The sequence below is a fragment of the Shinella sp. G-2 genome (genome assembly GCF_050172695.1).
GTDB lineage: Bacteria > Pseudomonadota > Alphaproteobacteria > Rhizobiales > Rhizobiaceae > Shinella.
Window position 1 is genome coordinate 393,054 of record NZ_JBBEYH010000001.1, and the last position, 54,894, is coordinate 447,947.

General features: G+C 64.4%; 57 protein-coding genes, 1 tRNA gene and 1 pseudogene (2 of these 59 running past the window's edge). 33 read left to right on the forward strand and 26 right to left on the reverse strand.

All coding sequences use genetic code 11. The features are described from left to right. Nucleotides 1–259, forward strand: the 3' portion of a protein-coding gene (gene ilvN, locus V8U06_RS01920) for an acetolactate synthase small subunit (RefSeq protein ID WP_226918597.1). 314 nt of this gene lie to the left of the window's left edge; the window shows 259 of its 573 coding nt (coding positions 315–573); the start codon falls outside the window, past its left edge; the stop codon is at nucleotides 257–259. 101 nt (nucleotides 260–360) lie between these two features. On the opposite strand, the gene V8U06_RS01925 is transcribed toward ilvN, so the two are convergent. Next, the gene (locus V8U06_RS01925) at nucleotides 361–1,206 is read right to left on the reverse strand and encodes an aldo/keto reductase (RefSeq protein WP_427139277.1); all 846 of its coding nucleotides are present in this window, start codon (nucleotides 1,204–1,206) and stop codon (nucleotides 361–363) included. 126 nt (nucleotides 1,207–1,332) lie between these two features. Between V8U06_RS01925 and V8U06_RS01930 the strand changes: the two genes are divergently transcribed. The 4 genes from V8U06_RS01930 to V8U06_RS01945 all read left to right on the forward strand — a co-directional run bounded on the left by V8U06_RS01930 (nucleotide 1,333) and on the right by V8U06_RS01945 (nucleotide 3,602). Beyond that, entirely contained in the window at nucleotides 1,333–1,926 is a 594-nt protein-coding gene (locus V8U06_RS01930) for a LysE family translocator (protein ID WP_226918599.1), read from the forward strand. A 98-nt stretch (nucleotides 1,927–2,024) separates the two neighbouring features. Then, the gene (nthA, locus tag V8U06_RS01935) at nucleotides 2,025–2,600 is read left to right on the forward strand and encodes a nitrile hydratase subunit alpha (RefSeq protein ID WP_427139566.1); all 576 of its coding nucleotides are present in this window, start codon (nucleotides 2,025–2,027) and stop codon (nucleotides 2,598–2,600) included. After that, the gene (nthB, locus tag V8U06_RS01940) at nucleotides 2,597–3,256 is read left to right on the forward strand and encodes a nitrile hydratase subunit beta (protein ID WP_427139278.1); all 660 of its coding nucleotides are present in this window, start codon (nucleotides 2,597–2,599) and stop codon (nucleotides 3,254–3,256) included. The genes nthA and nthB overlap by 4 nt, the downstream gene beginning before the upstream one ends. Beyond that, a complete protein-coding gene (locus V8U06_RS01945) occupies nucleotides 3,243–3,602 on the forward strand; it encodes a nitrile hydratase accessory protein (RefSeq protein ID WP_427139279.1) in 360 nt (119 codons plus the stop codon). The genes nthB and V8U06_RS01945 overlap by 14 nt, the downstream gene beginning before the upstream one ends. Nucleotides 3,603–3,699: 97 nt before the next feature. On the opposite strand, the gene V8U06_RS01950 is transcribed toward V8U06_RS01945, so the two are convergent. Continuing rightward, the gene (locus V8U06_RS01950) at nucleotides 3,700–4,791 is read right to left on the reverse strand and encodes an AbrB family transcriptional regulator (RefSeq protein ID WP_427139280.1); all 1,092 of its coding nucleotides are present in this window, start codon (nucleotides 4,789–4,791) and stop codon (nucleotides 3,700–3,702) included. Between the two features lie 143 nt (nucleotides 4,792–4,934). Here V8U06_RS01950 and V8U06_RS01955 point away from each other — a divergent pair, with 143 nt between their 5' ends. Next, nucleotides 4,935–6,062 (forward strand): ATP-dependent DNA helicase, encoded by a 1,128-nt coding sequence (locus V8U06_RS01955; RefSeq protein ID WP_226918603.1) that lies wholly within the window; start codon nucleotides 4,935–4,937, stop codon nucleotides 6,060–6,062. A 79-nt stretch (nucleotides 6,063–6,141) separates the two neighbouring features. Here V8U06_RS01955 and V8U06_RS01960 read toward each other — a convergent pair whose 3' ends face one another. Next, nucleotides 6,142–6,819, reverse strand: coding sequence for a MerR family transcriptional regulator (locus V8U06_RS01960; RefSeq protein ID WP_427139567.1), 678 nt, complete (start codon nucleotides 6,817–6,819; stop codon nucleotides 6,142–6,144). Nucleotides 6,820–7,150: 331 nt separating this feature from the next. Further along, nucleotides 7,151–8,212 (reverse strand): hypothetical protein, encoded by a 1,062-nt coding sequence (locus V8U06_RS01965; RefSeq protein ID WP_427139281.1) that lies wholly within the window; start codon nucleotides 8,210–8,212, stop codon nucleotides 7,151–7,153. Nucleotides 8,213–8,486: 274 nt separating this feature from the next. Between V8U06_RS01965 and V8U06_RS01970 the strand changes: the two genes are divergently transcribed. Further along, nucleotides 8,487–9,239: a pyridoxine 5'-phosphate synthase gene (locus tag V8U06_RS01970; RefSeq protein ID WP_427139282.1), complete on the forward strand. Its 753-nt coding sequence runs from the start codon at nucleotides 8,487–8,489 to the stop codon at nucleotides 9,237–9,239. Nucleotides 9,240–9,281: 42 nt separating this feature from the next. Here V8U06_RS01970 and V8U06_RS01975 read toward each other — a convergent pair whose 3' ends face one another. Continuing rightward, a complete protein-coding gene (locus V8U06_RS01975) occupies nucleotides 9,282–10,166 on the reverse strand; it encodes an SDR family oxidoreductase (RefSeq protein WP_427139283.1) in 885 nt (294 codons plus the stop codon). Between the two features lie 149 nt (nucleotides 10,167–10,315). On the opposite strand from V8U06_RS01975, the gene V8U06_RS01980 reads away from it, so the two are divergent. Beyond that, a complete protein-coding gene (locus tag V8U06_RS01980) occupies nucleotides 10,316–10,723 on the forward strand; it encodes a winged helix-turn-helix transcriptional regulator (RefSeq protein ID WP_226918608.1) in 408 nt (135 codons plus the stop codon). Between the two features lie 32 nt (nucleotides 10,724–10,755). Continuing rightward, nucleotides 10,756–12,000, forward strand: a complete 1,245-nt coding sequence (locus V8U06_RS01985; RefSeq protein ID WP_427139284.1) for an FAD-dependent oxidoreductase — start codon at nucleotides 10,756–10,758, stop codon at nucleotides 11,998–12,000. Nucleotides 12,001–12,061: 61 nt separating this feature from the next. Here V8U06_RS01985 and V8U06_RS01990 read toward each other — a convergent pair whose 3' ends face one another. From V8U06_RS01990 to V8U06_RS02010, 5 genes are all read right to left on the reverse strand, one after another. Beyond that, a complete protein-coding gene (locus V8U06_RS01990; RefSeq protein WP_226918610.1) occupies nucleotides 12,062–12,271 on the reverse strand; it encodes a cold-shock protein in 210 nt (69 codons plus the stop codon). Nucleotides 12,272–12,463: 192 nt separating this feature from the next. Further along, nucleotides 12,464–12,841: a DUF4087 domain-containing protein gene (locus V8U06_RS01995; protein ID WP_427139285.1), complete on the reverse strand. Its 378-nt coding sequence runs from the start codon at nucleotides 12,839–12,841 to the stop codon at nucleotides 12,464–12,466. A 6-nt stretch (nucleotides 12,842–12,847) separates the two neighbouring features. After that, on the reverse strand, nucleotides 12,848–13,144 hold the full coding sequence (locus tag V8U06_RS02000; protein WP_427139286.1) for a hypothetical protein: 297 nt from the start codon (nucleotides 13,142–13,144) through the stop codon (nucleotides 12,848–12,850). 143 nt (nucleotides 13,145–13,287) lie between these two features. Next, entirely contained in the window at nucleotides 13,288–13,575 is a 288-nt protein-coding gene (locus V8U06_RS02005) for a hypothetical protein (RefSeq protein WP_427139287.1), read from the reverse strand. 162 nt (nucleotides 13,576–13,737) lie between these two features. Further along, nucleotides 13,738–14,118, reverse strand: a complete 381-nt coding sequence (locus V8U06_RS02010) for a hypothetical protein (protein WP_226918614.1) — start codon at nucleotides 14,116–14,118, stop codon at nucleotides 13,738–13,740. Nucleotides 14,119–14,522: 404 nt separating this feature from the next. Between V8U06_RS02010 and V8U06_RS02015 the strand changes: the two genes are divergently transcribed. From V8U06_RS02015 to V8U06_RS02025, 3 genes and pseudogenes are all read left to right on the forward strand, one after another. Further along, nucleotides 14,523–15,170 carry a TetR/AcrR family transcriptional regulator C-terminal domain-containing protein gene (locus V8U06_RS02015; protein ID WP_427139288.1) on the forward strand — a complete coding sequence of 216 codons (648 nt, stop codon included), beginning with the start codon at nucleotides 14,523–14,525 and terminating at the stop codon, nucleotides 15,168–15,170. Between the two features lie 24 nt (nucleotides 15,171–15,194). Continuing rightward, nucleotides 15,195–16,247, forward strand: a pseudogene (gene ilvC, locus V8U06_RS02020) (ketol-acid reductoisomerase); the annotation flags it as partial. Nucleotides 16,248–16,706: 459 nt separating this feature from the next. Beyond that, complete coding sequence (locus V8U06_RS02025) at nucleotides 16,707–17,930, forward strand: PLP-dependent aminotransferase family protein (protein WP_226918616.1); 1,224 nt, start codon at nucleotides 16,707–16,709, stop codon at nucleotides 17,928–17,930. Between the two features lie 85 nt (nucleotides 17,931–18,015). Here the strand turns inward: V8U06_RS02025 and V8U06_RS02030 are convergent, their stop codons facing one another. Further along, complete coding sequence (locus V8U06_RS02030) at nucleotides 18,016–19,644, reverse strand: M20/M25/M40 family metallo-hydrolase (RefSeq protein ID WP_427139289.1); 1,629 nt, start codon at nucleotides 19,642–19,644, stop codon at nucleotides 18,016–18,018. A 133-nt stretch (nucleotides 19,645–19,777) separates the two neighbouring features. Between V8U06_RS02030 and V8U06_RS02035 the strand changes: the two genes are divergently transcribed. Then, nucleotides 19,778–20,194, forward strand: coding sequence for an Lrp/AsnC family transcriptional regulator (locus tag V8U06_RS02035; RefSeq protein ID WP_427139290.1), 417 nt, complete (start codon nucleotides 19,778–19,780; stop codon nucleotides 20,192–20,194). Between the two features lie 57 nt (nucleotides 20,195–20,251). On the opposite strand, the gene V8U06_RS02040 is transcribed toward V8U06_RS02035, so the two are convergent. Beyond that, nucleotides 20,252–21,868 carry a hypothetical protein gene (locus V8U06_RS02040; protein ID WP_427139291.1) on the reverse strand — a complete coding sequence of 539 codons (1,617 nt, stop codon included), beginning with the start codon at nucleotides 21,866–21,868 and terminating at the stop codon, nucleotides 20,252–20,254. A gap of 168 nt (nucleotides 21,869–22,036) precedes the next feature. Between V8U06_RS02040 and V8U06_RS02045 the strand changes: the two genes are divergently transcribed. The 3 genes from V8U06_RS02045 (at nucleotide 22,037) to V8U06_RS02055 (ending at nucleotide 24,326) form a co-directional block, all read left to right on the forward strand. Next, entirely contained in the window at nucleotides 22,037–23,143 is a 1,107-nt protein-coding gene (locus V8U06_RS02045; protein WP_427139292.1) for an endonuclease/exonuclease/phosphatase family protein, read from the forward strand. A gap of 56 nt (nucleotides 23,144–23,199) precedes the next feature. Continuing rightward, nucleotides 23,200–24,132: a PhzF family phenazine biosynthesis protein gene (locus V8U06_RS02050; RefSeq protein WP_427139293.1), complete on the forward strand. Its 933-nt coding sequence runs from the start codon at nucleotides 23,200–23,202 to the stop codon at nucleotides 24,130–24,132. Between the two features lie 118 nt (nucleotides 24,133–24,250). Then, nucleotides 24,251–24,326: transfer RNA gene (locus V8U06_RS02055), tRNA-Lys, on the forward strand. 286 nt (nucleotides 24,327–24,612) lie between these two features. On the opposite strand, the gene V8U06_RS02060 is transcribed toward V8U06_RS02055, so the two are convergent. The 8 genes from V8U06_RS02060 to V8U06_RS02095 all read right to left on the reverse strand — a co-directional run bounded on the left by V8U06_RS02060 (nucleotide 24,613) and on the right by V8U06_RS02095 (nucleotide 33,667). Beyond that, a complete protein-coding gene (locus tag V8U06_RS02060) occupies nucleotides 24,613–25,899 on the reverse strand; it encodes a DUF882 domain-containing protein (protein WP_427139294.1) in 1,287 nt (428 codons plus the stop codon). A gap of 145 nt (nucleotides 25,900–26,044) precedes the next feature. Continuing rightward, the gene (locus tag V8U06_RS02065; protein WP_427139295.1) at nucleotides 26,045–26,860 is read right to left on the reverse strand and encodes a DUF2182 domain-containing protein; all 816 of its coding nucleotides are present in this window, start codon (nucleotides 26,858–26,860) and stop codon (nucleotides 26,045–26,047) included. An 8-nt stretch (nucleotides 26,861–26,868) separates the two neighbouring features. Next, complete coding sequence (locus V8U06_RS02070; protein ID WP_427139568.1) at nucleotides 26,869–27,666, reverse strand: DUF1326 domain-containing protein; 798 nt, start codon at nucleotides 27,664–27,666, stop codon at nucleotides 26,869–26,871. 7 nt (nucleotides 27,667–27,673) lie between these two features. Then, a complete protein-coding gene (gene corA, locus V8U06_RS02075) occupies nucleotides 27,674–28,639 on the reverse strand; it encodes a magnesium/cobalt transporter CorA (protein WP_427139296.1) in 966 nt (321 codons plus the stop codon). A gap of 164 nt (nucleotides 28,640–28,803) precedes the next feature. Beyond that, on the reverse strand, nucleotides 28,804–30,081 hold the full coding sequence (locus tag V8U06_RS02080) for an ArgE/DapE family deacylase (protein WP_427139297.1): 1,278 nt from the start codon (nucleotides 30,079–30,081) through the stop codon (nucleotides 28,804–28,806). 68 nt (nucleotides 30,082–30,149) lie between these two features. Next, nucleotides 30,150–31,523 (reverse strand): aspartate aminotransferase family protein, encoded by a 1,374-nt coding sequence (locus V8U06_RS02085; protein WP_427139298.1) that lies wholly within the window; start codon nucleotides 31,521–31,523, stop codon nucleotides 30,150–30,152. A gap of 35 nt (nucleotides 31,524–31,558) precedes the next feature. Continuing rightward, on the reverse strand, nucleotides 31,559–33,055 hold the full coding sequence (locus V8U06_RS02090) for an NAD-dependent succinate-semialdehyde dehydrogenase (protein ID WP_427139299.1): 1,497 nt from the start codon (nucleotides 33,053–33,055) through the stop codon (nucleotides 31,559–31,561). 129 nt (nucleotides 33,056–33,184) lie between these two features. Then, nucleotides 33,185–33,667 (reverse strand): Lrp/AsnC family transcriptional regulator, encoded by a 483-nt coding sequence (locus V8U06_RS02095; RefSeq protein WP_427139300.1) that lies wholly within the window; start codon nucleotides 33,665–33,667, stop codon nucleotides 33,185–33,187. Between the two features lie 66 nt (nucleotides 33,668–33,733). Here V8U06_RS02095 and V8U06_RS02100 point away from each other — a divergent pair, with 66 nt between their 5' ends. The 11 genes from V8U06_RS02100 (at nucleotide 33,734) to V8U06_RS02150 (ending at nucleotide 44,831) form a co-directional block, all read left to right on the forward strand. Then, complete coding sequence (locus V8U06_RS02100; RefSeq protein ID WP_427139569.1) at nucleotides 33,734–35,155, forward strand: PLP-dependent aminotransferase family protein; 1,422 nt, start codon at nucleotides 33,734–33,736, stop codon at nucleotides 35,153–35,155. A 123-nt stretch (nucleotides 35,156–35,278) separates the two neighbouring features. Next, nucleotides 35,279–36,064, forward strand: coding sequence for an ectoine/hydroxyectoine ABC transporter ATP-binding protein EhuA (ehuA, locus tag V8U06_RS02105; protein WP_427139301.1), 786 nt, complete (start codon nucleotides 35,279–35,281; stop codon nucleotides 36,062–36,064). Nucleotides 36,065–36,145: 81 nt separating this feature from the next. Further along, nucleotides 36,146–36,991: an ectoine/hydroxyectoine ABC transporter substrate-binding protein EhuB gene (ehuB, locus tag V8U06_RS02110; RefSeq protein WP_427139570.1), complete on the forward strand. Its 846-nt coding sequence runs from the start codon at nucleotides 36,146–36,148 to the stop codon at nucleotides 36,989–36,991. 70 nt (nucleotides 36,992–37,061) lie between these two features. Beyond that, the gene (gene ehuC, locus V8U06_RS02115) at nucleotides 37,062–37,721 is read left to right on the forward strand and encodes an ectoine/hydroxyectoine ABC transporter permease subunit EhuC (RefSeq protein WP_226918630.1); all 660 of its coding nucleotides are present in this window, start codon (nucleotides 37,062–37,064) and stop codon (nucleotides 37,719–37,721) included. A gap of 2 nt (nucleotides 37,722–37,723) precedes the next feature. Continuing rightward, a complete protein-coding gene (gene ehuD / locus V8U06_RS02120) occupies nucleotides 37,724–38,386 on the forward strand; it encodes an ectoine/hydroxyectoine ABC transporter permease subunit EhuD (RefSeq protein ID WP_427139302.1) in 663 nt (220 codons plus the stop codon). Further along, entirely contained in the window at nucleotides 38,386–39,162 is a 777-nt protein-coding gene (gene eutA / locus V8U06_RS02125; protein ID WP_427139303.1) for an ectoine utilization protein EutA, read from the forward strand. Before ehuD ends, eutA begins: the two co-directional genes overlap by 1 nt. A gap of 3 nt (nucleotides 39,163–39,165) precedes the next feature. Beyond that, entirely contained in the window at nucleotides 39,166–40,155 is a 990-nt protein-coding gene (gene eutB / locus V8U06_RS02130; RefSeq protein WP_427139304.1) for a hydroxyectoine utilization dehydratase EutB, read from the forward strand. Then, on the forward strand, nucleotides 40,152–41,144 hold the full coding sequence (eutC, locus tag V8U06_RS02135; protein WP_427139305.1) for an ectoine utilization protein EutC: 993 nt from the start codon (nucleotides 40,152–40,154) through the stop codon (nucleotides 41,142–41,144). The genes eutB and eutC overlap by 4 nt, the downstream gene beginning before the upstream one ends. A 34-nt stretch (nucleotides 41,145–41,178) precedes the next feature. Then, a complete protein-coding gene (gene doeA / locus V8U06_RS02140) occupies nucleotides 41,179–42,360 on the forward strand; it encodes an ectoine hydrolase DoeA (RefSeq protein ID WP_226918635.1) in 1,182 nt (393 codons plus the stop codon). A 3-nt stretch (nucleotides 42,361–42,363) separates the two neighbouring features. Continuing rightward, a complete protein-coding gene (gene doeB, locus V8U06_RS02145; protein ID WP_427139306.1) occupies nucleotides 42,364–43,374 on the forward strand; it encodes a N(2)-acetyl-L-2,4-diaminobutanoate deacetylase DoeB in 1,011 nt (336 codons plus the stop codon). Nucleotides 43,375–43,589: 215 nt separating this feature from the next. After that, nucleotides 43,590–44,831: an MFS transporter gene (locus V8U06_RS02150; RefSeq protein WP_427139307.1), complete on the forward strand. Its 1,242-nt coding sequence runs from the start codon at nucleotides 43,590–43,592 to the stop codon at nucleotides 44,829–44,831. 150 nt (nucleotides 44,832–44,981) lie between these two features. Here V8U06_RS02150 and V8U06_RS02155 read toward each other — a convergent pair whose 3' ends face one another. Then, on the reverse strand, nucleotides 44,982–45,842 hold the full coding sequence (locus V8U06_RS02155) for an alpha/beta fold hydrolase (protein ID WP_427139571.1): 861 nt from the start codon (nucleotides 45,840–45,842) through the stop codon (nucleotides 44,982–44,984). Nucleotides 45,843–45,993: 151 nt separating this feature from the next. Here V8U06_RS02155 and V8U06_RS02160 point away from each other — a divergent pair, with 151 nt between their 5' ends. After that, entirely contained in the window at nucleotides 45,994–46,491 is a 498-nt protein-coding gene (locus V8U06_RS02160; protein WP_427139308.1) for a hypothetical protein, read from the forward strand. Between the two features lie 161 nt (nucleotides 46,492–46,652). On the opposite strand, the gene V8U06_RS02165 is transcribed toward V8U06_RS02160, so the two are convergent. Continuing rightward, nucleotides 46,653–47,492, reverse strand: a complete 840-nt coding sequence (locus tag V8U06_RS02165; protein WP_427139309.1) for an alkaline phosphatase family protein — start codon at nucleotides 47,490–47,492, stop codon at nucleotides 46,653–46,655. 63 nt (nucleotides 47,493–47,555) lie between these two features. Then, nucleotides 47,556–49,139 carry an ABC transporter substrate-binding protein gene (locus V8U06_RS02170; RefSeq protein WP_427139310.1) on the reverse strand — a complete coding sequence of 528 codons (1,584 nt, stop codon included), beginning with the start codon at nucleotides 49,137–49,139 and terminating at the stop codon, nucleotides 47,556–47,558. A 136-nt stretch (nucleotides 49,140–49,275) separates the two neighbouring features. Between V8U06_RS02170 and V8U06_RS02175 the strand changes: the two genes are divergently transcribed. The 5 genes from V8U06_RS02175 (at nucleotide 49,276) to V8U06_RS02195 (ending at nucleotide 53,275) form a co-directional block, all read left to right on the forward strand. Beyond that, nucleotides 49,276–50,793, forward strand: coding sequence for a PLP-dependent aminotransferase family protein (locus tag V8U06_RS02175; RefSeq protein ID WP_427139572.1), 1,518 nt, complete (start codon nucleotides 49,276–49,278; stop codon nucleotides 50,791–50,793). A gap of 148 nt (nucleotides 50,794–50,941) precedes the next feature. After that, entirely contained in the window at nucleotides 50,942–51,163 is a 222-nt protein-coding gene (locus V8U06_RS02180) for a hypothetical protein (RefSeq protein WP_427139311.1), read from the forward strand. A 131-nt stretch (nucleotides 51,164–51,294) separates the two neighbouring features. Further along, the gene (locus tag V8U06_RS02185) at nucleotides 51,295–51,834 is read left to right on the forward strand and encodes a sigma-70 family RNA polymerase sigma factor (RefSeq protein ID WP_427139312.1); all 540 of its coding nucleotides are present in this window, start codon (nucleotides 51,295–51,297) and stop codon (nucleotides 51,832–51,834) included. Next, nucleotides 51,831–52,550: an anti-sigma factor gene (locus V8U06_RS02190; protein ID WP_427139313.1), complete on the forward strand. Its 720-nt coding sequence runs from the start codon at nucleotides 51,831–51,833 to the stop codon at nucleotides 52,548–52,550. The genes V8U06_RS02185 and V8U06_RS02190 overlap by 4 nt, the downstream gene beginning before the upstream one ends. Nucleotides 52,551–52,717: 167 nt before the next feature. After that, a complete protein-coding gene (locus tag V8U06_RS02195) occupies nucleotides 52,718–53,275 on the forward strand; it encodes a fasciclin domain-containing protein (RefSeq protein ID WP_427139314.1) in 558 nt (185 codons plus the stop codon). A gap of 107 nt (nucleotides 53,276–53,382) precedes the next feature. On the opposite strand, the gene V8U06_RS02200 is transcribed toward V8U06_RS02195, so the two are convergent. The 3 genes in view from V8U06_RS02200 to V8U06_RS02210 are tightly spaced (at most 35 nt apart) and all read right to left on the reverse strand, a layout consistent with a single transcriptional unit that may run on beyond the window. After that, a complete protein-coding gene (locus V8U06_RS02200; RefSeq protein WP_427139315.1) occupies nucleotides 53,383–54,399 on the reverse strand; it encodes a zinc-dependent alcohol dehydrogenase family protein in 1,017 nt (338 codons plus the stop codon). 35 nt (nucleotides 54,400–54,434) lie between these two features. Then, entirely contained in the window at nucleotides 54,435–54,830 is a 396-nt protein-coding gene (locus V8U06_RS02205) for a (R)-mandelonitrile lyase (protein ID WP_427139316.1), read from the reverse strand. 17 nt (nucleotides 54,831–54,847) lie between these two features. Next, nucleotides 54,848–54,894, reverse strand: partial view of a cyclophilin-like fold protein gene (locus V8U06_RS02210; protein WP_427139317.1) — the 3' end only. The gene runs 418 nt beyond the window's last position; the window shows 47 of its 465 coding nt (coding positions 419–465); its start codon lies beyond the right edge, outside the window — the gene reads right to left on this strand; its stop codon occupies nucleotides 54,848–54,850.

The window sequence follows — 54,894 nt, forward strand, 5'->3', positions numbered from 1 at the left end:
CGGCCAGGAGCGGCCGATCGAGCGCGAAGTGGCGCTGGTGAAGGTCGTCGGTTCTGGTGAGATGCGCCAGGAAACCCTGCGCCTTGCCGATGCCTTCCATGCCAAGGTCGTCGACGCCACGACCGAGCATTTCATCCTCGAGATTACCGGCAAGTCTTCCAAGATCGACCAGTTCGTCGCGATCATGAAGCCGCTCGGCCTCGTGGAAGTCTGCCGCACGGGCATTGCCGCGATGAACCGCGGCCCGCAGGGCATGTAAAACTCTCCGTCGCCATCCCTGACTTGTCCTTGGGGTCGCGACAGGGGGTCAGCTTCCCCGAAAACGAAGGGCTTTCCGTTTTGCGGAAAGCCCTTTCTATTTCAGATCATTTCCAGCGGGCGCTTACGCGTCGGCGGCGGGAAGGCCTCGTCGAGAAGGCGCAGGTCTTCGGACGTCAGGCGGATTTCGGCGGCGCGGAAATTCTCGCGCACGCGCTCGGGCGAGCCGGACTTCGGGATGGCGATGACGCCTGCCCGTGTCAGCAGGAAGGCGAGGGCGACCTGGGCGGAGCTGGCATTGTGGATGCGGCCGACCTCTTCCAGCGCCGGATGGCCGATCAGGCGGCCTTCGTCGAGCGGCGAATAGGCCATGATCGGAACGTTCTGCACCTGGCTCCAGCGCAGGAGATCGAATTCGATGCCGCGCCGGGCGAGATTGTAGAGCACCTGGTTGGCGGCGGGCCGCGCGGGTTCGGCGGCGGCCAGCAATTCCCTCATGTCGGGTTCATCGAAATTGGACACGCCCCAGGCGCCGATCTTGCCTTCTGCCTTCAGGCGTTCGAAAGCCTCGACGGTTTCGGTGAGCGGATAACGGCCGCGCCAATGCAGGAGGTAGAGTTCGATATGGTCGGTGCCGAGCCGCTTCAGGCTCGCCTCGCAGGCGGCGACGGTGCCGGCGCGGCTGGCATTGTAGGGCAGCACCTTGCTGACGAGAAAGACCTCGTCGCGCCGGCCGCGGATCGCTTCGCCCACCACCTCTTCCGCGCCGCCGTCGGCATACATTTCCGCCGTGTCGATGAGCGTCATGCCGAGGTCGAGCCCGGCGCGCAGGCTCGCCGCTTCCTCTTCCGGCGAGGCGTCGCCTTCGCCCATGTGCCACGTGCCGAGCCCGAGGGCCGGCACCTGCCGTCCGCCGGGAAGAGTGACTGCCGGTAGTTCCGCTTTCATGTCGCACTCCATCTGCAAGCGCCATGCATTCCGTTCCGGAATTGTCTGCATGACAAGAATTGGCTGGTCGTCGCCAAGAGATGGACTATCAATCGGAAAAAACAATCCGGATCACAAGTGTCTGCCATGCAGATTGAAATCTTTCTGGCGCTGCTGCTCTTCGCCTTCACCACCTCGATCACGCCCGGCCCGAACAACATGATGCTCTTTGCCTCGGGGGTGAATTTCGGCTTCGTGCGCACGATCCCGCATATGTGCGGCATCGGCGTCGGCTTCCTCGTGCTGCTGCTTGCCGTCGGCTTCGGTCTCGGCGCGCTGCTGGAGGCGGTGCCGCTGGTCTATACGGTGCTGAAATTCGCCGGCGGCGCCTATCTCATCTGGATCGCCTGGAAGATCGGCACCTCGCGCAGCCTCGGCGAGGGCAAGGCCGGCGCCAGGCCGATGAGCTTCCTCGAAGCGGCCGCCTTCCAGTGGGTGAACCCGAAGGCCTGGGTCATGGCCGTTTCCGCCATGGCGACCTATACCAACGCGCAGAACTATACGTCGAGCGTGCTGATCGTCGGCCTCGCCTTCGCCATCGTCAATTTCCCGAGCGTTTCCACCTGGGCCGGCTTCGGCTCGGCGCTGCGCCAGTGGCTGTCCGATCCGGTCCGGCTGAAATGGTTCAACATCACGATGGCGCTGCTGCTGGTCGCAAGCCTCTGGCCGATGCTGCGCTGACGGCTTAAGACTGGGGCGAAGCCGGAGGACCTGCCGTGTCGCACGATCATGATCACGACCACGACGACCATCACCATCACGACAACCATTTCTCGCTCATGGAAGCGCGGGTGCGCGCGCTCGAAACCATCCTGACGGAAAAGGGGCTGATCGATCCGAAGGCCATCGACGCCATCGTCGAGACCTACGAGACGAAGATCGGCCCGCGCAACGGCGCGCGTGTCGTCGCCAAGGCCTGGGCGGAACCCGATTTTGCCGACTGGCTGAAACGGGATGCGACGGCGGCCATCGCCAGTCTCGGCTATACCGGCCGGCAGGGCGAGCATATGCGGGCCGTCTTCAACGATGGCGAGACGCACAATCTCGTCGTCTGCACGCTTTGCTCCTGTTATCCCTGGTCCGTGCTCGGCCTGCCGCCCGTCTGGTACAAGGCGCCGGCCTATCGCTCCCGGGCAGTGATGGATCCGCGCGGCGTTCTGGCGGAGTTCGGCGTGACGTTGCCGGCAGATATGAAGGTTCGCGTCTGGGATTCGACGGCGGAACTGCGTTACCTCGTCGTGCCGGCGCGTCCCGCGGGCACGGACGGGCTGGATCAGGAGGCGCTGGCCGACCTCGTGACACGCGACGCGATGATCGGCACCGGCCTTGCCCTGTCGCCGGAGGCTTTGCGATGAACGGACCGCACGATCTCGGCGGGCTGCACGGCTTCGGCCCGGTCGCGCCGGAAAGGAACGAACCGGTCTTTCATGCGGAATGGGAAAAGCGGGCGCTTGGCGTGACGCTATCCTGCGGCGCTTTCGGCGCCTGGACCATCGACGAAAGCCGGCACGCCCGGGAAAACATCCCGCCCGCCACCTATCTTTCGGCAAGCTACTACGAAGTCTGGATCCGCGGGCTCGAAACCCTGCTCCAGCGCCACGGCTTCGTTTCGGCCGAGGAACTGGCGACCGGCCACAAACTGGAAAAGGGCGCGGAGCCCAAGCGTGTGCTGAAGGCGGACATGGTGCCGGCCGTGCTCGCCAAAGGCGGTCCCTGCGACCGGCCGCTCGAGGCAGCGCCGCGCTTTTCCGCCGGCGACCGCGTTCGTACCGCCAATTTCAACCCGGCGACGCATACGCGCCTGCCGCGCTATGCGCGCGACAAGGTGGGTGTGGTCGAGACTGTGCAGGGATCCTATGTCTTTCCGGACGACAGCGCGCATGGCAAGGGCGAGAACCCGCAATGGATCTACACCGTCGTTTTCGACGGCGTGGAAATCTGGGGCGCGGGAGCCGCGCCGGGGCTGACGGTCTCCATCGATGCCTGGGAGAGCTATCTTGAGCCGGTGTGAGACGCTTGCCGATTCGCCCGGCCTGCCGAAATCGGCGGAGGGCGATCCCGTCTTCGCCGAACCCTGGCAGGCACAGGCTTTCGCCATGACCGTGCGCCTGCATGAGCAGGGCGTCTTCACCTGGGCGGACTGGGCGGAAGCCCTGTCGCGGGAGGTGCACCGGCCCGGCCGGGCGCGTGACGGCGCCGACTATTTCGATTGCTGGGTCGCGGCGCTGTCCGGCCTCATGGCCACGCGGGGCCTTGCCAGCGAGGCGGAACAGGCGTGCCTTTCGGACCGCTGGGCGCGGGCTGCCGAGGCGACGCCGCACGGCAAGCCCATCCTGCTGGAGAACGCGCCGAACTAGAGTTTGTCAGGGAAAAGTGGGAACCGGTTTTCCCGAAAAGACAAACGAAAACAAAAGAATTTAGAGCATGTCTGGTTCTATCTGAACCTGACATGCTCTAGGCTCTGTCGGCGACGAAGCGGGCGAGCCAGGGGCCGATGAGGCTGACCAGGATCAGCCGCGCCGTCTGCAGCGTCATGACGAAGGCGACGTCGACATTGCTGGAGGCGGCGATGACGGCGACGGAATCGAGGCCGCCGGGGCTGGTCGAAAGATAGGCCGTCAGCGGATCGATGCCGAGAACGAGGATCAGGAGACCGGCGAGCAGGCCGGAAAAGCTGATCAGCGCGACGATCGAGATGATCGTCGGCAGAAGCGCGCGGCGGGCATGCAGCAGGATGGCGCGCGTGAAGCCGAGGCCGATGTTCCAGCCGAGAAGCGTGAAGGCGATGACGAGCAGCCATTGCGGCAGCGCGATCGTCACCGTGCCCGACGAATTGAGCATGGAGGCCAGCGCGAAGGGTACGAGGAAGGCCCCGGCGGGGACACGCAGTTTCTGCCCAATGATCCCGGCCAGAAGACCGATGGCCAACATGGCGACGAGCGGCAGCACCGGCACCGGCTCGAACCAGGCATGCGGCGGTATCGCCGCGCCGTCATGCCCGCCGAAATGGGCGACAAGCGTCGCGAGGCTGGCGACGAACAGCACGCGCAGATACTGCATGAAGGCGACGAGGCGGGCATCGGCGCCGTAGGCTTCCGCCATGATCAGCATGGTCGAGGCGGCGCCGGCCGACGATCCCCAGATCGCCGTCGTGCCGGGCAGGATGCCGGTGCGGGCGATCAGCCAGCCGGAAAGTGTGCTGACGCCGATCACCGACAGCACGACGAAGAGCATCAGCGGCCAGTTATCGAGGAAGGTGCCGAGAAAATCCCTGGAGACCATGGTCGCGATCATCAGCGCCAGCACGACCTGAACGCCGAAGAAGAAGAAGCGCGGCAGGCGGATCGTGCCGCCGCCGAGCGCCACGACGATACCGGCCAGCATCGGCCCCATGAGCAGGGCGGCGGGGAAGCCGGCGATTTCCAGCGGCACGGTCGTGACGAGCGAGAGGCCGGCGACAAGGCCCCATTGCAGCGCGGCCGGCCATCGTCCAAGGCCGGTTGCCGTGCTCGTCGGATCTCTTGGCGTGGGGGAGGCGGGGGACAAATCATCGCTCCGGAAGTTGTGCCCTCCATACAGCGGCGGCGTCTCGGCGAACAGGGCCAAATAAGGGGGTAAGTCATTCGTCCGCCGCCGGCGCGTCGGGCATGCCCCTTGCTTCGGCCGTGCGAATCCTGCCAAGTCCGGGCATGGAATTTGCACCCCAACAGGATGAAGCGCTGAAGGCCGTCGCCCGGTGGCTGAAGGACGGACGGCAGCCGCTGTTCCGGCTGTTCGGCTATGCCGGAACCGGCAAGACGACGCTTGCCCGCCATTTCGCGGAGAATGTCGACGGCGAAGTGCTGTTCGCCGCCTTCACCGGCAAGGCAGCGCAGGTGCTGCGCTCCAAGGGCGCCAGCAATGCCAAGACGATCCATTCGCTGATCTATCGCCCGCGCGGCGAAGAGGAGGTGTCGGACGAAGAGACGGGGAAAACCTCGATCTCGCCGATGTTCTCCATCAACCGCCAGAGCCCGGTCGCCAAGGCCGCGCTCGTCGTCGTCGACGAATGCTCGATGGTGGACGAGGCGCTGGGGCGCGACCTGATGAGCTTCGGCACGCCCATTCTCGTGCTCGGCGATCCCGGCCAGCTCCCGCCCGTTTCCGGCGGCGGTTATTTCACCAATCAGGAACCGGACTATCTGCTGACGGATATCCACCGGCAGGCGCGCGACAACCCGATCATCCAGCTTGCCATGCAGGTGCGCGAGGGCAGCGACATCCAGTATGGCGACTATGGTGCGGCGCGCGTCATCGGCCGCAACGAGGTGGACCAGTCGCTGGTGCTCGACGCGGACCAGGTGCTGGTCGGCACCAATCGGACGCGGCGGCGCTATAACCAGCGCCTGCGCGAGCTGAAGGGCTTTACCACGGACTATCCGCAATCCGGCGACAAGCTGGTGTGCCTGCGCAACGACCCGGCCAAGGGCCTGCTCAACGGTTCGCTCTGGCAGGTGATGAGTTCGTCGAAGGAAACGGTGAAGCCCGGCATCAACCTGATGATCCGGCCGGAAGACGACGACATGGATCGCGGCGCGGCCAAGATCAAGCTGCTGAAGGCCGCCTTCGAGAATCTCGACGAGGAAATCCCGTGGTCGACGCGCAAGCGTTACGACGAATTCGATTTCGGCTATGCGCTGACCGTGCACAAGGCGCAGGGCTCGCAATGGAACGATGTCGTGCTGTTCGACGAGAGTTTTGCCTTCCGCGACACGCGTGAACGCTGGCTTTACACTGCCATTACGCGCGCCGCGGAAACGCTCACCATCGTGCGATAGGAGGGACCCCGCACGACGGACCGCTTATCAGGAAGCGGAACGAAGGGCCGGTCGTCATGTCCGGCCGCTTACGTCGGCCTTAATGGCCGACGATCCCGAGCATGACTGCCTTTGCGACAGCCTGGAAACGATTGTTGCTGTTGAACTTGGAGATGATGGCCTTCTCCATGATCTGCACTTCGCCGGGCTCGACTTCGAGCGCACGGGCGATGCGGCTGGTGGGGTACCCTTCGGCCATCAGCGTGAGACAGCGCAGTTCCACCGCGGTCAGGTGCGCCTGCGGCGTGTTGTCGTTGGTCTCGACCTCGAGCGCGCCGGTGAAATCCAGGAGTTCGTTGATCTGCTGCATCTGGCGGCGGATGGTCGACTGCTGGGCGGCAAGCTCGCGCTTGCGGGCCGTCATCGCCATGCGGAAGATTCCGTCAGCTTCTTCCTGGCTCTCGGCGGCGGAAAGCTGCTCCAGGAGTTCCTGGATCACGGCGACGGGCATGCCCGTTTCGCGGCAGGTGTTGACGACCGCCATCTGCTGGATTTCCGTGGGGCCGTAGACGCGCATCGGCCCGACGCGGGCGGCGGTCAGCAGGCCCTTTTCCTCGTAGAAATGCAGCGTGCGGTGGGTCACGCCAAAGGCGTTGGCCATGTCCGCAATGGCAAGGCGTCCGTCCGGCAGGTTCTCCGGCAGCGGCGCAACGGGCAGGAAGCGGATGGACTTGCGTGCGCCCGTCCGGGCCTCGGCTTTCTTCGACTCATTGGTCATCATGAAAGCAGCCCGCGAATGAGAAGATCGGTCATGTCATTACCCCCGGTCGCCGGCCCGAGACCATCTTCCCCGTGAAGGATGGGTGTCGGAACGGCGGATATTGCCCTTCACCGCATATGGTCTGCCGGCCTGTGCAATTCCGACAGAGTGTATACGATTGCTTGGTGGCCTTTCGATCCATTCTTGCAAAGGAATTGTACCGGATCGTCAAGCCAAGCGGTAAACATTACCAGTCCGCCCATGGTCCTAAAATAGGCCTTTGGCGCAGATATGCCTATCGCTACATCTAGGGATGTATTTCCTGTGGCCGGTTGTGCGGGCGATGGCCCTAGCGCCGGAGCGGCATGCCGACGGCTTGCGAGGCGGCCGCATCGGCCAGCGCGGCCGGCGCCGCCGTGGCGCAGGCGGCTCCCGGCCCCGGATGCGGCATGCCGCGGGGCGGCTGCCGTTCCTCGCGCGCAAGACATTCCATGATGCTGCTCGCCGTGCCGCTGCGCAGGGCATGGCGATAGAGCGGCCCATGGGCGGAGAGCGCCTGTGCGGCAAAGGCCACCGCCTCGAAGGTGAGGCCGGCATCGCTGCCGAGCTGGGCGCTGGAGAAATGCCGGGAATAGACGGTTTCGCCGGATCGCTCGTGGATCAGCCTTGCGTAGATGCCGCGCCCGTCGGCGCGATTCTCGATGCGGATCGCATAGGAGAGCGGAGGAGGATCGGGCGTTTCGCGCGATTCGGAAATATGCACCGTACGGTGATAGCCGGCCGCGCCCGCGATGGCGCGGGCGAGTGCGTTGCAGTCGCCGCCCGCCGGCCAACATTGCTGGATATGCAGTTGCGGCAGGGCCTGCGCCCGGCTGGCGAAGGTGCTCTGCACGGTCAGCACCCGCTGCGCCTTGTCGATCGCCGCATTGGTCGGCTCGGGATAGACGGAGGGCGCGAGGAAGACCAGCGGCAAAAGGGAAAAGAGCGCGAGCGGCGAGGAGACCGGGGCGGGAAGCCAGGAGCGCCGCATCTTCAGCTTCTGCCGGCAGGTGGTGACGAGGGGCACCTGCTCGCACGGCGCGGGCTGTTCCTCCGCTCCTTCGGCAAGGCTGTATTCCGGCACGTAGCTGCCGAGGGGCACGCGGATGCGCAGCCGCTGTCCGGCGCCTTCCGTCTGGTAATAGTGGTCAAGCAGCTTGCGCAGTTTGCCGGCCTGCACGCGCACCAGGGGGTCGATGCCGGCATCGAAGCCATGCGAGCGGCCGAAGACGTCGATGGCGATGCTGTAGCCCTTGAGCTGGGCCGCCTTGCCGGAAAGCTCGCTGTCGACGATGTAGGCCAGGAACGAGCGCAGCCGCTCGGAACGGGCAAAGGCCTCGCTGGCGAGGATGGCGTTCAAGGCGCGCCGCACGTGCTCGCACGCCGGCCTCTCGGTCCCGCTCATGGTGATGCCACAGAGGAGCCCATCGCCCTTGCCCTATACCCTTCCGTTCCCCGTCACGGCGCAGTGCGCCATCCTTAAAAATCGGGGGGAGTTTATCGGTGATTCTTGATCATCGGCAAGGGTGAAGCGGCGGCTACCCCGGCAATTCTTCCGCAAGTCCGGTTCGCATGGCCTTTGCGGCGATTGCCCTTGTGGAAACAACAGGCTAGACCTTCATGCACGAACAGGAGTCCGCGTCGTCATGCCCACGAAACTGTCGGTCAATCTCAACGCCATCGCCATGCTGCGCAACCGCCGGGACCTGCCCTGGCCGAGCGTCACCGGCATCGGCCGGATCGCGCTTCAGGCCGGCGCCAGCGGGTTGACCGTGCATCCGCGCCCGGACCAGCGCCACGTGCGTTTCAGCGACCTCGCGCCGATCCGCGCGCTGATCGACAGCGAGTTCGCCGGCACGGAGTTCAACATCGAGGGCTTTCCCGAGGAGAGCTTCATGCGCCTCGTCGAGGAGCATCGCCCCGAGCAGGTCACGCTCGTGCCGGACGATCCGGCGCAGGCGACCTCCGACCATGGCTGGGATTTCCGCAAGAGCCACAATCTCCTCGGCAATATCGTCGGCCGGTTGAAGAAGCTGGGCCTGCGCGTCTCCGTCTTTGCCGATGGCGATCCGGACCGCGAGGCGCTGACTATCGCCAAGGAGATTGGCGCGGACCGGATCGAGCTTTATACCGGCCCCTATGGCGGCTGCTACGACAATCCCGCTGAAGCCGCGCGCATCGTCGAGTTGCTCGGGGAGACGGCGGATATCGCCTTCGATCTCGGTCTCGACGTCAATGCGGGCCATGACCTGACGGTCGCCAACCTGCCGGCGCTCGTCGCGCGCATTCCACGCCTTGCGGAGGTCTCGATCGGCCATGGCCTGACGGCAGACGCACTGGAATACGGCATGGCGGAGACGGTGCGCCGCTTCTGCCGGGCCTGCGGCCAGGACGTCTGAGCGTAGCGCGGCGCCCCGGGAGGCGCCGCATTCCATTTTGCATCAGCCGAGGAAGGCTGCCTTGCTGGCGGCGACGAAATCCTCGAAGGATGTCGGCGTGCGACCGGAAAGGGCCTCGGCGTCGCCCGTCACCATGGCGATCTTGCCTTCGCGCGTGTTGGCGTCGAACGAGACGATGGTGGGGATGAAGCCTTCCGGCAGGCCGGCGGCCTTCAGGCCTTCGGAAAGCTGGGCATCCGTGACATGCACCACCTTCAGCGGCTTGCCGGTGGCGGCGGAGACGAGGGCGGCGATCTCCTCGGCCGTGCGGCTCTTCGTTCCCGTCAGCGTATAGGTCCTGCTCTCGCTGCCCGCTTTAAGGGCGGCGCCGGCAAGGGCGGCCGCCGTGTCGGCGCGGGTGATATGCGCGATCTTGCCTTCGCCGGTGGCGGTGTACCAGGAACCGGTTTCCAGCGCGTGGGGCAGGGACATGAAGAGGTTTTCCGCATACCAGCCGTCGCGCAGGATCGTGTAGGGGATGCCCGTCGCCTTGATGGCCTCTTCGGTGCCGAGATGGTCGGGTGCGAAGGTGACGAGCGAATCGTCCGGCTGCGGCATGGAAGTGTAGAGGATGTGCTTCGCGCCGGCCTTCTTGGCGGCGGCAACGGCGACCTTGTGCTGCGCAAGACGCTTGCCGGGCGTGTCGAGCGCGTCGGTGGAAATGATCAGCACCGTGCCGGCGCCGGCAAAGGCGGTGTCCACCGAAGCCGGATCGTCGAAGTCGGCGGCGCGCACCACGACGCCCCTGGCGGCATAGTCGGCGAGCTTGGCGGTGTCGCGGGTGGTGGCGATGATGCTGGCCGGGGCCTTGCCGGCGGAAAGAAGCGCGTCGAGAACGAGGCGGCCAAGCTGGCCGGAGGCGCCGGTGACGAGAAGCGTATCGGTCATGTCTATCCCTTTCAGGCAGGCTTGGCGGAAAGCGCCTCTTGTCCTGCTGCGAGTTGGTCTCTTATTGAGACTTGCTCTTATCTGGTAATCTGATAGAGCCTGTAAAGAAGGCAGTTTTTTCTGCGGTGGTTACCTGGAGGGAACCGGCTATGAACAGAATGGTCGACCGGGCCGAGGGCGAGCGCGTCCTTCTGATCGATGGCGTCGCCATGTCGATGGACGATTGCCCGGTGCGCGACGTGCTCGATAGCGTCGGCGGCAAGTGGACGTCGCTGATGATCCTCGGCCTTGCGGACGGGCCGCGGCGCTTCTCGCAGTTGCGCCGCTTCATCCCGGATATCTCGCAGCGCATGTTGACCCAGACGCTGCGCGACCTTCAGCGCGATGGCTATCTGACGCGCACCGTCTATCCCACCCAGCCACCCAGCGTCGAATATGCCTTGACGCCGCTCGGCCAATCCTTCCTTGCGCTGCTGCGTTCGCTGGTGCACTGGTCGACGGAGAACCATGCCGCGATCCGGGCCGCGCGGACGGCCTATGACGCGGAGCAGGATTGACGCTGCGGCCGCACGCCGCTTCGGGGATGGGCATGAAACCATTGGATATCGGCATTGCCGGCGCGGGGCCTGCGGGACTGGCGGCGGCACTGTTTCTGTCGCGCGCCGGCCACCGGGTCGAGCTGATCGAGCGCTTCGCCGAGCCTTCGCCTGTCGGCTCCGGCCTCCTGATGCAGCCGACAGGGCTCACCGTGCTCGATGCGCTCGGCCTTTCTCCCGCCATCCATGCTCTCGGCAACCGCATCGACCGGCTGCACGGGGCCGATGCGCGCAGCGGCCGCACCGTGCTCGATGTGCGCTACGATGCGCTGGCGGGCGGGCGCTACGGGCTGGCGGTGCATCGGGCGGCCCTGTTTTCGACCCTGCACGATGCGGTGGCGGCGGAGGGCCTTCCCATCCGCACCGGCATCACGCTCGCCAAGGCCGAGACGCGGCAGGCCCGCACGGCCCTGCACGATCCGGATGGCGAGATCGTCGGCGAATATGACCTGGTGATCGATGCGACCGGCGCGCGCTCGCAGCTTGCCGCCGCCTCCGTTGTCGCGCCGGCCGTGAAGGAGCTGCCCTGGGGCGCCTTCTGGGCGACGCTCGATTGCGAGGACATTGCCCATGAGGGGCGGGCGCTTTCGCAGCGCTATGACGCGGCGAAGGTGATGATCGGCATTCTGCCCGTCGGCCGGGCTCATGCGGGAGAGGGGCGCAAGGTCGCCTTCTTCTGGAGCCTCAAGACGGCGGATGCGGAGGCGGTGAAGGCGGCGGGGCTGGAGCGCTGGAAGGCCGGCATCGCCGATTACTGGCCGCAAACCCTGCCGTTCCTGGAGCAGATCACGGATTGGGATCAACTGACGCTCGCGCGGTATGCCCACCGCACCACGCTGCCGCCCCATGCCGACGGCATCGTCTTCATCGGCGACAGCGCCCATTCCACCAGCCCGCAGCTCGGGCAGGGGGCCAACATGGCGCTGCTGGATGCGGCGACGCTGGCCCATGCCCTCTCATCCGCCGGATCCGTGGAGGAGGGGCTTTCGGCCTATGCGGCCGCGCGGCGCAGCCATGTGCGGCTTTTCCAGCTGCTGTCTTACGTCTTCACGCCATTCTACCAGTCGGATTCGCAAGCCATCGCGTGGCTGCGCGACCGGCTTGTCGCCACGGTCGCGAACATTCCGCCGGCGCCGCAAATCCTGGCGGCGATCGTCTCCGGCACGCTCGCCGATCCCTTCACCCCCGCGGGCCTGCAGGAATGCCGCTGGCTGGACGCGGCCTTGCGGGAAGCCTGACGGCGGACACAAAAAAAGGCCGGTCGAAACCGGCCTTCCTGTTTTTGCCGTGTGCGGCAGATCAGGCTGCGACGAGCTGATCAGCCGACATCTTGCCGGACTTGCGGTCGCGGACCAGCTCGAAGCTGACCTTCTGACCTTCGTTCAGGCCTGCGAGGCCTGCGCGCTGAACGGCGGAGATGTGGACGAAAACGTCCGGTTCACCGCTGTCCTGCTGAATGAAGCCGTAGCCCTTGGTCGTGTTGAACCACTTTACGGTACCAGTTGCCATGACGAAACCTTTCCTGAGCCGTCAAATCAATCGTCGGCCGCCCGAGAGCGGCCATGGGTGGTCGAATTTGAAGGGGAAGTTCGTGAGCTGCAGGCTGGTAACCCGCAAATGCAGAAGTCAACGTTCAAATCTCGATGCGGGAGAAATAGGTGCTTTGCCGCCACCGGTCAAGGTGTCGGGCAGGCTCGAAAGTCATTCCGGCGTGGGGAGCGACGGATCGTCCGCGCATTGGGAAATCGGCAGCTGGCGGAAGGAATGGATGGCGAGGATGCGGCCTTCGCCGGCATCGGTCTCCACCGTCATGCAGGCGCAGGCATAGCCGTAATTGCCGTTGGTGCGCACATAGTCGCCGGCGGAAATATCGGGGATCCGGTCGAAGCCATCGGGCTCATCGCCGCCGCCCTGCGTCATCATCGTCCAGGTGCCGTCACCGTCTTCCAGCCACCAGTTGGCGGGTGTCGGGTTCTGCAGCCAGCCGCAGCGGTTCTCGGCGGCGCCGGCGGCCGCACTCGTCATGCCGAGCGCAAGTAGCGCGGCAAGCAGCGCGGCAAGCAGCGTGGTGATCTTCATCGGCGCCTATTTCTCCATTCTCTTGCAGTGGAACGTGTCGCCGCTCGCCCCGGATGCCCAGTCCATCTCCGTCGCGGTGATATTGGCAAGGCCGATCTGGTAGTCGTCGGCGAAGGTCAGCGTATAGGCGCCGCCATCCTTCTCGCTCTTGAGGATCGGCATGGGGCCTTCGCCGGCATCGTAGCTGTCGGCGGTGAAGGTGAAGGTCGAGACTTCGCAATCCCAGGTGCCGACATAGGGCGGCTCCTCGGCGGCGTGGGCGGGCAGGGTCAGGAGAAGGAGGGCGGCGGCGAGGCGAAGCATCGGCATGTCCGTTGAGCGGGAGGGGTTTTCAATCAACGGATGAGCGGGTGGCTTTATTCGCCTGCCCGATTGACGTGCCCGAATCGCCTGCATGTGAAGGGACGCGGCCCCGGCCGCGCGGCCGGGACCAGGATGGCGAGCGATTAGTTGATGTCGATGTGGCGGCGATCGTCGCAGTGACGGATCTCGTTGCGCATGCCGCGCTCGTCATGCAGCACGTACCAGTTGGTCGAGCAGTAAGCGCCGCCCTTGTTGAGCTTGAGGCGCGGTCTGACCTGGGCGAAGGTCAGCGGGCCACGGTCGGCGCCCGGGTAGTAGTCGCCGCCAGTGGACGATTCGCGGCTCTGGCCGCGGGACTGGGCGAAGGACGGGGTTGCGGCCGCGCCGGCGAGGGTGGCGATGGCGAGGGTAGCGAGAACAAATTTGCGCATGAGATTTCTCCTTGTTGGCAGAGCGTTCGTTCGCTCTTGTCACGGATAATCCTATGCTTCGGGCTGGTTGGCTGTTGCCTGGGTAACAGGGAGAGGCCCCGTTGCCGGGGCCTTCCTTTTTAGGCTGGCCGGGCCTTTTCAGGCTCAGCCTTTTTCAGAGGTTTAGGCCGGGCGCCGCTTGTCGACCCGGTGCTGGTCGAGGAAGGCGGCAATGGCGGTCTCGCCGTAAAGGCGGCGCTGCTCGGTGAGCGCCGAGGCGAGGCGGGCGGCATCGCCGAAGGTGACGATTTCCGCGTCCGTCGCCGCAGGATTGCGGGCGAGCGTATCGGTGACGATATCGGCCAGCGTATGCGGCAGGATGTCGGTGCAGTCCCGCATGCTTTCAAAGACAAGGCCGATGGGCAGGAGCTGGTCCTCGTGGATCACCATCGGTTCCGCACGTTCGTCTTCCCAGGCCTCGAAAGCCTCCAGGGCGTCGCCGAACAGTTGCTGCAGGGTGATGGGAGCATGTCCTTCGTGAAGGTCTGGCAGGAAATTCAACATTTTCTGTCTCCTTGGCGTAGGGCGGTTGACTTCGGAACTCCTAACTGAGGCCGGCGGTGAAGGCTTGCCGATCCGCGACGCGCATCGGCCTGCTGCACCGCAGGTCTCACAAATCTTAACAACGGGAAACGGATTGGGAAGCGAAAAAATTTGTTCGCAATCCGCCGTCTTCATCGTTTTCGTGGAGTTCTGTTTCAAATCAGGAGGATAGAGGGAAGAAATTTTTATGCCGCCTTGTGCGCCGCAGCGCCGCCCGGGGGCAGCTGCTGGTCACGGGCTACTGCGTGCGGGCGGCCAAATCACTGCTGTTCCCAAAGCTGCAAGAAGGTCGTTGACCAAGGCTTCGGACATCGCTAGAAGATGGCGAACCGTACGGTACGGTACTGAATTTGACGAGGGATATCTTGCACACGGTGGAGCAGGGCAGGGCAGGAGCGGCGATCGCGGGGCTGACGGAGCGTCAGGGCGCGGTGCTGGAGCGTGCGCTCGGCCTGCTGGTGGAAGGCGGCGAGCGGGCGCTGACGACGGCCGGTGTCGCCCGTGCGGCCAACTGTTCCAAGGAAAGCCTCTATAAATGGTTCGGCGATCGCGACGGGCTGATCTCGGCGATGATCACCTATCAGGCCGGCAAGGTGCGCACGGTCGAGGTGGAAGCGGGCAAGCTGACCGCGGAAACCCTGCGCACGCATCTCATTGCCTTTGCGCGCGATCTGATCGACGTGCTTTCGGGCGATGTCTCGCTGGCGCTCAACCGTCTTGCCATCGGCCAGGCGAGCCGCGAAGGCGCCGGACTCGGCCGTCTTTTGCAGGAACGCGGCCGCCGGCAGATCGGAAAACGCGCCGCCGCACTGCTTGAGGCCGGTCGCAAGGCGAAGCTGCTTGCATTTGACCGGGCGGACGAGGCATACGGCACGCTCTACGGCCTGATCGTCTCGGACATGCATCTGCGCATGCTCCTCGGCGAGGATGCCGCAGCGCTCAAAAAGGAATTCTCGCCGCGCGCGGAGAAGGCTGTCGATGCCTTCCTGACGCTTCACGGTGTGAAAGGATAAGCCGGCAGGACGGACCGCCGGTTCAACGAAACAGACAAGCAAGGGAAGGAACCATCGATGCGCGTCTATTACGATCGTGATGCCGATCTCAACCTCATCAAGGCGAAGAACGTCGCCATCGTCGGCTATGGCTCGCAGGGCCGTGCGCACGCCCTCAACCTGAAGGATTCCGGCGCCAAGAACGTCGTGATCGCCCTCAAGGCCGGCTCGCCGACCGTCAAGAAGGCCGAAGCCGATGGCTTCAAGGTCATGACCGTCGCGGAAGCCGCCAAGTGGGCCGACCTCCTGATGATGGCGACGCCGGACGAACTCCAGGCCGACATCTACAAGGGCGAAATCGCCGGCAACATCCGCGATGGCGCCGCCATCGCCTTCGCACACGGCCTCAACGTTCACTTCGGTCTCATCGAGCCGAAGGCATCGGTCGACGTCGTCATGATCGCGCCGAAGGGCCCGGGCCACACGGTTCGCGGCGAATACCAGAAGGGCGGCGGCGTTCCCTGCCTCGTCGCCGTTCACCAGAACGCTTCGGGCAATGCTCTCGACCTCGCGCTCTCCTACGCCTGCGGCGTTGGCGGCGGCCGTTCGGGCATCATCGAGACCAACTTCAAGGAAGAGTGTGAAACCGACCTCTTCGGCGAACAGGTCGTTCTGTGCGGCGGTCTCGTCGAGCTGATCCGCGCCGGTTTCGAAACGCTGGTCGAAGCCGGTTACGCACCGGAAATGGCCTATTTCGAGTGCCTGCACGAAGTGAAGCTGATCGTCGACCTGATCTATGAAGGCGGCATCGCCAACATGAACTACTCGATCTCCAACACGGCGGAGTGGGGCGAATACGTCACGGGTCCGCGCATCATCACCGCCGAGACCAAGGCCGAGATGAAGCGCGTCCTGCACGACATCCAGACCGGCAAGTTCACCTCCGAGTGGATGCAGGAATGGAAGGCCGGCGGCGCTCGCTTCAAGGGCATCCGTCGCAACAACGACGCCCACCAGATCGAGGAAGTCGGCGCCAAGCTGCGCGGCATGATGCCCTGGATCGGCAAGAACAAGCTGGTCGACAAGACCGTCAACTGATCGTTCCGCCTCGCGCAGAACGAAGGGCCGGGCGGTTCTCCGCCCGGCCTTTATTTCAGCAAGTCTGAAATATTGCGACGCATCCTCACGGCCCTTTGCAGTGCAGCAAGTATTGAACTTGCGCAAAGGCCCGAACGGGAACAAAATACGCAAGTGTTTCGTTCCGCTGTCAGGAGGATGGTGCGATGACCACGATTATCCAATACTTCGCCTGGTTCGATCTTTTTATCCTGGGCAGTATAGCCACTCTCGTGCTGCTCAGCCTTTACACCGACAGGGCGACATGAACGTTTCAGGCGCAAGTGCCTGAAGGCGAGGGCGCTTTATGCCCGAGTAAAACCGCACGAAACCTCGGTGCGTGTGCCTCTTTTTATGGTGCGAATATTTAGGTCAGCATTATTGACATAAAAACGGCGCCGTGATGAGGTGCGTGCAAACAACAAGCCCGAGGAAACCCCTATGTTCAAATGGGAAGACGCCTTCGCGACGCGCGCGTCGCGCATGAAGGCCTCCGAAATCCGTGAATTGCTGAAGCTGCTGGAGCGGCCGGACATCATCTCCTTCGCAGGCGGCATTCCGGATCCGGCGCTGTTTCCGAAGGAAGCCTTTGCTGCCGCCTATGCAGACGTGCTGGCGGGCGACGGCGCTGCGGCCGGCCTGCAATATTCGATCAGCGAGGGCTACAAGCCGCTGCGCGACTGGCTTGCCGGCGAAATGGGCAAGATCGGCATCCCCTGCACGGCGGAGAACGTCTTCATCGTCTCCGGCTCGCAGCAGGGCCTCGACTATCTCGGAAAGCTCTTCCTGTCGCCGAAGGACACGGCGCTCGTCACCTGGCCGACCTATCTCGGCGCGCTTCAGGCCTTCAACGCCTATGAGCCGACCTACGACCGGCTGAACCTTTCCGGCAACCGTACGCCGGACGCCTACCGCGCCACGGCGACGGAAGCGGGCGGGCGGGTCAAGTTCGCCTATCTCTCGGCCGATTTCGCCAACCCGACCGGCGAGACCGTCGACCGCGCCGGGCGCGAAAAGCTGCTGACGCTGGCCGAGGAACTGGATATCCCCGTCATCGAGGACGCAGCCTACCAGTCGCTGCGCTATGACGGCGAGGCGGTCCCGCCGATCCTGGCGCTGGAAATCGCCAAGACCGGCGATATCAACGCCACGCGCACCATCTATTGCGGCAGCTTCTCCAAGACGCTCGCACCGGGCCTGCGCGTCGGCTACATCGTCGCGGCCGCGCCGGTCATCCGCAAGCTCGTCCTGATGAAGCAGGCGGCGGACCTGCATTCCTCGACCATCAACCAGATGGCCATCGCGCATGTCGCCGAGCGCGGTTTCGATGCGCAGGTCGCCAAGATCCGCACCGCCTACAGCGCCCGCCGCAATGCCATGCTGGCGGCGCTCGAGAAGTACATGCCGGAAGGCGTTTCCTGGACGAAGCCGGAAGGCGGCATGTTCGTCTGGGTTACCCTGCCGGCCGGCATGGACGGGGCGAAGCTGCTTGCCCGCTCGATCGAGACGGAAAAGGTCGCCTTCGTGCCCGGCCAGGCCTTCCACGCCGACGGCAGCGGCGCGAATACCCTGCGCCTCAGCTTCTCCTGCGCCGACGGCGCCACGATCGAGGAGGGCATTTCCCGCCTCGGGCGCCTGCTGAGCAAGGAACGGCTGGCGGCCTGATTGCCGCATCCGACGCGGGGGCTTTGCCCCCAAACCTCTCCCCGCGAGCGGGGAGAGGGAACGGGCCTTCAGGACGAGGGCTGACCTACGCGCTTAACCAATCCACCATCGTTTCGTAGACCAGGTCCGGCAGCACCGTGAACGTATAGGGCGCGTGTACGCGTTCCCATTTCTGATGATAATCCCGCCCCCACGGGCCGATATTGACCGTCGGGAAGGCGAGCAGCCCTTCCGGCGCATCGTCGGTGAAGGCCGCGGACGGGGTGTTGGCGGCCAGCAATCCGGCTTCACCCGCCTCCGGCCGGTGGCCGAAGAAGCTCATGTCGGAAATGCCGGCGAAGATCTGCTTGAACTTGATCGACGTGCCGTGCCGCTCGGCGATATCGGCCATCACGCGCTGCAGCCGCGCCTGCCGGTCGCCGGCGCCGGCGCGCTCCAGATGCACCAGCGGATAATGCAGGCTGCCGAAGCCGATGACGACAGCGGGGCCTTCGACGCCAGCCTCCGTCGCCGCAGCCGCGACGATCTCGCGGCTCACCTTCAAGGGATCGGTGCCGCCTGAAAGCGCGCGGTCGAGGGCCGCGAGACGCTCGAGCGCATCGCCGCCGCGCGTCTTCAGCCGTTCCAGAAGCTCCGCATAGGTCAGCACCGTACCGTCCGTGCGTGCACCGGCGCGGTTGCGATAGCGGGCCTGATGGGCATCCTGCGTTTCGAGGGCGGTCTTGAGGGCGCCGGTGACGAGCGTGCGGAATTCACCGAGGATGTCGGTGGCGCTGCGGCGGTGCGTCAGCCAGTTGAAGGAAAGCCAGACGCGATCCGGCGTCGTCACGTCGTAACCGTCCCTGATGTCGCGGGCTTCGAGGCAGACGGGCGGCGGCGAGCGTTCGCCGAAGGCGTCGTCGCTGAGTTCCGGCACCGTGTCCATGGCGCGGACGATCTCGGCGCTGATGCGGTGGGCGCTGGTGCCGTTGAAGGGATAGCCGGCATGAGTCGGACGGCCGATGACGAAGGCGAAGGGGGCGAATTTTCCGATGGAGCCGAGATAGACCGCCCGGCCTTCCTCGCCGTCGCGCTCGCAGCTCGACGCGTCGAGGTTGATGCCGCCGACGATGTCGAGGTCGAACCGGCGGGCGATATCGGGCAGGGCATTGCGCAGGCTCCGCATGCCGCGTGAGCGGTTTTCCTCGTCCGGCGTGGCGACGAAGAGGATGTTGCCCTCGGGCGCTTCCAGCGCCGCGAACCGCTCCAGCGCGGCGATACCGGCGGCAAGGCCGCTCTTCATGTCGAGCAGGCCGCGCCCGGCGATGAAATCGCCACTTTCGAAATCCTGCAGCGCCCTTGACTCCGCCCCGTTCAGGGGCCGGCTGCGCAGTTCCTTCACGAGGGCCTGCGTCAAAGGCTCGGGATCGCAGGCGAGCGCGGCGAGCGTGCCGTAATTGGCAATGGAAACCGTGTCGAAATGGCCCGCCAGCACTACCATGCGGCGACCCTTGCCCCGCACCAGCGCCACGACATTGCGCGTCAGCGGCGCACCGTGGCTGTCCACGGTGAAGAGCTGATCGGGGTGCTGACGGAAGTAGGGCGTTTCGGCGAGGAGCGCGCGCAGCCTTTCCGAAAAGTCCGCCTCGTCCGGCGTGCCGGTCACGCTCGGCCAGCGGGTCATCAGCAGGGACAGGTCGCGGGCGCGGATGGCGGTTTCGTTCGTCTGGGACATGGGGCCTGCCGAAAGCGGTTGCGTTGAGGATAGCGCAAGGCTAGCCAAGGAGACCGGCAAGCGAAACGGCAATCTTTTGTGAAAATTGCCCTTCGTTCTGCCGTTTCGTTACCCCTGATTGGCAATTCGGCACATGGATACGATCGATCGGAAACTCCTCTCCCTGTTGCGCAAGGACGGCCGCGCCTCGCTTTCGGCGCTGGCGGCGGAGTTGAAGGTCTCGCGCGGCACCGTGCAGAACCGCATCGAACGCCTGACGCGGGAGGGTGTCATTGGCGGGTTCACCGTACGGGTGACGGAGGCGGACGATCCGCATGCCGTGCGTGCCGTCATGATGATCGAGATCACCGGCCAGAAGACGCTGGCGGCCATCACGGCGTTGCGCGGCATACCGGAGGTGCGCGCCCTGCACACGACGAACGGCGCCTGGGACCTCGTGGCGGAGATCCAGGCGGACAATCTCGTCGAGTTCGAGCGCGTGTTGCGCGGCATCCGCGCCATGGACGGCGTCTCGAAGTCCGAGACGAGCCTGCTGCTGACGACGCTCTGAGCCTCTTGTCTTGTCATTCTCCGACGCCAGGGCGATGCCGCTTCGGCTGGAAATGCGCTACGGCATCACGATATCGATTTCCTCGCCCGTGGAAGAATAGGTGATGCGCCCACCCTTCCAGCCGTCCTGTCCTTCAAGGCGAATCTCCAGTGTCACCTTGCCGTCCCGCGAGGGCACCATGAAGCTGCCGTCCGGCGTCGGCAACTGGCCGATGGAGAAGGTGTAGCGCGCGAGCGCCATTTCCGAACCGACCTGCAACCGGGTGAAGGTCCGGGCCGTCAGCTCGTTCAGCTTCTCCGCCGAGAAGAAGGCCAGATCGTCCATGCGGAAGAGCCGTTCCGGCCGGAATTCGGCATCCCATGGCATCATCATGCTGGAGGCGGTGATGCCGCGGTCGTTGGCATTGTAGTCGCGCATCGTGCCGGGCGTGTCGGGCACCTCGGCCAGGATGCGCATCGAGTCCCTGTTGATGCTGATTTCGGAGAAACGGGCATTCTTGCCGAACTGTTCGCCGACGGCCGCCAGCGTTTCCCGCGTCGTCTTGGGATCGAGCCAGTTGCGCTTCGGCTGGCGGGCGGCGGGAAGGTTGGCGAAACGTACCGTGCCATCAGCGGTCAGTTCGACGGAGCCGCCGTTGGAAAAGAGCGTCATTTCGCCCGGCTGGCCCCAATCGGTGAAATTCACCGTCCAGCGCTGTTCCGGTTTGCCGGGACCTTCGGAAAAGAGCCGCAGCATCATGTAGTTCATGCTGGATTTCTCGTTGCCCCACGCTTTGATGGCATTGTCGCGCACCTTGGCGAGCGGTGTAAGGTCGATGTCGGACAGCGACAGGGCGGGCCTTTGCGCCGTGCCGGGGAACATCGGCGAAGTAATGGCCGACTTCCTGACGCCCGACAGGTCCCAGGAATAGCCGACCGTCGTTTCCGGCAGGGTCGGATGATCGGCCGTCAGGGAAATGGATTTCGGATAGACGGTCAGGTCGCGCACGATGGGTTTGGTGCCGATGACGGAGATCAGGCTTTCGATCGCCGCTTCCTTCGGCCAGTCGTCGTCCTTGTAGAAATCCGCGTTTTTGGCGCGCTCCGTGTTGCTCAGGTCGCCGCCGACGATCGTGCCGTCGGCATCCGCGTAAACCGTCGCGGTTTCGCGTGCGGAGGTGATGTAAAGCGTCCAGCGGACCTCGCCATAGGCCGGCGCGGGCAGGAGGCTCACCCGCCGCGCGATCTCGATGGACTGCACGGTGCCGGCATCCTGCAGCCGGGCATAGACGATGGCGCGGCTGGCGATCGCGTTCAGCTTGTCGAGCGGGACGGAACCGAGCGGGAAGAAGCCGCTGGCGGTATCGGCGACGATGGCGGGCGCGGGCTTTGCCGAAGGTCCGCTCACGATTTCCGCCTCGAAGAAAAGGAGGCGGGTTCCCTGCCGCACCTGCCATTCGTCCGTGTCGCCCGGCCGCGCACCGCGTGCCAGAACGGTGATCTCGGTCGGGGTTACGCGGATCGTGTGCATGTCGGCCTTGCCGCCGAGCGCCTCGACGATGCGGCCGACCGCGCGGGCCGCTTCGCCGGTTCGGGTGATGTAGCTTTCGGCCGCCAGCGCGGGCGCGCCCGCAAACACCAGGAGCGCCAGGCAGGCGGCCAGAAACGCCCGTGCCATGCTGGATGCAACTGCCATGACCGATCCCTCCGCCCTTGCCGGAATGCGTCTCACCCTCGAAAGCAAGACGAAAGGCGTGGCCGGTTTATTCCGGGGTATGAAAAGCCACTTTCCATTGCCTGTCAGGTAGCTACACTCCGCCGGCGTTGCCGGAAGGACCCCCGCCGGCATTGCCGGAAGGACCCCATGTCGCTACGCCTCGCCACCTTCAATATCGAAAACCTCATGACCCGTTTCGATTTTACGGGTTTTCGCAACCAGGTTCGACAGGATCGCGTCCTGCGGCTCTTCGACATCCGCAACGAGGCGGAATACCAGCGGCTGGAGGAAGCGCGCACCGTCGCCCATACGGACGACACGCGCCAGCATTCGGCGCTCGCCATCGCCGATGCGGACGCCGACATTCTTTGCTTGCAGGAAACCGACAACATGGCGGCCTTGCAGGCCTTCGAATACGGGTATCTCTTCCGGATGGTCGGCAACGGCTACCGCCAGAAATACCTCATCGAGGGCAATGACAGCCGCGGCATCGACGTTTCCGTGCTGATGCGCGAGGAGACGCGCGACGGCCAGCGCATCGAATGCATCGATATCCGCAGCCATGCCGCCGTCACCTATCGCGATTTCGATCTCTATACGCCCGATCTCGGGCAGGGGCTCAATCCCGACGACAAGATCTTCAAGCGCGACTGCCTGGAAATGGACCTGCGCATCGGCGGGCGCCCGCTGACGCTCTATGTCGTGCATTTCAAGTCGATGGGGCCGGGCCGGGACGGCATGGACGGGCGCCAGTCCACCATGCCGGTGCGCATGGCCGAGGCGCGCGCCGTGCGCCGCATCATCGAGAATCGTTTCGGCGCGGGGCACACCGCCGACAAGGCCTTCGCCATTTGCGGCGACATGAACGACTACCAGGAGAAGCTGGCCATCGAGGGCGACAAGCGCAGCGGCTACCGCTTTGTGCCGCAGAAGGAGCCGCTGAGCGCGCTCGACGCGTTCAGCGCCGATGGCTTTGCGGTGAACCCCATGCTGCGCCGGCCGGTCGAGGATCGCTGGACGCTCTACCACAGCCGCGGGCCGGAGGAGCGCCACCTCTGCCAGCTGGACTATATCTGGCTCTCGCCTTCGCTGGCCGAGCGCAACGCCCATCATGTGCCGGAGATCATCCGCGCCGGCCAGCCGTTCCGCACGCTCTTTCCGCCGGGGCAGGATGTGGAGCGCTATCCGCGCGTCGGCTGGGACCGGCCCAAGGCCTCGGACCACTGCCCCATCGTCATGACGCTCGATCTCTAGGTTTCGTCATTTCCACTTGCCCGCGGCCATGGCCTCGGGCAGGCTTGCGGCAAAAGATGAATGAGGAGAATGCCTTGTCCCGTCGCTACGCCATCTATGACGTCTTCACCGACACGCGGCTCGCCGGCAATCCGCTGGCCGTCGTCTTCGATGCCGATGGTCTCGAGGACGATGCGATGCAGCGTATCGCGGGCGAGTTCAACCTGTCCGAAACGGTCTTCGTGAAGACCCCGGAAAACCCGGCGCATACCGCGCGCCTGCGTATTTTCACGCCCGGCCGCGAGCTGCCCTTTGCCGGTCACCCGACGGTGGGGGCGGCGGTCGCCATCGCCGAAGCCAGCGAGGCGGCGGCCGAGCCGCAGGATCAGGTCAGCGTGCTCGAAGAGAATGTCGGGCCGGTGCGCTGCGCGGTCAAGCGCGGGGACCGCAAGGCGGCCTTCGCGGAATTCGACCTGCCGCGCAAATCCGTCCGCCTCGATGCGACCTTCGACCGACAGGCGCTGGCCGACGCCTTCAGCCTGAAGCCCGGCCAGATCGGCTTCGAGAATCACGTTCCCTCGCTGTGGAGCGCTGGCGTCGCCTTCGTGATGGTTCCGGTGCACGACCTCGCGGCGGCGGCGGTGGTGGAGTTCGACCCGGCGCTCTGGGAGCGCTGTGCGCCCTTTGCGGAGGGGCGGCTGGCCTCCGCCTATCTCTATTGCCGCGGCGGGGTGAATCACAATGCGCGCTTCCATACCCGCATGTTCGCGCCCGACATGGGCATTGCCGAAGACCCGGCGACGGGCGCCGCCGTCGCGGCCCTCTCCGGCGCCATCCATTTCTTCGACAGGCTGGTCGACGGCCACCATCCGTTCCTGATCGAGCAGGGTGTCGAAATGGGCCGTCCCTCGCATATCCACCTGCATCTCGACGTCGTCGGCGGGGCGATCGCTGGCGCGCGCATCGGCGGAGAGGCGATCCGCATCGCGTCGGGCACGCTGGATTTGTGACGGCTTTTTTGCACTGCGGAAGAAATTTGACCCTCCGCGCACTTTTTTTCAGACAGCGTATAGACAAGCCCGGAGAACGCCTTTATACGCCCCTTCAGCACCGCAGCAGCGGTCAAGTGGGTGATTAGCTCAGTTGGTAGAGCAGCTGACTCTTAATCAGCGGGTCCACGGTTCGAGCCCGTGATCACCCACCAAATTCTTCTTATTTTCGCTGATTATACAGATACTTGCCTGATGGCGAGTGTCTGTGCTTCAGGCCCGTGGGGTGCGACTTGGAAACGGGTTTCCGCTTCCTGTTCCGGAAAGCTGCGGGCTGAATATCCGCCTGTCGCGATAACCAAGGCCCGCGCTGAAATCGCCTTCCGGTGATGCTGACTCCCACCGCCTCCCGTTCGCAACTGAGAGACGATACGGCATTTCCTTGCGGCGCCCTGGGGGTATCAAGGCTGCGGAGAACGAGCGCCGCGACCAGGTCGGGCCTCAGCCGTCTGATCCAAAGCGGGCTGCGTTGAATGCGGCCGGCTTTTCCACCGCGCGCGTCATGCTTTCACGGCTACCGATGTCCTCCGCGCTCGCGACGGCGCGTTGCAGGCTCGCCGGAAGGGCCAGACGCTCGAGCGCGTCAGCCGGCGCGAGCGCCCAGTCGAGAATCGCTTTGTTGGAAACCGTCCATGCGCTTGGCTGCCGCGTATCGAGAAGGCCGTTCTGCGCGACGGTGGGCTGGCGCAAGAGCCTCCCCGTCATGCTGAGGCCTCCCATGGCCTTGAATGTCGAGGACGGAATGAAGGCCGATGTGCTGACCGTCACGACGCGTTCGATGTCTGTCTTGAACGTCGGGAGCGGAACGCTGATGGCCGAAAGGTCGACGAATTCGGGCTGCTCGGCGGTCGCCGGGCCCATGACCTGCCTTTCCAGGGCTTTCTCCGCGCGGCTCTTTCGTGTCGGCAGCAATGCCGTCACAAGGCTGTCGGTCGCGGCGTCGTCTTCGGACAGCGCCGCGCCGGCAGAGCTTGCGGCCATGATCGACTTCGAGCCGACACGCCGCTTGTAGTCCGCCATGGCGACGTTGTAGCCGGGCAGGGGGCGACCATCGGCGGGAACGTGCAGTGTCTTGCCGTTCGGGAAGATGCGCACCAGCTCCTGACGCGTCATGCGCGGCCAGGCGCGCACGCGGCCGACATCGAGATGGACGAAGGGCGAGCCCGATGTCGGGTAGTAGCCGACGCCGCCGACCTGCATCTGCATGGCGACCGCGCGCAGTTTCGCCAGTTTCACGCCGGGGATGAAGAAGTCCATCGCCTTGCCGAGCGTATGCTGGCTGTTCTTGGCGACACCGGTGTTGCGCGAGCGGCCGCGCAGCATGTTGTTGGTGGCCGGCGAACGGTAGGCGGAGACGATGTGGACATAATCCTTTGCGCCGCTGCGCTGATAAACTTCCCAGACGAGATCGAGCAGGCGCGGATCCATGCGGGCCGGCTCGTTCCGGCGCCAGTCCCGCAGAAAGCGATTGATCTGTGCGAGCCCCTTCGCATCGAACCTGCCGTCACGCTTGAAGGTGATCGTCGCGCGCTCGCCGGTATGGGTGAAGAACAGTTTCAGCGATCGGTCTTCGGCGAATGATGCGGCAGCACTCAATGTGAGGGCCGAAGCGGCAATGGCGGCGAGGGAGGAGGCTTGTGCGACAAGGCGGGCAACGTTCCTGGTTGCCTTGACAGCGGCGGCATGAAGCGCGCGCGCCAGATACGCAGATACCGAATACTCAGACACAGCAATTCCGATCCAAACGAGATGCGTTCCGGGCGGCAGAGACACTCCGCCCGCAAGGTGCTGGCGAGAATTATGGTCAACAAAGGTTTAAGAAGCCGTTGATGGTCCCGCGCGCGTCAGGGGTCTTCTCCTGTGCGGACGCCCTTCAGATCGCTCCCGACTCGCGTGCGAGAAGCGCAAGTCCGCAAGCGATAAGCACACCGCCCGTGATGCGCGACACCTGCTTGCCGCCCGGCGCGAGCTTTTCGATGGCGACATAGACGGTGATGGCGGCGATCCACCAAATGTTCATGATGCCGCCGACGAACAGGAGCGCCATCAGCGCCCAGCAGCATCCAAGGCAGTAACGGCCGTGCAAAACGCCCATCCGGAATGCGGCTGCCCGCCCGGTTCGCCGATGTCTTGTCAGGGACGCGACAGGCCCCCGGCAATGCTCGAGGCAGGCGGCCTTGATGGGCGACAGTTGATAGGCACCCGCGCAGATAAGAACCATGGCTGCCATGAGCACCGTGGCCAGGTTCATGTACATCGCCGAGATCATGCCGCCGGTGGCCAGGATGGCTTGGATCAGCGTTGCCGCCAGGCTGAAGACGCCCCAGATCGCGAGGTATCCGGCCAGGAAGTTCAGCGCCGGCCCAGCGCCATGCTCCCGATGGAGTGCACCGTAGAGCAGGACCGTTGGCGCTGCGCTCGGCACCATCATGGCAATCATCATCAACCACCACATGACGAAGACGACGGCACCATAGCGCAGCGACCACACATGCGGGCTGACCATGTCCGGGGCTCCGCCGAGCAGCGCTCCCGCCGGGCCGGTATTCACCGACATGTCTATCGACGACATGCCCGTTCCCGCGCCGAGGAGGATGTACCAGGCGGCCAAGGTCACGGACAGTATCAGCGTCGCGATCACGATCACCCGGTCGCGCGCAAGAAGGCGTTCGACGGCCGACAGGTGCATGGCGGTCCTCAGGCGGCGTGCTCGATGACGCCCTTGCCGTTCATGTAGACCCGGCAGATATGCGCGTGTGTGTCCCTGTTGTTGTCGAGTTCGATTGCGCCCGACGTTCGGGTCGTGCCGCTGGCCATCTCCGCCACACGGTATTCGAACCCGTGCGGCAGATTGATCCGCGCGCGGTGTTCGGCTCCGGTCACAGGGTTGCGGATCGGTTGAACCTCCATTTCGAAGACGTCGGGGACCCGAACGTGTCCGGTGCGCCTGTCGATATCGACGTCGAAATCGATCGGCTTCGACAGAACCTCGAGCTTTGTCGGAGACATCTTGCTGAAGACCCAGAACATGGTGGCCATGTCTTCCGTGTCACCGCCCGAAACGATCGTCGCGACGGCGTCCCGTTGCGCCGGACTGGCGTTCGAATCCACGACGAGCTGAACTGTTCCGTTGCCGAGATGGATCGGGCCGGGCCATTTCGCGGTCAGCGCCATCCTGACGCCATCGAGGCGGACGTCGCCGTGAAAGCCCGATTTTATGATGAAACCCACCGCGGCTTCGCAGTTTCCGTTCGTGGGCAGCGCGTTGAACTGACAGGGGCATCCGAAGCTGCAATTGCAATTCGCGATCTCGAGGGCATCGATCTCCCAGGGTGTCATGATAGCCTCCCCAATTGTCTTGAGTAGGCTAATATAGATATCACTAATCGATTTGCTTCGGTAGGGGCGACGACGGACAGAACGGGCTGCGGCCGGCATTTCGGGCGCGGCAAGGTCCGCGAGACCGGTGCGCAACGCGAAGCATGCGGGCAGCATTGGCAAGCTACAGCCATCCGGCTTTCTTGAAGCGCTGGAAGAGGATGGCGCAGACCACGGCGATGACCCCGAGCACGACGAAGTAGCCATAGCGTGTCTGCAGTTCCGGCATGTACTGGAAATTCATGCCGTAGATGCCGGCAATTGCGGTCGGCACCGCAAGAATGGCCGCCCAGGAGGCCAGTTGCCGGGTAATCGTACCCTGCCGCTGCTGTTCCAGCAGGTTGCTGGCTTCGAACACCGACGTGATGACTTCACGCAGGCCCGCCACCATCGCTTCGACGCGCCGGACATGGTCGTGCACGTCGCGGAAATAGGGTTTGGCATTCTCGTCGATACAGGGAAGATCGAGATGGCTGAGCTTGCCCACCACCTCTGCCATCGGCCCGAGCACGCGCTGAAAGAGAATGACCTGCCGGCGCATACGAAACAGGCGGCGGATCTGTTCGCGCTCGAGAAAGGAGGCGAGCATATGCTTTTCCATCGTCAGCACATTGTCCTCCATCTTCTCGACCATCGGCAGATAACCGTCGACGATGAAATCGATGATGGCGTGCAGCACGTAGTCCGGACCATGCTCCAGGAGCTTTGGCGATTGCTCGAGTTGTTCGCGAAGCTCCTTGTGGGCGCGGGCCGAGCCGTGGCGCACCGTGATGATATGGTGTTTGCCGACGAAGATGCAGGTTTCGCCATAGGCGATCTTGTCGCCTTCCAGATGCGCGGTCTTGGCAACGACGAACAGCTGGTCGCCATAGATTTCCACTTTCGGAACCTGGCGGCCGTTCAGGGCATCTTCGACGGCAAGCGGATGCAGCCCGAACATCGTCTTCAGCTTTGCCATCTCGTCTTCCGTGGGTGCCGTCACGCCGATCCAGACAAATTCGCTCTCGACCGGCGCATGGCGCTCGTCGACAAGTTCGACGGGATTGGCGCGCGTTCCGTTTCGGTAGGCGTAGGCGGCAACGATGGTCATGAAGGCGATCCGAAAGCAGGCTTAGAGGAGCGCTATAGGTGGCCCGGCCGACGCGTTGCGGCAAGCGGTCTGCGGTATTTGTACCGGCATATTCCACCGAGAGCGGCGGAAGACGGCGGTGCCGGCCGAAGAACCGCGCATCGACGGCGCGAGGTGGGCTACCGCTACACGTCCCGGGTCCCGCACCAATCCGCTGCGAAAAGCGCCAGGGTCTTGGTGACGCGCTTCAGGGAGGAGAGGCTGACGCGCTCGTCGATGCCGTGGATGTTTTCGGAGACCGGTCCATAGACGAGCGAGGGAATGTTGCCGTGCACGGAGAAGACGGCGGCATCGAGATAGCAGGCCATCACATAGGCATCGAGCGCCGCGCCGGCATGGGTGACGGCGTGCACGGCGCGAAGGGTGTCCTCGGCCAAGGTCCCTTCGGCCAGCGTGTAGCCGGCATGCATGACGCCGACCCAGCTGAGGCTGACCAGATTTCCGCCGGCGAAGGCCGGGTCTTCGAGCTGGAGGCGGGCGACAAAGGCTTCGACTTCGGCGGCCCGAACCTTCGGGTCTTCGCCGGGATAGAAGCCGATGCGGCCTTCGGCGACACAATCGCTCGGGATCGAGGCGATCCAGTCGCCGCCTGAAATCGTGCCGATCGTCAGCGCGACGGGATTGGCAAGGTCCTTGAACCAGCGCTTGTCTTCCCGTTCGGCGATCCAGCGCTGTTCCAGAACGCGAAGATGACCGATCAGGCGAACCATCAGGTCGATGGCGCTTTGCCCGGATTCCGGATCGCGCGGATGGGCGGGGCGCCCGCGCGTTTCCAGCCGGAATTTGATCACGCCCGCATTGGCGCGCACGAGCTGCTCGTCGGTCGGTTCGGGGCTGACGATCACATCGGCGGTAAAACCTTCGGCGAAAAGCGTCGCCGCGCCATTGCCGGTGATTTCCTCTTCCACGACGGACTGGATCTGGACGTCGCCAGATAGGGAAAGACCGGCCTCGGCAATCGCGTCGAGTGCAAAGATCGAGGCGACGAGCCCCGCCTTCATATCCCCCGCGCCACGGCCGTAAAGCCAGTCTCCCTCCCGCCGGGGCTCGAAGGGCGGCGATGTCCAGCGGTGACCGCTTCCGGCCGGCACGACGTCGACATGGGAATTGAAGGCGAGCGAGCGTCCGCCGCCCGTCGAGACCTTGCGGCCGACGACGTTCCAGCTGTCGCTGTAGTCGACCGTCGCCGGCGAAAAGGCCGGATGTATGCCGATCCTCGATGCGTCGGTGGGCAGGCGGCTGATCTCGAAACCCCGCTCTTTCAGCGCCCCAGCGATGAAATCCTGCGCGGCGGCCTCCTCGTTGCGCAGGGATTTGAAGCGCACCAGCTTTTCCAGGAACTGCACCTGATCGTCGAAGAGCCGGTCGACGGCGTTGAGAATACGGTCCTGTACGGAGGTCATGGCGGCCCCTGGCTGAAACTGTCTTGCATGGTTGCGGGGCGGCGTCGCCGCCCCGCGCTTTTCAAACCTTAACCGAGAACGGCCTTCACGGCATCGGCGGTCGCCTTGACGACGATGTCGGCTTCTTCGCGGGTGAGGCAGAGCGGCGGGGCGAAGCCCAGGATGTCGCCCTGCGGCATGGCGCGGCCGATGACGCCGCGTTCGAGAAGGGCGGCGGAGACCTGCGGGCCGATCTTCTTGCCCGGATCGAAGAAGGCACGGTCGTCCTTGTCCTCGACGAACTCGACTGCCGCCATCAGGCCATCGCCACGCACCTCGCCGACATGCTTGTGGCCGCCGACGGCCTCGGCAAGCGCGTTGCGGAAGTAGGCACCCGTGGCGCCGGCATTCTCGACCAGACCGAGCTCGTCGATGAGTTCGAGATTGGCGACGCCCGCGGCGGCGCAGATCGGATGCGAGGAATAGGTCCAGCCATGGCCGATCGCGCCGAGTTCGTCGGAGCCCCTGACCAGCACGTCCCAGACCTTGTCGGAGACGATGGTGCCGGAGAGCGGCGCATAGGCCGAGGTCAGGCCCTTGGCGATGGTGATCAGCGCCGGCTTCATGCCGTAGTGGTCGGAACCGAACATCGTGCCGAGGCGGCCGAAGCCGGTCACGACCTCATCGGCGACGAGCAGGATATCGTATTTGTCGAGCACGGCCTGGATCTTCTGCCAGTAGCCCTTCGGCGGCGGCACGATGCCACCGGTGCCGAGGATCGGCTCGCCGATGAAGGCGGCGACGGTGTCCGGCCCCTCGGCCAGGATCATTTCCTCCAGCTTGTCGGCGCAATATTGCGAGAACTGCTCCTCGTTCATCGCCCGATCCGGGCGGCGGAAGAAGTAGGGGGCTTCCGTGTGCAGGATCGGCGCGCGCGGCAGGTCGAAGGCATTGTGGAAGAGATGGAGGCCGGTCAGCGATCCCGTCATGACGCCGGAGCCGTGATAGCCGCGCCAGCGCGAAATGATCTTCTTCTTTTCCGGGCGGCCGAGGATGTTGTTGTAGTACCAGATCAGCTTGATGTTGGTCTCGTTGGCATCCGAGCCCGACAGGCCGAAATAGACGCGGCTCATGCCTTCGGGCGCGCGGTCGATGATCATCTTGGAAAGCGTGATCGAGGCTTCCGTGCCGTGGCCGACATAGGCGTGGTAATAGGCGAGGTTCTTCGCCTGGTTTGCAATCGCATCGGCGATCTTCTGGCGACCGTAGCCGACATTGACGCAATAGAGGCCGGCAAAGGCGTCGAGGCTCGTCTTGCCGGTCGTATCCGTGATGTAGACCCCTTCGCCGCCGCCGATGACGCGGGTCGGCGTCTCGCCGCGGGCATGCATGCCCATATGGGTCGAGGGGTGGAAGAAGTGGTCGCGGTCCCAGGCGGTGAGTTCGTTGTTTCCGTCGAGCATGGTCGTTCCTTTCATGTCATGCTTGGTGGCCGGGATCAGGCGGCCGTGTCGATGCAGAGATATTTGAGCTCGGTGAAGGCCTCCATGCCGTGGCGCGACCCCTCGCGGCCGAGGCCGGATTGCTTCCAGCCGCCGAAGGGGATCGGTCCGCCGGTGATCTTCACGCGGTTGATCGCCACCATGCCGTATTCCAGCGCACGGGCAAGGCGCATCTGGCGCGCGCCGTTTTCGGTGACGACATAGGCGACGAGACCGTAGTCCGTGTCGTTGGCGCGGGCGATCACTTCGGCCTCGCTGTCGAAGGCCGTGACCGCGGCGACGGGGCCGAAGGTTTCCTCGCGCATGATGAGAGCGTCGTCGGAAACGTCCGTCAGCAGCGTCGGCTCGTAGAACAGGGCGCCCGCCGTGTGGCGCTTGCCGCCAGTCAGGAGTTTCGCGCCGTGCTTCAGCGCATCGGCCACCTGTTCCTCCACCTTGGCGATGGCGCGCTCATGCATCAGGGGACCGATCTCGACGCCGGCCTCAAGCCCGCCGCCGACCTTCAGGGCCGCGATGCGCGCCTGGAACGCCCTGGTGAAGGCAGCGAGCACCGGACGCTCGACATAGATCCGGTTGGCGGCAAGGCAGTCCTGGCCCGACGTGGCGAACTTGGCATTGACCGCGATATCGGCCGCCTTGTCGATATCGGCATCGGCGAAGACGATCAGCGGGGCATGGCCGCCCAGTTCCATCACCAGCCGCTTCATGGTCGGCGCGCACTGGCCGGCGATCAGTTTGCCGATTTCCGTCGAGCCGGTGAAGCTCATGGCGCGGACGCGGGCATCGGCATTCATGCGGCCGACAATGGTCGCGGCATTGCCGGTTACCACGTTGAAGACGCCGGCGGGAAGGCCGGCCCGTTCGCCGAGTTCGGCGAGGGCGAGCGCGGATAGCGGCGTTTCGCTGGAGGGGTGGGCGACCACGGTGCAGCCGGCGGCAAGGGCCGCCGCAGCCTTTCGGGTGATCATGGCGGAGGGGAAATTCCACGGGGTCACGATGCCGACGACGCCGAGCGCCTCGCGGCGCACGATCATCTCCGCACCGGGCAGGTGGCTCGTCACGTTTTCGGCGTTGAGGCGCTTGCCCTCCTCGCCATACCATTCGACGAAGGAGGCGGCATAGGCGATCTCGCCGCGCGATTCCGCGAGCGGCTTGCCCTGTTCCAGCGTCATCAGCAGGGCGAGGTCCTCGCGGTGTTCCAGCATCAGGTCGTGCCACTTGCGCAGGATGGCGGCGCGCTGTTGCGGCAGCAGGTCCCGCCAGGCGGGAAAGGCCTGCGCGGCCGCTGAGATGGCGTCCGACGTCTGTTCGGCGTCGAGGGAGGCGACCCAGGCGAGCGTCGCGTTCGACGCGGGGTCCGTCACGGAAAAACTGTTGCCGTCGCGGCCGGCCACCCAGCGGCCGCCGACATAGGAGAGTTCGCGCAGCAGGTGAGGGTCGGCGAGGCGGGTGAGCGCGTCGTGAAACGGGATCCGGGCGAATTGGGCGGTCATGGCGGCCTCCTCTGGCTATGTGGGAGGAGTCTGCCAGAGGCCGGGCGGCAGATTGTCTATTGCCGGGGCGGCAGGCAGAGACTTTGGCCAAATCGCAGGCCGGCCGTAGACAATCTCTCTAGGGACGCTTCAATCGGCGGCTGGCAGCAGCGTCGCCAGCGGCAGCACGGTTTCCTCCTTCACCGTCTTGGTGACGATGTAGGTGAAGTAGCGGTCGATGCCGAGTTCCCGGTCGAGCAGGCTGTCGACCAGGCGCTGATAGGCGTCGATATCCGCCGCCATGATCTTCAGGATGTAGTCGACCCCGCCGCCGACCGACCAGCAGGCGACGATCTCCGGCGTCGCCGCCACCGCCCGCTCGAAGCGGTCGAAATCCGCCTGGCGATGGTTGGCCAGGGTCACCTCCATCATGACGCTGGCGACCGGCGCGACGCGGCGCACCGCGACCCGCGCGTGATAGCCGGAAACGATACCCGCCTTCTCCAGCTTGCGCAGCCTGAGCCAGCAGGGCGTCGGCGAAAGCCCCGCCTTTTCCGCCAGCGCCAGCTTGGTGATGCGCCCGTTCTCCTGGATCGCCTCCAGGATGCGCAGGTCGATGGCGTCGAGTTTCATGCGGTCGCCCTCCGGGCGGGGATCATGTCAAATGCGGGAAAAAGACAATGGGAAGGCATTTTGGCGTTGTCAATTGAACTGAATTTGAGCAGTGTTGAAATCATGACAAATTGGCGTCCCGATATATCCCAGTTGCGCCGGCCGGCCTATCTGTCCCTCGCCGAGCAGATCGCCCGCGCCATCCAGGAAGGCCACCTGCCGAACGGCACACGCCTTCTACCCCATCGCAAGCTCGCCGACGACCTCAAACTCTCCGTCCAGACCGTCAGTCGCGCCTATGACGAGCTGATCCGCCGGGGCCTGATTTCCGGGGAGATCGGGCGTGGCTCGTTCGTGCAGACGCGCCCGAAGGAGCCGGAACCGCCTTACCTGCCGGAACGTCTCGGCGAGCTGGTCGACCTTTCGATCCTCAAGCCGGTCTGCGAACAGCTCCATCTGGAGCGCATGCGCGAGGCCTTCGGGTGGCTTGCGGAAAACCTGCCGTCGAGTTCGGCGCTGTCCTTCCGGCCGAACATGGTTTTCCCGCGTCACCGGACCGTCGCCGCCGAGTGGCTGGCCCGCTGCGGTCTCGATATCTCGCCGCTCAACATCAGCCTTACCAATGGCGCCACCTCGGGCATGACGGTGGCGCTGATGAGCGTCGCCCCGCCCGGTTCGACGGTGGCGACGGAGGCGATCAGCCACCATACGCTGGTGCCGCTCTCCACCTATCTCGGCCTGCATCTCGAAGGATTGCCGATCGACCGCGACGGCATGATCCCGGATGCGCTGGACGAAGCCTGCCGGAAGGGCGTCATTCGTGCGGTCTTTCTGCAGCCGTCCGTGATCAACCCGACGGCGACGCTGATGAGCGCCGAGCGCCGGCAGGCGCTCGCCGAGGTCGCGCGACGCCACGATATCGCGATCATCGAGAACGACATTCTCGGTCCGCTCGTCGAACGCAAGCCGCCGCCGATCGCGGCCTATGCGCCGGAGCGCACACTCTACGTCACCAGCTTCACCAAGATCACGGTGCCGGGCCTGCGCATCGGCTATCTCGCGGCGCCCGACCGCTATGTCGCCGCCGTCGCCAACCGGCACCTCGTGTCGAACTGGATGGCGACGCCGTCGATGGCCGAGATCGCCACCCGCTGGGTCAGCGACGGGACGGCCATGGAACTCGTCAACTGGCAGCGCCATGCGCTGGCGGCGCGCCACGCCATTGCGCAGGAGGCGTTGGCTGGGCTGCCCTGTCACGCCCATCCGCAAAGCCTGCATGTCTGGCTGCCGCTGCCCGAGGGGCATACGGAGGAGGGCTTCGTTTCGCAGGCCCGCCTGCGCGGCGTCGCCATCGCGCCGGGCTCCTCCTTCCGCACGGCGGATCAGGGCTGGCATCCGGCCGTGCGCATCTCGCTCGGCTCCACGACCGAGCAGGAACTTCGCACGGGTCTTGGCATTCTCGCTTCGTTGGCCAGCGGAAGTCCGGAGGCGTTGCTGCTCGCGATCTAGGGCGGATTGCCTGCCAAATGCGCAGGAAAACAATAATTGTCATGAGATTATTATTCAGATTGACATGATTTGGATCGCCGCGCATCGTTAGGCCATCACTTGTCCCGACAGCGAGAGACAGGCATGGCCGAACCCATCATCCGCATCGACAACATCACCAAGCGCTACGGTGCCCTGACCGTGCTCGACGGTTTGTCGATGGAGGTGCTGCCGGGCGAGAAGCTCGCCCTCATCGGCCCGTCCGGCTCGGGCAAGACGACGATCCTGCGCATCCTCATGACGCTGGAAACGATCAGCGGCGGCCATATCGAGGTCGAGGGCGACCAGCTCTATCACATGCCGAAGAACGGCAGCCTGGTGCCGGCGGACGACCGCCACCTGCACCGCATGCGCGAGAAGATCGGCATGGTCTTCCAGCACTTCAATCTCTTTCCGCACAAATGCGTTCTCGACAATGTCACGCTCGCGCCGATGCTGACGAAGGGCGTCGCGAAGGCGGCGGCAGAAAAACGGGCGATGGAACTTCTCGACATGGTGGGCCTTGCCGACAAGGCGAAGAACATGCCCGCGCAATTGTCCGGCGGACAGAAGCAGCGCGTCGCCATCGCCCGTGCCCTGGCCCTTTCGCCCAAGATCATGCTGTTCGACGAGGTGACGTCGGCGCTCGATCCGGAACTGGTGGAGGAGGTGCTGAACGTCATGCGCAAGCTCGCCGCCGAAACCGACATGACCATGCTGCTCGTCACGCACGAAATGGGCTTTGCCCACGATTTTGCCGACCGCGTGCTGTTCTTCGATCGCGGCAAGATCGTCGAGGAAGGCAAGCCGGACGAAATTTTCCGCAATCCCAGGCAGGAGCGCACACAGACCTTCCTGCGCAAGATCATCGCGGCAGGGCACCGCGTCTGAGTGGCCAAAGCCGCTCGGAAACAAGGCTCCACGTTCATCCAATAACAACCAGAAACAGCCAGAGGAGTTCGCAACATGAGCATGAGGACGTTTTTGACCCTGGCCGCCGGCGCAAGCGCGTTGATGGCTGCCGTCGTCGCCACCCCGGCTTCCGCCGATGACGCCAAGCTGGAGGAGCTGAAGGCGCAGGGCTTTGCCCGCGTCGCCATTGCCAACGAGCCGCCGTTCACCGCGGTTGCCGCCGACGGCAAGGTTTCGGGGGCGGCCCCCGATGTCGCCCGCGAAGTCTTCAAGCGGCTTGGCGTCGCCGATATCGTCGCGTCGATCTCGGAATATGGCGCGATGATCCCCGGCCTTCAGGCTGGCCGCCACGATGTCATCACCGCCGGCCTCTTCATGAAGCCGGAGCGCTGCGCGGCCGTCGCCTATTCCGAGCCGATCCTCTGCGACGCGGAAGCCTTCGCGCTCAAGAAGGGCAACCCGCTCAAGCTGAAAAGCTACAAGGACATCGCCGACAATCCCGATGCCAAGATCGGCGCGCCGGGCGGCGGCACGGAAGAAAAGCTGGCGCTCGAAGCGGGCGTGCCGCGCGATCGTGTCATCGTCGTGCCGGATGGCCAGAGCGGCCTGAAGATGCTGCAGGACGGCCGCATCGACGTCTATTCGCTGCCGGTGCTGTCGATCAACGATCTCGTCTCCAAGGCGAACGATCCCAATGTCGAGGTCGTGGCGCCGGTGGAAGGCGCTCCGGTCTATTGCGACGGCGCGGCCTTCAAGAAGGGCGACGAGGCCCTGCGCGATGCCTTCGATGTCGAGCTCGCCAAGCTGAAGGAATCGGGCGACTTCGCCAAGATCATGGAGCCTTACGGCTTCTCCGCCGCCGCCGCGATGTCGACCACGCGCGACAAGCTCTGCGAGGCGAAGTAGGCGCGCTCCGCATCTCGCCCTCTCCCGTCAAGGGGGAGGGCACCCTGACCCACTCTCGAACGGGAAGACGATGACCGACTGGTCCGGCTATATAGGGCTGATCCTGCAAGGCGCGCTCGTGACGCTTCAGCTCACCGTGATGGGCTCGGTGCTCGCCGTCATCATGGCGTTTCTCGCCGGCCTTGGCCGCGTCAGTCGCTTCATGGCGGTACGTGCGCTGGCCACCACCTATATCGAATTCTTTCGCGGCACCTCGATCTTCGTCCAGCTCTTCTGGGTCTATTTCGTGCTGCCCTTCGCCGGGGTGACGCTGTCGCCGCTGCAGGCCGGCGTGCTGGCGCTGGGGCTCAATGTCGGCGCCTATGGCGCGGAGGTCGTGCGCGGCGCCGTCAAGGCGATCGGCCGTGAACAGCGCGAAGCCTGTATCGCGCTCAACCTGACGCGCGGACAGGCGATGCGCCACGTCATCCTGCCGCAGGCCCTGCCGCTGATGCTGCCGACCTTCGGCAACAATGCGATCGAACTTCTGAAGGGCACGGCCGTCGTGTCGCTGATCTCGCTCACCGACATGACCTTCCAGGCCCAGGTGGTGCGGGCCCAGACCGGCAGCACGCTGATCCCCTTCGCGGTCATTCTGGTGCTCTATTTCCTGATGGCGCTTGCCATTTCCACCGGCATGCGCTGGCTGGAACGCCGCGTCACCCGTGGCCTCGACGGCGTGAGGACCTGACGATGGAATGGGACTGGAATTTTGTCTGGCAGATCATGCCGACCCTCCTCGAAGGCCTGAAGATCACGCTTCTGGCAACCGTGCTGGGTGCCGCCGTCGCCGCCGTCGTCGGCCTTGTCTTCGCGATCCTGCGCATGACCGCGCCCAGGCCGGTCGCGCGGGCCACGAGCTTCATCGTCGAGTTCATCCGCGGCACGCCGCTGCTCGTGCAGCTCTATTTCATCTTCTACGTGCTGCCGGATATCGGCATCCGCCTGCCGGCGCTGCTGGCCGGGGTCATCGGGCTCGGCGTGCACTACGGCACCTATGCGGCGGAGGTCTATCGCTCGGGCATCGAGAACGTGCCGCGCGGACAGTGGGAGGCGGCCAAGGCGACGAACCTGACCGGCCGGCAAACCTGGATCCACGTGATCCTGCCGCAGGCGCTGCCGCCGATGATCCCCGCGCTCGCCAACTATCTCATCGCCATGTTCAAGGAGACGCCGCTGCTGTCGGCCATCACGGTGCTGGAGCTGATGAACCAGGCCAAGAGCGTGGCCAACAGCAGCTACCGCTACATCGAGCCGATGACCATGGTGGGCGTCTTCTTCCTGATCATGAGCCTGATCTCCGTCGTCTTCCTGCGCTGGCTGGAAGAACGCTATGCCCGCGTGGAGGAACGCTGATGCAGACCCTCGATCTCACCCTCACGTCCCGGGCGCCAAGGCTCGACGATCGCCCGCTGGAAAAACGTGTCGGCCTGATCATCCTGGCGACCGATCACACGACGGAGGTGGATTTCCAGCGCATGGTGGCGAGCGACAGGATCGGCGTCTATGCGACCCGCATTCCCTATGCCAACCCTGTGACGCCGGAAAACCTGCGCGCCATGCAGCCTTCGCTGACGGCCGGCGCCGCCCTTATCCTGCCGGACGAGCCGCTCGACGTCGTCATGTATTCCTGCACGTCGGCCTCGGTCGTCATCGGCGATGCGCAGGTGAAGGCTGCGGTGCGGGCCGCCAAGCCGGCCGCCGCCGTCGTCACGCCCACAGCCGCCGCCGTCTCCGGACTGAAGGCGCTGGGCGCCCGGCGTATTTCGGTGCTGACACCCTATACGCTTGAGACCAGCCGGCCGATGGCCGAGTATTTCCGCGCGCTCGGCTTCGACATCGCGCGCTTTACCTGCCTTGGCCTCACCGATGACCGGGAAATGGCGCGGATCGCACCGGAGGAAATCGTCGCCTTCGCGAAGGAGGCCATGGCGCCCGATTCCGATGCGCTCTTCATCTCCTGCACGGCCGTGCGCGCCGCCGGCGTCGCGGCTGAAATCGAGGCCGCCATCGGCAAACCCGTCGTCACCAGCAATCTTGCTACCGCCTGGGCCTGCCTTCGCCTGTGCGGTGATGCAGCGCCGCGGCCGGAGTTCGGCCGGCTGATGACGCACGCCTATCCGGATCGTTGAGCCATGACGAATGCGCGCCTTCCCGTGACCATGACCGATATCGAGCAGGCGGCTCGTCGCATCGAGGGCCGTGTCCTGCGCACGCCGTTCGCTCTTTCCGCTGTCCTGTCCGAGCGCCTGGGTGTGCCGGTCGGCCTGAAACTCGAACATCATCAGACGACCGGCAGTTTCAAGCTGCGCGGCGCGACCAATGCGGTGCTCTCCCTTTCGCCCGCGGAACGGGCACGGGGTATCGTGGCGGCCTCGACCGGCAATCACGGCCGCGCCCTTGCCCATGCCGCCAGGGCCGAAGGTGCCGTCGCAACGATCTGCATGTCCAGCCTGGTGCCGCAGAACAAGGTCGCCGAAATCCGCCGGCTCGGCGCTGACGTGCGCATCGTCGGCCGGTCGCAGGACGAGGCGCAGGTGGAGGTGGACCGGCTGGTCGCCGAAGACGGCCTCGTCATGGTGCCGCCGTTCGACAACGCGGCGATCGTTGCGGGGCAGGGCACGCTCGGGCTGGAAATCGTCGAGGCCATGCCCGATGTCGCGACCGTGCTCGTACCGCTTTCCGGCGGCGGGCTGGCAGCGGGCGTCGCCGCAGCGGTCAAGGCCCGTTCGCCGAAGACCCGCGTCATCGGCCTCACCATGGCGCGTGGGGCGGCGATGAAGGCGAGCCTCGATGCCGGCCGGCCGGTCCAGGTCGAGGAAGTGGCGAGCCTGGCGGATTCTCTCGGCGGGGGCATCGGGCTCGACAATACCGTGACCTTCGCCATGTGCCATGCCCTGCTCGACGACGTGGTCCTGCTCTCGGAAGCCGAGATTGCCGCGGGCATGCGGCATGCCTATGCGCAGGAGCGGGAGGTGATCGAAGGCGCGGGGGCAGTCGGCATCGCGGCGCTGCTTGCCGGTCGGCTCGGCCGGCTGGACGGCCCGGTGGCCATCGTCCTGTCCGGCCGCAACGTGGATATGAGCCTGCACCAGCGGGTGATGAATGGCGAGGATGCGGCATGACGACGATGAAGATCCTGACCGAAGCGGAGCTCCGGCGCATCGTGCCGCTCGATCTCGAGGCCATCGCCTGCGTCGAGGATGCCTTCCATGCGCTTGCCACCAAGGCTGTCGTCATGCCCCCGATCCTGCGGCTCGACATGCCTGAACAGCGCGCGGAGGTGGACGTGAAGACCGCCTATGTGCCAGGCCTCGATGGTTTCGCCATCAAGATCAGCCCCGGCTTCTTCGATAATCCGGCCATCGGCCTGCCGAGCACGAACGGCCTGATGGTGCTGTTCTCCACGAAGACCGGCCTCGTAAAGGCCGTGCTGCTCGACAATGGCTATCTGACGGATGTGCGCACGGCTGCCGCCGGCGCCGTCGCGGCGCGGCATCTTTCGCGCCCGGAGGCTGGCGTTGCCGCCATTTTCGGCGCCGGCATGCAGGCGAGGCTGCAACTGGAAGCGCTGAGCCTCGTGCGGCCGATCCGCGAAGCGCGCATCTGGGCGCGCGATGCGGCAAAGGCCGAGGCGGTCGCGGCGGACCTGACGCTGAAGCTCGGCTTCCCCGTTCATGCAAGGGCGGATGGCAAGGCGGCGGTCGACGGGGCCGATATCGTCGTCACCACGACGCCATCGCAAACGCCGGTGCTGAGGGCCGAATGGCTGCAGCCCGGCCAGCATGTCACGGCCATGGGCTCGGATGCCGAGCACAAGAACGAGATCGAGCCGGCGGTCATCACCGGTGCCGGGCTCTATGTCGCAGACAGCCTGAAGCAGACCCGCCGTCTCGGCGAGTTGCACCATGCCATCGAAGCCGGCCTCGTCACCGAGGGTACGGGCTTCCCCGAACTCGGCGAGATCGTCGCCGGGCGCAAACCGGGCCGCAGCGCCCCCGAGCAGATTACCGTGGCGGATCTTACCGGCACGGGCATCCAGGACACGGCCATCGCAACGCTTGCCGCCGCCCGCGCGGCAGCGGCAGGCGCCGGCACGACCTTCGAGAGTTGAGACCGGCTTTTCGCCGGGTATAGAGGAAAAACCGATGAAACAAGCGAACCTGAAGTTCTCACTTCCGGAATACGAAGCGCGTCTTCAAAAAACGCGGAAGGCCATGGAAGCCAAGGGCATCGACGTGCTGATCGTCAGCGATCCGTCGAACATGAACTGGCTGACGGGCTATGACGGCTGGTCCTTCTACGTGCACCAGTGCGTCGTGGTTCCGCCAACGGGCGAGCCGATCTGGTATGGCCGCGGTCAGGACGCCAATGGCGCGAAGTTCACCGCCTATCTGAAGCACGAGAACATCATCGGTTACCCCGACCATTACGTACAGTCCACCGAGCGCCACCCGATGGACTATCTCTCGGCCAAGCTGACGGAACGCGGTCTCGATACGCTGACGATCGGCGTCGAGATGGACAATTACTGGTTCTCGGCCGCCGCCTTCGCCGCGCTCACCAAACATCTGCCGAATGCTCGCTTCGTCGATGCCACCGCGCTCGTCAACTGGCAGCGCGCGGTCAAGAGCGCGGCCGAAATCACCTATATGCGCAATGCCGCGCGCATCGTCGAAAAGATGCACGAGCGCATCTTCGACACGATCGAGGTCGGCATGCGCAAATGCGATCTGGTGGCGGAAATCTACGATGCCGGCACGCGCGGCGTGGAGGGCATCGGCGGCGACTATCCGGCGATCGTGCCGCTGCTGCCCTCCGGTGTCGAGGCATCCGCGCCGCATCTGACCTGGGACGACAGGCCGCTAAAATCGGGCGAGGGCACGTTCTTCGAGATTGCCGGCTGCTACAATCGCTATCATGTGCCGCTGTCGCGCACGGTCTTCCTCGGCAAGCCGACGCAGGCCTTCCTCGATGCGGAAAAGGCGACGCTGGAGGGCATGGAGGCAGGCCTCGCGGTGGCGAAACCGGGCAATACCTGCGAGGACATCGCCAACGCCTTCTTCGCGGTTCTCAAGAAATACGGCATCGTGAAGGACAACCGCACGGGCTACGGCATCGGCGTTTCCTATCCGCCGGACTGGGGCGAGCGCACCATGAGCCTGCGCCCCGGCGACAGGAGCGAGTTGAAGCCCGGCATGACCTTCCACTTCATGACCGGTCTCTGGCTGGACGACATGGGCTTCGAGACGACGGAAAGCATCCTGATCACCGAGACCGGCGTCGAGTGCCTCGCCAATGTGCCGCGCAAGCTTCTCGTGAAGGATTGAGCCATGGCGGACCGTGACCTTCGCCCATCGCCGATCAGCGCCACGGTCGATTTTTCGGCCGAGGGCGTCCAGCACGGCTTCCTGCGGCTGCCCTACAGCCGGGACGATTCCGCCTGGGGCTCGGTGATGATCCCGCTGACGGTGGTGAAAAACGGGGAGGGGCCGACGGCCCTTCTGACCGGCGGCAACCACGGCGATGAATATGAGGGGCCGATCGCCCTGTTCGATCTCGCGCGGTCGCTCAAGGCTGAGGATATCGCCGGCAGGGTCATCATCGTGCCGGCCATGAACTATCCGGCGTTCCTGGCGGGCACACGCACCTCGCCCATCGACAAGGGCAACATGAACCGCAGTTTTCCGGGCGCGCCCGATGGAACGGTGACCCCGAAGATCGCCGACTATTTCCAGCGGACGCTGCTGCCGCTCGCCGATATCGTTCTCGATTTTCATTCGGGCGGAAAGACGCTCGACTTCCTGCCCTTTTGCGCCGCCCATATCCTGCCCGACAAGGCACAGGAGACGAAGGCGTTCGATCTCGTCCGCGCCTTTGGCGCGCCCTGGTCGATGAAGATGCTGGAGATCGACGCGGTCGGCATGTACGACACGGCGGCGGAGGAGATGGGCAAGGTCTTCATCACCACCGAACTCGGCGGCGGTGGCACGGCAACGGCAAAAAGCGCCGGCATCGCCAGGGCAGGTGTTGCCAACGTGCTGAAGGCGGCGGGTATCCTCAAGGGGACGGTCGAGGCGGCGGAAACCACCTGGCTCGACATGCCCGACGGCAACTGCTTCTCCTTCGCCGAGGATGGCGGGCTCATTGAACCACTGTTCGATCTTGGCGACACCGTCCGGAACGGTGAGATCGTCGCCCGCATCTATCCCGTCGGCCGCACCGGCGCAGAGCCCCTGGAGATCAGGGCGAAGATGGATGGCATCCTCGCCGCCCGCCATTTCCCCGGCCTCGTCAAATCCGGCGACTGCGTGAGCGTGCTTGCGGCCGTCGTCGTGGCCTGAGGTCGGCTACGCGCAGCAAACGGGAGAGGAAAGCTTCGCTGTGACCTGCGGAGCGAAAGGCAACGAAGATTTTAGGGCGCTCAAAGCGAGGTTCGTACCGCGAAAACTTGATACGGTGTGGTTGCAGAGGGTGATTCCGGCATGCTTGAACGCGGCCCATTCGGGCGTGCAAGCCGGGGCCAAGAGGACCTCTCAAGACAAGTTTGGAGAAGCGGATGAATGCGGTCGAGGGGATAAGGGGTGGCGGCGTTGATTCAGGCTATGCCTGGCTGCGACTGGTGCTCACGCTCGTTCTCGGGACTGTCGCCTGCGTCGGAAACTGGTCCGTTGTCGTTGTGCTGCCAACCCTCCAGCTTGAGTTCGACACGCTACGCGGCGGCGCCTCGCTACCCTATACCTGCACCATGCTCGGCTTTGCCTTCGGCGGCGTGGCGATGGGGCGGCTGGCGGATCGTGTCGGCATCGTCGCACCGGTGCTGATCGGGGCATTCCTGCTCTGCATCGGCTATGTCGCTGCTTCCTTCACCAGCAATATCTGGCAATTCTCCGCCCTTTCGGTGGTGATCGGCATCGGCTCCGCCGCCGGTTTTTCGCCGTTGATCTCGGACCTTTCTCATTGGTTCCGCAAACGCCGGGCGCTCGCCGTCACCTTTGCCGCGTCGGGCAGCTATCTCGCCGGCGCCGTGTGGCCCCTGGTCATCGAGCATTTCCAGACGTCGCAGGGCTGGCGTGCGACCCATGTCTTCATCGGCCTTTTCATCCCGGTGGTGATGGTGCCGCTCGGCCTGTTGTTGCGGCGGCGCCTGCAGACGGCCGCCTATGCCGAGGCCGAGGCGGCGACCGAAGCGGCGCGCAACGAGCTCGGTCTCAAGCCGAACGTGCTGCAAGGCGTTCTCGTCGTTGCCGGTTTCGCCTGCTGCATGGCGATGTCGATGCCGCAGGTCCATCTTGTCGCCTATTGCGGCGACCTTGGTTACGGCGTCGCCGTCGGCACGCAGATCGTTTCATTGATGCTCGGCCTTGGGGTCGTCAGCCGTCTCGCTTCCGGTGTGGTCGCCGACCGGATCGGCGCTGGCCCGATGCTGATCCTCGGCTCGTCGATGCAGGCGGCGGCGCTCCTGCTCTATCTGTTCTTCAACAGCCAGTCTGCGCTCTATGTGATCTCCGGTCTGTTCGGACTGTTCCAGGGCGGCATCGTACCGATGTACGCGGTGATCATCCGCCAGTTCCTGCCGCCGCGCGAGGCGGGAATCCGCATCAGCCTGGTCCTCATGGCGACCGTGCTCGGCATGGCATGTGGAGGTCTCGCCGCCGGTTACATCTTCGACGCCACCGGATCCTACCGCCTGGCCTTCCTGCACGGCTTCCTGTGGAACGTCGTGAACCTCTCTCTGGTGAGCTGGTTGATCCTCTGGCCGAAGCTGCGCCAGCGGCGGCAGGTGGCGACGGCCGGGTAGAGCTTGATGTTTCCAGAGGCAGACAGGCTTGTACTTCAAGTGACTGGTTTCTCAGGTCCCGGGCAATGAATCTGTTGTGCTTTCCGTTCGACTTTCTCCTCATCTGGCCCTTTTCCTGTCTGCGACAGGGCACGCTTCGCCGGCACCTTTCTATAGCCGTTCAAGGAAGCTCCGGATGAGGGGAACGACCTCATCGAGGTTTGTTTCGAGCAGCCAATGTCCTCCGTCGAGGAGATGTAGTTCCGCATCGGGCAGGTCGCGGAGATAGGCGCGCGCGGAGGTCTCCGGCATGTAGTGATCCTGCGGCCCCCAGAGTATCAGCGTCGGCGGCTGATGTGTACGCAGGTAGCTGCGATGGGCCGGAAACCAGCGCCTGTTGGCTTTCAGGTCGGACAGGAGCCGCGCGGCGGCATCCTTCCGGCGTTCCGTCATCAAGCTCCAATGCAATTGCCAAAGGTCCGGCGGGATGAGCGCGGAGAGTTCAGGGCGAACGTCGTTCAGGAACTCTTCGCGGAAGTTTTCTTCCGTGACCGCCTTGCGCATTTCGGCGCGCAGCTGATCTTCCGGCAGGGACCAGAATTTTTCGATATCGGCGTATTTCGGCCCCAACGCGTCTTCGTAGGGAATGTCGCCGTTCTGGATGATCTGTCCGACGATGCGTTCCGGCCGCATGATGGCAAGCCTCGCCCCGATGGGCGAGCCGAAGTCATGCAGATAGAGAACGAAACGCTCAAGAGCGAGGGTTTCGACAAAGGCATCCAGCCATGCGGCATAGCCATCGAACGTGAAGACGAAGTTTTCGGGCGTATCGCTATAGCCAAAGCCCGGAAGATCCGGCGCGACCAGCCGCCATCTGTCCGCCAAGCGGGGCAGGAGATTGCGAAACTCGAAGGACGAGCACGGATAGCCGTGCGGCAAGAGGACGACCGGTGCGCCCGGCGGTCCGGCCTCCCGATAAAAGGTATCGACGCCGGCGATCTTGGCCCTGTGGTGTCGGGTACGCGCATCCATGGCACTCTCCTCCAACCGTAGGAGCGCGAAGCGGGGCGAATGGTTCCCTTCCTTGCGGCACCCGTGACCGTTGCCGCAGGATGCGATGAGGGCCGGCTTGGGGAACGAGGACGGCAAACCCAAACGCCGACTTGATTGCTCACACCCATCCATGAAAGGTTTCAGCGCCGGTTCGTCATTGTCAGGCAATATTATTTTTGGAGACCCTATGTTCAAATTTCTTCTTGTCGCTGCCTCGCTCAATCTTGCTGTCGTGCCCGCCCATGCGCAGGATCCCGCCGGGGTCGAGGGATTTTGGTCCGGCCAGGGAGAGGGTGATCTGACCGTGGATCTCAAGCACCTCCAGGACGACGTCTACAAGATCTCGATCGGAACGACCGTCGCCATGGACGGCGATCTTCCCGGATGCGGCGGTGGTATCGATGGCGAAGTGAAGCTCGACAAGGCGGGCGGCAACTTCTTCGTCGAAAATGAATCCTACGACCCGAATTCCACGGCCCCCGGTCTTGCGGAACGGTACTGTGAAATCGGCTTGACGTTCAAAGAGGGTCGAAAGCTGGTGCTGGAAGAGCGCAGCGGCTGCATCGGTTATCACGGTGCGGCATGCGGTTTCAGTGGAGAGCTTCTTCACGACGACGCCGGCTTGTGAGACCGCAGCGGCGTCGGCCGGCCGACGCCGTGTTCGGGGCGGCGGTCATCGGTGGCGATGTTAGAGCATGTCAGGTTCAGCTTGAACCAGACATGCTCTAAATTCTTTTGTTTTCGTTTGTCTTTTCGGGAAAACCGGTTCCCACTTTTCCCTGACAAACTCTAAGCGAGAAACGTCCTGAACGGCATGCTCCGAGGGGGCTCTATGCCCAGGCGTGACAACACGGTCGGAGCCAGTTGCAGCTGGTCGAGGAGGGTGTCCGGCGCGGGGCCTTCGCCGCCACCGAACCAATAGAAGGCGAAATCCTGCATCTCTTCGTCGTGGCCGCCATGGTGGCCCCGGTTGGTCTGGCCGTGATCGGCCGTCACGATGACTTCGTAGCCATTCCCGCGCCAGCGCGGCAGGAAGGCGGCGAGCTGGGCGTCGATGGTAAAGCAGGCGTGATCCATCTGCGAACAATCATGGCCGTAGCGATGCCCCATGCTGTCGAGCGTGCAGGTGTGCAGGATGCCGTAGTCGATACCGTGGCGTTCGGTGAGCATGGTCAGCGTCGCGAAAAGATCGAGATCGCTGGGTGTCATCTGGTTTTGGTGATTGTAGCCCGCCATGGTGTGGAAACGCCCATGGTGGATAGGGCCGTCCGCGTCGTCGTATTCGATGTCACGCACCATGTCGAAGGGCGCGCGCTGAAAGAAGGTCGACCAGAAGGAATGGGCAACGGCGCCGGTCTTGCCGCCGGCTTTGGCCACCTCGGAGAAGAGGTCAGGTTGCTCGACGCGGAAAAGCGTCTCGTTGGAAAGAACGCCATGTACTTGCGGCGGCACGCCGGTGTGAATGGATGCGTAGCAGGACGCGGAGGTCGAGGGCAGGACCGAGCGCATCCTCCAGACGCGTGCTTCGCCGGCCGCCACCCAGCCCTCCAGATTGCCCATCAGCCGGCGGGCGTTGCGCCAGGGCTGGCCGTCGAGGATGATCAGGAGGAGCTTGTTGCGAAGCGGCATGTGCATATCCTTGCAGGGCATCACGCACCGCCGAAGGGCGGTGCGCTCGATCCGGGGCTATCGTCAGGCGCTGAGCCAGCATCGCAGCGGCGCGTCGCCATTCATGAGTTCACCTGCGGGATTGTCCTCCCAGCCCTGGACGCTCTCACTGACGCCGTCGATGAAATCGTTGAACATTGGCGCGATCAACCCGCCTTCGTCACGCATGATTTCCGACATGTCGCGATACATCGCCCGCCGCTTCGTCTCGTCCAGTTCCGCGCGCGCGGTCGTCACGAGTTTGTCGAAGGAATCGTTCCTGAAGCGGGTGTCGTTCCAGTCCGCCGATGAGATGTAGCCGGTGGAATACATCTGGTCCTGGGTGGGCCGCCCGCCCCAATAGGAGGTCGAGAAGGGCTGCACATTCCAGACGTTCGACCAGTAGCCGTCGCCGGGTTCGCGTTTGACGTCGATCTCGATGCCGGCCTTCTTGGCGCTTTCCTGATAGAGAACCGCGGCATCGACCGCACCGGGAAATGCGACTTCCGATGTGCGCAGCACAACGGCGCCACCATGTCCGGACTTCTTGAAGTGGAAGGCAGCTTTCTCGGGATCGTAGGCCCGCTGCTCGATCGCCTCATAGAGCGGATAGGCCTTGTTGATGGGGGTGTCGTTGCCGACCGAGCCGTAGCCTTGCAGAATGCGTTCGATCATCGTCTCGCGATCCATCGCGTATTTGAGGGCGAGGCGCAGGTCCTTGTTGTCGAAGGGGGCCGTGTCGCAGAACATGTTGAACGGATAGAAGCCGCGACCGGATACGTTGCGGATCGTGACCCGCGGCATGTTCTTCAGGAGCGCGACGGTTTTCGGTTCGATCCGGTTGATCATGTGCACCTGGCCGCTCTGCATGGCGGCGATGCGCGCTGTCGCGTCGTTGATGACGACGATCTCGATCTGCTCGGCAAACCCGACGCTGTCGCTGGCCCAATAGTTTTCAAAGCGGGTCGCATTGTAGCGGACGCCTGCCTCGCTGCCGGCGAGCTTATAGGGGCCGGTGCCGATCGCAGCTTCGGGATTGTCCTTCCCGCCATTCGGCTGGATCACCAAGTGGTAGTCGATCATCAGGAAGGGCATGTCGGCATTGGCTTCCTTCAGGGTGAAGACGACGGCATCACCATCCGCCTTGACCGTTTCGATGCCCTTGAGGATGCCGAGCGCGCCGGATTTTGCGCTTTCATCCGAGTGACGCTCGATCGTCGCGACGACGTCATCCGGTTTCAGCGTCCTGCCGTCGTGGAACTGCACGCCCTTGCGGATCTTGAAGGTCCAGGTCTTGGCATCCGGCGAAGCGCTCCATTCTTCCGCAAGAACCGGGATCGGCGAACCATCCGGCGCGAGCCAGACAAGGGTTTCGCCCCACAAATGATTGACCATTGCCGTGACCTGATTGGTGGCAAGGCCGGGGTCGAGACTATCGGTCGACGCGCCGCCCTGCATGCCGATCCTGATCGTTCCGCCGCGCACCGGCCCTTCAGCCCGCGCCGCGGTGGACAGCAGGGAGCCCGCGGCCGCAAGGCCCACACCGAATACGGCGCTGCGGCAGAGAAAGTCGCGACGCGACATCCGGCCTTTTGCAACGAGGCCGGAGAGATAGTTTAGCTCATCCATCGATAGTCCCCCGAGTGGCTGAAATGGCCTGGTCAGCGGCTCGTCCGCAGACCGTGATGCCTGATCCGGGGTGGATATTATTCGGCAAGAATACCGTATACATGTCCAGAAATCAGAAAAATGACCAGTCCACTTGGTGGCTGGCACAGGCCTGGGGAGAGGTATCATCGCCCGCACGATCGACGGTTCCAGCCTGGATGGATTGATACTCGATGGCGAAAGCGATCGCCCGCTCTACCTTCAGCTCTATGACGGTCTGCGGGAGATGATCCTGTCGGGGGCGATGTCCGGCGGGACGCGCATCCCTTCGACGCGTGTTCTCTCGGAAAGCCTCGGGGTATCCCGCTTCACGGTGGTGACGGCGATCGACCAGCTCGTGGCCGAGGGATATCTCAGTTCCGTCCGGGGCAGCGGCACCTATGTGGAAACCGTTCCACGCCGTCAAACCCGGCCTTCCGACGCCTCGGCCGAGGGCAAGGATTTTCCCCCGGACCGGTTCGCAGACAAGTTGTCACGGCGGGGGCAGGCGCTGACATGGCGGACGTCGCTGACGCTGAACGACGGTTCGCAGCACCTGCATATGGCAACGCCCGACCATCGGCTGTTTCCCGTGGATATCTGGTCACGGTTGACCAAGGAGGTCTACGCCGCGGGCGACTTCCGCATCGTCAATTACCGCGAGATTTTACGTCCCTCCCTGCTCGAAGAGCAGATCGCCCGTCATATCGCCGTCAGCCGCGGCATCCGGTGCGAGCCGGAGGAAGTGGTGACGACGCTTGGCGCGCATCATGCCGTCACGCTTCTCGCCGAATTGCTGCTCGATCCGGGCGACACCGTCGCGTTCGAGGAGCCTGGCATGGCGGCGATCCGATCTATTTTCCAATCCTCCGGCTGCAAGATCGAACCGATGCACGTCGATGCATCGGGGCCGGACCCGCACACGGTCGTCAACCGTGACGTCAAGCTCGCCTTCGTCACGGCTGCGAAGCAGCAGCCCATGACCATCGCGATGCCGATGAAGCGCAAGCTCGAAATGCTGCATTGGGCGGCAGATCGTGGCACACTGATTATCGAGGACGACCTCGGCAGCGAGTTCCGTTATCGGGGCGGTCCCATTCCGCCGTTGAAGGCGCTCGACCAGGCTGATCAGGTCATCTATGTCGGCGCTTTCAGCATGACCTTGCTGCAGTCGTTGCGCGTCGGCTACATGATCATGCCGAGGGCGCTTGCGGAGCAATGTCGCCGATTGATCCAGGTTCGCTACAGGGCGCTGCCGCAGTTTACCGAGCAGATCGTCGGTCGGTTTATCGAAGACGGCCACTATGTTCGCCATCTGCACAGAATGCGCCGGATCTATGCCAAGCGACAGAACCGGCTTCTGCAAATTCTGCGATCCGATTTCGCCGATATTTTCGAGCCGCCCGAGTTCGCTTCAGGCTTCTACAATCTTTGCTATTACAAGGATCAGCCGGTCGATGAGGATGCGATCCTGATCCGTTGCCGGCAAAACAATCTCGGTGTCGAGCAATTGTCCTATTACTTTGCAAACCGGACCTCGCCCAGGAAGGCGCTTCTTGTCGGTTTTGCCGCATCCAATGAAGACGAGATCGAATTCGCAACGAAATTGTTGAAGCGCTGCCTGGTCGCGACATAGCCTCTTCGCAAAGGTCCTGCACCTTCGCGCCCTTCAATCGAGTTGATCCTCGTCATGCCAATCGAGGAACGAATAGAGTTGGCTTACCCGCTGCACGGCATGTGCGGCGACGCGATAAAACCTCCAACGCCGGAGGCCGATCAGGCAATTGAACCAATCGATCTATCTTTGCCACATGTGGGAGCTCTATGCCCTCTGGGCCTGGATCGGCACGGCGATGACCATTCAGGCCGCGCCTCTTCTGGCAGGTGCGTTCGGCTGGCGTCCGACGCTGGCCGTCTTCGGAATCGGGCCCTTGCTGGGTGTCGAGGCGATGCGGCGGCTTGCCCGATTGCAAGGCGGGGTGCGCAAGGCCGCCGTGCACGCGTGAGTGTGGATCTGAGCCGGCTGCTTTTGCCACGTTTCTTTCATCCGTTGCCGAGCGCGTAAAATTGATCCAACATTGCTGCCGTTCACCATCGCCGGTGAGGGCTTGACGAGGTTGTCGATGGAATATGGCGCGTGACGGGCAACGACATCTCTCATCTCCTCGCTCGGATCGCCCTGCGGGACCGCAAGGCGTTCGCAGAACTCTACGAGAGAAGCGCGCCGAAACTCTTCGGCATCTGCCTTCGTATCCTCAAGGACAGGAGCGAAGCGGAAGAAGCGTTGCAGGAGGTCTATGTGAAGATCTGGCAACGTGCGGATCGCTACGTTTCCGGCGATACCGACCCGATGTCGTGGCTGGCGGCCATTGCGAGAAACCAGGCGATCGACCGTATTCGCGTCCGCCGGCCGACGGCCGTCGACATCGATGAGGCCTACGATCTCGCCGATGCGCGTGCGACCCCCGAGGAGAATGCCGTGCTTTCCTCGGAGGGGAGGCGGATCGAGAACTGCATGAACGAACTTGAGCCTGACCGGGCATCGGCCGTGCGCCGTGCCTATGTGGAGGGCGTAACCTACGAAGAACTCGCAGAGATGTTTGGCGTGCCCCTGAACACGATGAGAACCTGGCTTCGGCGAAGCCTGTTGAAGCTGAGAGAGTGCATGAACCGATGACGGCACCTGACGACGGCAAGGAAAGCGAACGACGCGACGAGGCAATCGCCGGCGAATACGTGCTGGGACTGCTCTCGCAGAGCGACCGTCGCAAGGTGGAGGCGCGCATCGGCACGGACACGCACTTTGCAGCGCTGGTCGCGCAATGGGAAGCGAACCTCTCGCCCCTCAACGACGATTATGAACAGGTTGCACCGCCGGCCGGCACCTTTGCCGCTGTCGAGAGCCGCCTCTTCGGCGTTACCTCCGCCCCGAGCCGGTCAGGTTCGCTGAACGGGCTCTGGAATTCCGCCTCGTTCTGGCGGTGGGCGGCGCTGGCCTGCCTGATCGTCGCGGTCGGCGCGGTCCTGTCGACCAGCCTGCCGCAGGAAGCCCCGCAATCCGGGTTGGTCGCCGAACTCTCCGGCGAGGGGGCTGGCGTCGATCTCCTGGCGCGCTATGACGGAGACAGCGGCCGGCTGCGTTTTACACCGGTCGCAGCCCGCAAACCCGAGCAGAAATCGCTCGAACTCTGGCTTGTGGAGGGGGATGCTCCTCCCGTCTCTCTTGGCGTCCTTCCGCAGACAGGGGAAGGCGACGTTGTCGTGCGGCCTGAAATGCGGGAACGCCTTGTCGCCGGCGCGGTCCTCGCCGTGAGCGTGGAGCCGTTCGGGGGCTCTCCGACGGGGACGGCAACGGGACCGGTCATTGCCTCCGGTTCGGTACGGCTACCCTGACCTCAGATGAGAGGCTGAAAAATCTCTTCAATATAAGGCGCTTAGCGAAAATCTGCGTCGGCCTGAAACTCTTTTTCTCAAGCTCCCGTTGCTCATCAGGATCGCCCGATCGGGCATCACCCTGGGAGGGCCCGCATGGCGTGGGCCGAGAAAAGGAAGGACGATCCATGACCCGTTTTGCTATCCGCTCCATCGTACTCAGCGCCGCCCTTGGCCTCAGTGCGCTTGCCGCGCAGGCGGAAAACCCGATGGTCGGCGGTGCGCCGATGTTCGCGGACAAGAACATCGTCGAGAACGCCGTCAATTCCAAGGATCACACGACACTGGTCGCCGCGGTCAAGGCGGCTGGCCTCGTGGACACCCTCGCGGGGGCTGGCCCGTTCACGGTCTTCGCGCCGACGAACGAAGCGTTCGAGGCATTGCCGGCGGGCACCGTCGACACCCTGCTCAAGCCGGAAAACAAGGACAAGCTGGTCAAGGTCCTGACCTGCCACGTCGTCGCCGCCAGCGCGCTGTCCGAGGCGATCGGAAAGATGATCAAGGATGACGGCGGCAGCCATCCGGTGAAGACGGTCGGCGGTTGCACGCTGGCGGCCAAGATGGACGGCGACAAGATCACCTTGACCGACGAGACCGGGGGGACGGCCACCGTCACGATCGCCGACGTCAAGCAGTCGAACGGCGTCATTCACGTCATCGACAAGGTGTTGCTGCCGAAGGCCTGACCTTTACACCGAGGACATGGTTTGGCCGCCGGGCAGTTCCCGGCGGCCTCTTCCTTCCCTCGGGACGATGCCGGCGCATGCGTGCGCATGGCCTGGCAGATTGATGCCTACAGGCGCAGCAGCGTCTTGATCGCGCGCCTTTCGTCCATGGCGCGATAGCCTTCCGCAACGTCCTTCAGCGGCAGTTCCAGGTCGAAGACCTTGCCGGGATTGATCTTTCGGCTCATCACCAGGTCGATCAGATGCGGCAGGAAGCGGCGCACCGGAGCGGGGCCGCCAAGCAGGTTCTTCTGGGCGAAGAACAGTTGCTGACCGTCGAGTTCCACACCGTGCGGCACACCGACGAAACCGATGGAGCCGCCGGGACGGGCCGAGGCTATGGCCTGCGCCATGGATTCCTGCGTGCCGACGCATTCGAGCACGGAATCCGCCCCCACGCCGTCCGTCAGGTCCTTGATCCGGGCGACGCCGTCGTCGCCTCGCTCGGAGACGATATGCGTCGCGCCGAATTCCAGCGCGAGATCCTGCCGGCTCTTATGGCGGCTCATGGCGATGATCGTTGCCGCGCCCATCTGTTTCGCCGCCAGCACACCCATCAGGCCGACGGCGCCGTCACCGACGACGACGGCCGTTCCTCCGGCCCGGACGCGAGCGGCATCGGCGGCGTACCAGCCGGTGCCGAGCACGTCGGAAACGGCAAGCAGGCTCGGGATGAGGTCGGCATCCGGCATGTGCGGCGTGGCGACAAGCGTGCCGTCGGCGAGCGGCACGCGCAGCAGCGGCGCCTGCGCGCGGCTCATGAACTCCCGGTTCTCGCAGGAGGAGGGAAAGCCGAAGCGGCAATGCGCGCATGTATTGTCCGAGCAGCAGAACGAGCCGATGACGAACTGGCCGGGCTTTACGGTCGTCACCGCAGGACCGACGTCCACCACCAGGCCGCAATATTCATGGCCCATATGCATGGGCTCGTTCAACGGTTGAAGCCCGCGATAGGGCCAGAGGTCCGATCCGCAGATGCACGTGGCGGCAAGCTTGAGGATGGCATCGGTGGGATGGAGGATTTTCGGTTCGGCGACTTCCTCGCAGCGGATGTCGCCGGTGCTGTAGAGCACTGTTCCAAGCATGGTTTTATCCTTTGTGTGGCAGGTTTTCGATCGCCTCAAACGCCATACTGGGCGTTCGTGACAGGCTCCATCCAGTCGACGACCTTGCCGTCCTTGACCTCCTGGAGCGCGATATGGCTCATGGCGACATCGGGCGATGCGCCGTGCCAGTGTTTCTCGCCGGGTGCGAACCAGACGACGTCGCCGGGACGGATTTCCTCGATGGAACCGCCCTCACGCTGCACGCGGCCGAGACCCGAGACGACAATCAGCGTCTGGCCGAGGGGATGCGTGTGCCAGGCGGTGCGTGCGCCCGGCTCGAAGGTGACTTGCGCACCCTGCACGCGCTCCGCATCGAAGGGGTTGAACAGCGGGTCGATGCGTACGGTCCCGGTGAACCACGCCTGTGGCCCCTTGGCCGAGGCACGCGTTCCTGCGCGTAGAATGTCCATGGTCGTTCTCCTGTCTGTCAGCGGATGCGGTCGATTTGCAGCGGGAATTGCCCGCGCTTCAGCA

Excerpts from the sequence above, each read along its gene's own strand:
- ehuC (WP_226918630.1), top strand. The coding sequence starts at position 37,062 with ATGACCGACTGGTCCGGCTATATAGGGCTGATCCTGCAAGGCGCGCTC.
- V8U06_RS02070 (WP_427139568.1), bottom strand. The coding sequence starts at position 27,666 with ATGCTGCCCGCATGCTTCGCGTTGCGCACCGGTCTCGCGGACCTTGCC.
- V8U06_RS02035 (WP_427139290.1), top strand. The coding sequence starts at position 19,778 with ATGGATACGATCGATCGGAAACTCCTCTCCCTGTTGCGCAAGGACGGC.
- V8U06_RS02160 (WP_427139308.1), top strand. The coding sequence starts at position 45,994 with ATGAAAGGTTTCAGCGCCGGTTCGTCATTGTCAGGCAATATTATTTTT.
- V8U06_RS01925 (WP_427139277.1), bottom strand. The coding sequence starts at position 1,206 with ATGAAAGCGGAACTACCGGCAGTCACTCTTCCCGGCGGACGGCAGGTG.
- eutC (WP_427139305.1), top strand. The coding sequence starts at position 40,152 with ATGACGACGATGAAGATCCTGACCGAAGCGGAGCTCCGGCGCATCGTG.
- V8U06_RS02030 (WP_427139289.1), bottom strand. The coding sequence starts at position 19,644 with ATGTCCCAGACGAACGAAACCGCCATCCGCGCCCGCGACCTGTCCCTG.
- corA (WP_427139296.1), bottom strand. The coding sequence starts at position 28,639 with ATGACCATCGTTGCCGCCTACGCCTACCGAAACGGAACGCGCGCCAAT.
- eutB (WP_427139304.1), top strand. The coding sequence starts at position 39,166 with ATGACGAATGCGCGCCTTCCCGTGACCATGACCGATATCGAGCAGGCG.
- V8U06_RS02200 (WP_427139315.1), bottom strand. The coding sequence starts at position 54,399 with ATGCTTGGAACAGTGCTCTACAGCACCGGCGACATCCGCTGCGAGGAA.
- V8U06_RS01990 (WP_226918610.1), bottom strand. The coding sequence starts at position 12,271 with ATGGCAACTGGTACCGTAAAGTGGTTCAACACGACCAAGGGCTACGGC.
- V8U06_RS01970 (WP_427139282.1), top strand. The coding sequence starts at position 8,487 with ATGCCCACGAAACTGTCGGTCAATCTCAACGCCATCGCCATGCTGCGC.
- V8U06_RS02005 (WP_427139287.1), bottom strand. The coding sequence starts at position 13,575 with ATGCGCAAATTTGTTCTCGCTACCCTCGCCATCGCCACCCTCGCCGGC.
- V8U06_RS02065 (WP_427139295.1), bottom strand. The coding sequence starts at position 26,860 with ATGCACCTGTCGGCCGTCGAACGCCTTCTTGCGCGCGACCGGGTGATC.
- V8U06_RS02090 (WP_427139299.1), bottom strand. The coding sequence starts at position 33,055 with ATGACCGCCCAATTCGCCCGGATCCCGTTTCACGACGCGCTCACCCGC.
- V8U06_RS02155 (WP_427139571.1), bottom strand. The coding sequence starts at position 45,842 with ATGGATGCGCGTACCCGACACCACAGGGCCAAGATCGCCGGCGTCGAT.
- V8U06_RS02040 (WP_427139291.1), bottom strand. The coding sequence starts at position 21,868 with ATGGCAGTTGCATCCAGCATGGCACGGGCGTTTCTGGCCGCCTGCCTG.
- nthB (WP_427139278.1), top strand. The coding sequence starts at position 2,597 with ATGAACGGACCGCACGATCTCGGCGGGCTGCACGGCTTCGGCCCGGTC.
- doeB (WP_427139306.1), top strand. The coding sequence starts at position 42,364 with ATGGCGGACCGTGACCTTCGCCCATCGCCGATCAGCGCCACGGTCGAT.
- V8U06_RS01995 (WP_427139285.1), bottom strand. The coding sequence starts at position 12,841 with ATGAAGATCACCACGCTGCTTGCCGCGCTGCTTGCCGCGCTACTTGCG.
- V8U06_RS01980 (WP_226918608.1), top strand. The coding sequence starts at position 10,316 with ATGAACAGAATGGTCGACCGGGCCGAGGGCGAGCGCGTCCTTCTGATC.
- V8U06_RS01930 (WP_226918599.1), top strand. The coding sequence starts at position 1,333 with ATGCAGATTGAAATCTTTCTGGCGCTGCTGCTCTTCGCCTTCACCACC.
- V8U06_RS02170 (WP_427139310.1), bottom strand. The coding sequence starts at position 49,139 with ATGGATGAGCTAAACTATCTCTCCGGCCTCGTTGCAAAAGGCCGGATG.
- V8U06_RS02080 (WP_427139297.1), bottom strand. The coding sequence starts at position 30,081 with ATGACCTCCGTACAGGACCGTATTCTCAACGCCGTCGACCGGCTCTTC.
- V8U06_RS02010 (WP_226918614.1), bottom strand. The coding sequence starts at position 14,118 with ATGTTGAATTTCCTGCCAGACCTTCACGAAGGACATGCTCCCATCACC.
- V8U06_RS01975 (WP_427139283.1), bottom strand. The coding sequence starts at position 10,166 with ATGACCGATACGCTTCTCGTCACCGGCGCCTCCGGCCAGCTTGGCCGC.
- V8U06_RS02085 (WP_427139298.1), bottom strand. The coding sequence starts at position 31,523 with ATGCTCGACGGAAACAACGAACTCACCGCCTGGGACCGCGACCACTTC.
- eutA (WP_427139303.1), top strand. The coding sequence starts at position 38,386 with ATGCAGACCCTCGATCTCACCCTCACGTCCCGGGCGCCAAGGCTCGAC.
- V8U06_RS01955 (WP_226918603.1), top strand. The coding sequence starts at position 4,935 with ATGGAATTTGCACCCCAACAGGATGAAGCGCTGAAGGCCGTCGCCCGG.
- V8U06_RS02205 (WP_427139316.1), bottom strand. The coding sequence starts at position 54,830 with ATGGACATTCTACGCGCAGGAACGCGTGCCTCGGCCAAGGGGCCACAG.
- ehuD (WP_427139302.1), top strand. The coding sequence starts at position 37,724 with ATGGAATGGGACTGGAATTTTGTCTGGCAGATCATGCCGACCCTCCTC.
- V8U06_RS02025 (WP_226918616.1), top strand. The coding sequence starts at position 16,707 with ATGTTCAAATGGGAAGACGCCTTCGCGACGCGCGCGTCGCGCATGAAG.
- V8U06_RS02190 (WP_427139313.1), top strand. The coding sequence starts at position 51,831 with ATGACGGCACCTGACGACGGCAAGGAAAGCGAACGACGCGACGAGGCA.
- V8U06_RS02165 (WP_427139309.1), bottom strand. The coding sequence starts at position 47,492 with ATGCCGCTTCGCAACAAGCTCCTCCTGATCATCCTCGACGGCCAGCCC.
- V8U06_RS02095 (WP_427139300.1), bottom strand. The coding sequence starts at position 33,667 with ATGAAACTCGACGCCATCGACCTGCGCATCCTGGAGGCGATCCAGGAG.
- V8U06_RS02195 (WP_427139314.1), top strand. The coding sequence starts at position 52,718 with ATGACCCGTTTTGCTATCCGCTCCATCGTACTCAGCGCCGCCCTTGGC.
- ehuB (WP_427139570.1), top strand. The coding sequence starts at position 36,146 with ATGAGGACGTTTTTGACCCTGGCCGCCGGCGCAAGCGCGTTGATGGCT.
- nthA (WP_427139566.1), top strand. The coding sequence starts at position 2,025 with ATGGAAGCGCGGGTGCGCGCGCTCGAAACCATCCTGACGGAAAAGGGG.
- doeA (WP_226918635.1), top strand. The coding sequence starts at position 41,179 with ATGAAACAAGCGAACCTGAAGTTCTCACTTCCGGAATACGAAGCGCGT.
- V8U06_RS02150 (WP_427139307.1), top strand. The coding sequence starts at position 43,590 with ATGAATGCGGTCGAGGGGATAAGGGGTGGCGGCGTTGATTCAGGCTAT.
- V8U06_RS02000 (WP_427139286.1), bottom strand. The coding sequence starts at position 13,144 with ATGCTTCGCCTCGCCGCCGCCCTCCTTCTCCTGACCCTGCCCGCCCAC.
- V8U06_RS02050 (WP_427139293.1), top strand. The coding sequence starts at position 23,200 with ATGAATGAGGAGAATGCCTTGTCCCGTCGCTACGCCATCTATGACGTC.
- V8U06_RS02045 (WP_427139292.1), top strand. The coding sequence starts at position 22,037 with ATGTCGCTACGCCTCGCCACCTTCAATATCGAAAACCTCATGACCCGT.
- ehuA (WP_427139301.1), top strand. The coding sequence starts at position 35,279 with ATGGCCGAACCCATCATCCGCATCGACAACATCACCAAGCGCTACGGT.
- V8U06_RS01960 (WP_427139567.1), bottom strand. The coding sequence starts at position 6,819 with ATGACCAATGAGTCGAAGAAAGCCGAGGCCCGGACGGGCGCACGCAAG.
- V8U06_RS01985 (WP_427139284.1), top strand. The coding sequence starts at position 10,756 with ATGAAACCATTGGATATCGGCATTGCCGGCGCGGGGCCTGCGGGACTG.